Source organism: Parageobacillus caldoxylosilyticus NBRC 107762 (genome assembly GCF_000632715.1).
Taxonomy (GTDB): domain Bacteria; phylum Bacillota; class Bacilli; order Bacillales; family Anoxybacillaceae; genus Saccharococcus; species Saccharococcus caldoxylosilyticus.
The window spans coordinates 1-57,671 of sequence record NZ_BAWO01000013.1 but is presented as its reverse complement, the minus strand read 5'-3'; the positions used below and the strand labels follow the sequence as shown (position 1 = coordinate 57,671).

Annotated in this window: 52 protein-coding genes, 1 tRNA gene and 1 riboswitch (1 of these 54 running past the window's edge); of the genes, 10 read left to right on the top strand and 43 right to left on the bottom strand. The window is 46.5% G+C overall.

What is annotated here, in order from left to right; translation table 11 throughout:
- From cobM to GCA01S_RS05495, 12 genes are all read right to left on the bottom strand, one after another.
- Positions 1-459, bottom strand: the 5' portion of a protein-coding gene (gene cobM / locus GCA01S_RS05550) for a precorrin-4 C(11)-methyltransferase (protein ID WP_042407913.1). The gene continues 312 nt to the left of window position 1, outside the view; the window shows 459 of its 771 coding nt (coding positions 1-459); it begins with the start codon at positions 457-459; its stop codon lies off the left edge, out of view.
- Positions 456-1,157, bottom strand: a complete 702-nt coding sequence (gene cobI, locus GCA01S_RS05545) for a precorrin-2 C(20)-methyltransferase (protein ID WP_042407910.1) — start codon at positions 1,155-1,157, stop codon at positions 456-458. Before cobI ends, cobM begins: the two co-directional genes overlap by 4 nt.
- Positions 1,154-2,359: a bifunctional cobalt-precorrin-7 (C(5))-methyltransferase/cobalt-precorrin-6B (C(15))-methyltransferase gene (locus tag GCA01S_RS05540; protein WP_042407908.1), complete on the bottom strand. Its 1,206-nt coding sequence runs from the start codon at positions 2,357-2,359 to the stop codon at positions 1,154-1,156. The genes cobI and GCA01S_RS05540 overlap by 4 nt, the downstream gene beginning before the upstream one ends.
- Positions 2,346-3,443, bottom strand: coding sequence for a cobalt-precorrin-5B (C(1))-methyltransferase (locus tag GCA01S_RS05535; RefSeq protein ID WP_042407906.1), 1,098 nt, complete (start codon positions 3,441-3,443; stop codon positions 2,346-2,348). Before GCA01S_RS05535 ends, GCA01S_RS05540 begins: the two co-directional genes overlap by 14 nt.
- 5 nt (positions 3,444-3,448) lie before the next feature.
- The gene (locus GCA01S_RS05530; RefSeq protein WP_042407904.1) at positions 3,449-4,096 is read right to left on the bottom strand and encodes a precorrin-8X methylmutase; all 648 of its coding nucleotides are present in this window, start codon (positions 4,094-4,096) and stop codon (positions 3,449-3,451) included.
- A gap of 18 nt (positions 4,097-4,114) precedes the next feature.
- On the bottom strand, positions 4,115-4,894 hold the full coding sequence (gene cobK / locus GCA01S_RS05525; RefSeq protein ID WP_042407901.1) for a precorrin-6A reductase: 780 nt from the start codon (positions 4,892-4,894) through the stop codon (positions 4,115-4,117).
- Positions 4,895-4,906: 12 nt separating this feature from the next.
- On the bottom strand, positions 4,907-5,734 hold the full coding sequence (locus tag GCA01S_RS05520; protein ID WP_042407897.1) for a sirohydrochlorin chelatase: 828 nt from the start codon (positions 5,732-5,734) through the stop codon (positions 4,907-4,909).
- 15 nt (positions 5,735-5,749) lie between these two features.
- Positions 5,750-7,312: a precorrin-3B C(17)-methyltransferase gene (gene cobJ, locus GCA01S_RS05515; protein ID WP_042407894.1), complete on the bottom strand. Its 1,563-nt coding sequence runs from the start codon at positions 7,310-7,312 to the stop codon at positions 5,750-5,752.
- A 2-nt stretch (positions 7,313-7,314) separates the two neighbouring features.
- On the bottom strand, positions 7,315-8,031 hold the full coding sequence (locus tag GCA01S_RS05510; RefSeq protein ID WP_255212260.1) for a HoxN/HupN/NixA family nickel/cobalt transporter: 717 nt from the start codon (positions 8,029-8,031) through the stop codon (positions 7,315-7,317).
- A 2-nt stretch (positions 8,032-8,033) separates the two neighbouring features.
- Positions 8,034-8,420: a (2Fe-2S) ferredoxin domain-containing protein gene (locus GCA01S_RS05505; RefSeq protein ID WP_042407891.1), complete on the bottom strand. Its 387-nt coding sequence runs from the start codon at positions 8,418-8,420 to the stop codon at positions 8,034-8,036.
- 126 nt (positions 8,421-8,546) lie between these two features.
- Positions 8,547-8,738: riboswitch (cobalamin riboswitch) on the bottom strand.
- Between the two features lie 59 nt (positions 8,739-8,797).
- Entirely contained in the window at positions 8,798-9,283 is a 486-nt protein-coding gene (gene rraA / locus GCA01S_RS05500; protein ID WP_042408043.1) for a ribonuclease E activity regulator RraA, read from the bottom strand.
- Positions 9,284-9,384: 101 nt separating this feature from the next.
- Positions 9,385-9,456, bottom strand: a tRNA-Gln gene (locus GCA01S_RS05495).
- 424 nt (positions 9,457-9,880) lie between these two features.
- On the opposite strand from GCA01S_RS05495, the gene GCA01S_RS05490 reads away from it, so the two are divergent.
- A complete protein-coding gene (locus tag GCA01S_RS05490; RefSeq protein WP_375781799.1) occupies positions 9,881-10,399 on the top strand; it encodes a glycerophosphodiester phosphodiesterase family protein in 519 nt (172 codons plus the stop codon).
- Here the strand turns inward: GCA01S_RS05490 and GCA01S_RS05485 are convergent.
- Positions 10,358-10,819: a helix-turn-helix transcriptional regulator gene (locus GCA01S_RS05485; RefSeq protein WP_042407888.1), complete on the bottom strand. Its 462-nt coding sequence runs from the start codon at positions 10,817-10,819 to the stop codon at positions 10,358-10,360. The two genes, GCA01S_RS05490 and GCA01S_RS05485, sit on opposite strands and share 42 nt — an antisense overlap.
- Before the next feature lie 157 nt (positions 10,820-10,976).
- Between GCA01S_RS05485 and GCA01S_RS05480 the strand changes: the two genes are divergently transcribed.
- The gene (locus tag GCA01S_RS05480) at positions 10,977-11,414 is read left to right on the top strand and encodes a GNAT family N-acetyltransferase (RefSeq protein ID WP_042407887.1); all 438 of its coding nucleotides are present in this window, start codon (positions 10,977-10,979) and stop codon (positions 11,412-11,414) included.
- Positions 11,415-11,620: 206 nt separating this feature from the next.
- Here GCA01S_RS05480 and GCA01S_RS05475 read toward each other — a convergent pair whose 3' ends face one another.
- Both GCA01S_RS05475 and GCA01S_RS05470 read right to left on the bottom strand, forming a co-directional pair.
- The gene (locus tag GCA01S_RS05475; protein ID WP_042407884.1) at positions 11,621-13,777 is read right to left on the bottom strand and encodes a DNA topoisomerase III; all 2,157 of its coding nucleotides are present in this window, start codon (positions 13,775-13,777) and stop codon (positions 11,621-11,623) included.
- Positions 13,778-13,807: 30 nt separating this feature from the next.
- On the bottom strand, positions 13,808-14,698 hold the full coding sequence (locus GCA01S_RS05470; RefSeq protein ID WP_042407883.1) for an aldo/keto reductase: 891 nt from the start codon (positions 14,696-14,698) through the stop codon (positions 13,808-13,810).
- A 134-nt stretch (positions 14,699-14,832) separates the two neighbouring features.
- On the opposite strand from GCA01S_RS05470, the gene pepF reads away from it, so the two are divergent.
- A complete protein-coding gene (gene pepF, locus GCA01S_RS05465) occupies positions 14,833-16,689 on the top strand; it encodes an oligoendopeptidase F (protein WP_042408038.1) in 1,857 nt (618 codons plus the stop codon).
- Between the two features lie 87 nt (positions 16,690-16,776).
- Here the strand turns inward: pepF and GCA01S_RS05460 are convergent, their stop codons facing one another.
- From GCA01S_RS05460 to GCA01S_RS05430, 7 genes are all read right to left on the bottom strand, one after another.
- Positions 16,777-17,223 carry a hypothetical protein gene (locus GCA01S_RS05460; protein WP_155835551.1) on the bottom strand — a complete coding sequence of 149 codons (447 nt, stop codon included), beginning with the start codon at positions 17,221-17,223 and terminating at the stop codon, positions 16,777-16,779.
- 227 nt (positions 17,224-17,450) lie between these two features.
- Complete coding sequence (locus tag GCA01S_RS05455) at positions 17,451-18,920, bottom strand: nicotinate phosphoribosyltransferase (protein WP_042407877.1); 1,470 nt, start codon at positions 18,918-18,920, stop codon at positions 17,451-17,453.
- Positions 18,921-19,229: 309 nt separating this feature from the next.
- Complete coding sequence (gene yidC / locus GCA01S_RS05450; protein WP_042407874.1) at positions 19,230-19,985, bottom strand: membrane protein insertase YidC; 756 nt, start codon at positions 19,983-19,985, stop codon at positions 19,230-19,232.
- Between the two features lie 29 nt (positions 19,986-20,014).
- A complete protein-coding gene (locus tag GCA01S_RS05445) occupies positions 20,015-20,290 on the bottom strand; it encodes a hypothetical protein (RefSeq protein WP_042407871.1) in 276 nt (91 codons plus the stop codon).
- A 97-nt stretch (positions 20,291-20,387) separates the two neighbouring features.
- Entirely contained in the window at positions 20,388-24,581 is a 4,194-nt protein-coding gene (locus GCA01S_RS05440; RefSeq protein ID WP_042407869.1) for a bacteriocin-processing peptidase family protein, read from the bottom strand.
- A 215-nt stretch (positions 24,582-24,796) separates the two neighbouring features.
- On the bottom strand, positions 24,797-25,552 hold the full coding sequence (locus tag GCA01S_RS05435; RefSeq protein ID WP_042407865.1) for an alpha/beta hydrolase: 756 nt from the start codon (positions 25,550-25,552) through the stop codon (positions 24,797-24,799).
- A 78-nt stretch (positions 25,553-25,630) separates the two neighbouring features.
- Complete coding sequence (locus GCA01S_RS05430) at positions 25,631-26,137, bottom strand: metal-dependent hydrolase (RefSeq protein ID WP_017434198.1); 507 nt, start codon at positions 26,135-26,137, stop codon at positions 25,631-25,633.
- A 182-nt stretch (positions 26,138-26,319) separates the two neighbouring features.
- Here GCA01S_RS05430 and GCA01S_RS05425 point away from each other — a divergent pair, with 182 nt between their 5' ends.
- From GCA01S_RS05425 to narI, 4 genes are read left to right on the top strand one after another with little or no spacing between them, the layout of a single operon-like run.
- Entirely contained in the window at positions 26,320-30,003 is a 3,684-nt protein-coding gene (locus GCA01S_RS05425; protein ID WP_042407861.1) for a nitrate reductase subunit alpha, read from the top strand.
- Entirely contained in the window at positions 29,993-31,465 is a 1,473-nt protein-coding gene (gene narH / locus GCA01S_RS05420) for a nitrate reductase subunit beta (RefSeq protein WP_042407858.1), read from the top strand. The genes GCA01S_RS05425 and narH overlap by 11 nt, the downstream gene beginning before the upstream one ends.
- 15 nt (positions 31,466-31,480) lie before the next feature.
- Positions 31,481-32,029, top strand: coding sequence for a nitrate reductase molybdenum cofactor assembly chaperone (gene narJ / locus GCA01S_RS05415; RefSeq protein ID WP_042407856.1), 549 nt, complete (start codon positions 31,481-31,483; stop codon positions 32,027-32,029).
- A 2-nt stretch (positions 32,030-32,031) separates the two neighbouring features.
- Complete coding sequence (gene narI, locus GCA01S_RS05410; RefSeq protein ID WP_042407854.1) at positions 32,032-32,736, top strand: respiratory nitrate reductase subunit gamma; 705 nt, start codon at positions 32,032-32,034, stop codon at positions 32,734-32,736.
- Positions 32,737-32,868: 132 nt separating this feature from the next.
- On the opposite strand, the gene GCA01S_RS05405 is transcribed toward narI, so the two are convergent.
- The 6 genes from GCA01S_RS05405 to GCA01S_RS05380 form a co-directional block, all read right to left on the bottom strand.
- On the bottom strand, positions 32,869-33,402 hold the full coding sequence (locus GCA01S_RS05405; protein ID WP_042407851.1) for a hemerythrin domain-containing protein: 534 nt from the start codon (positions 33,400-33,402) through the stop codon (positions 32,869-32,871).
- A 131-nt stretch (positions 33,403-33,533) separates the two neighbouring features.
- Positions 33,534-35,828 carry a thiamine pyrophosphate-dependent enzyme gene (locus tag GCA01S_RS05400; protein WP_042407847.1) on the bottom strand — a complete coding sequence of 765 codons (2,295 nt, stop codon included), beginning with the start codon at positions 35,826-35,828 and terminating at the stop codon, positions 33,534-33,536.
- Positions 35,816-36,841, bottom strand: a complete 1,026-nt coding sequence (locus GCA01S_RS05395) for a 2-oxoacid:acceptor oxidoreductase family protein (protein WP_017434205.1) — start codon at positions 36,839-36,841, stop codon at positions 35,816-35,818. Before GCA01S_RS05395 ends, GCA01S_RS05400 begins: the two co-directional genes overlap by 13 nt.
- Positions 36,842-37,136: 295 nt before the next feature.
- Positions 37,137-37,943, bottom strand: coding sequence for a uroporphyrinogen-III synthase (locus GCA01S_RS05390; RefSeq protein ID WP_017434206.1), 807 nt, complete (start codon positions 37,941-37,943; stop codon positions 37,137-37,139).
- A 112-nt stretch (positions 37,944-38,055) separates the two neighbouring features.
- Positions 38,056-38,301 (bottom strand): hypothetical protein, encoded by a 246-nt coding sequence (locus GCA01S_RS05385; protein WP_017434207.1) that lies wholly within the window; start codon positions 38,299-38,301, stop codon positions 38,056-38,058.
- A gap of 159 nt (positions 38,302-38,460) precedes the next feature.
- Positions 38,461-40,833 carry an immune inhibitor A domain-containing protein gene (locus GCA01S_RS05380; RefSeq protein ID WP_042408034.1) on the bottom strand — a complete coding sequence of 791 codons (2,373 nt, stop codon included), beginning with the start codon at positions 40,831-40,833 and terminating at the stop codon, positions 38,461-38,463.
- A 270-nt stretch (positions 40,834-41,103) separates the two neighbouring features.
- Here GCA01S_RS05380 and GCA01S_RS05375 point away from each other — a divergent pair, with 270 nt between their 5' ends.
- Positions 41,104-42,405, top strand: coding sequence for an ATP-binding protein (locus GCA01S_RS05375; protein WP_042407845.1), 1,302 nt, complete (start codon positions 41,104-41,106; stop codon positions 42,403-42,405).
- 82 nt (positions 42,406-42,487) lie between these two features.
- Here the strand turns inward: GCA01S_RS05375 and GCA01S_RS20830 are convergent, their stop codons facing one another.
- Together GCA01S_RS20830 and GCA01S_RS05370 are read right to left on the bottom strand one after the other, a co-directional pair.
- On the bottom strand, positions 42,488-42,622 hold the full coding sequence (locus GCA01S_RS20830) for a hypothetical protein (protein ID WP_255212259.1): 135 nt from the start codon (positions 42,620-42,622) through the stop codon (positions 42,488-42,490).
- Positions 42,623-42,745: 123 nt separating this feature from the next.
- Entirely contained in the window at positions 42,746-42,928 is a 183-nt protein-coding gene (locus GCA01S_RS05370; RefSeq protein WP_042407843.1) for a hypothetical protein, read from the bottom strand.
- Between the two features lie 75 nt (positions 42,929-43,003).
- Here GCA01S_RS05370 and map point away from each other — a divergent pair, with 75 nt between their 5' ends.
- Positions 43,004-43,753 carry a type I methionyl aminopeptidase gene (map, locus tag GCA01S_RS05365; protein ID WP_017434211.1) on the top strand — a complete coding sequence of 250 codons (750 nt, stop codon included), beginning with the start codon at positions 43,004-43,006 and terminating at the stop codon, positions 43,751-43,753.
- 164 nt (positions 43,754-43,917) lie between these two features.
- On the opposite strand, the gene GCA01S_RS05360 is transcribed toward map, so the two are convergent.
- Positions 43,918-44,319, bottom strand: coding sequence for a secondary thiamine-phosphate synthase enzyme YjbQ (locus GCA01S_RS05360; protein WP_017434212.1), 402 nt, complete (start codon positions 44,317-44,319; stop codon positions 43,918-43,920).
- A 96-nt stretch (positions 44,320-44,415) separates the two neighbouring features.
- On the opposite strand from GCA01S_RS05360, the gene GCA01S_RS05355 reads away from it, so the two are divergent.
- Entirely contained in the window at positions 44,416-45,336 is a 921-nt protein-coding gene (locus GCA01S_RS05355) for an MBL fold metallo-hydrolase (protein WP_042407840.1), read from the top strand.
- A gap of 82 nt (positions 45,337-45,418) precedes the next feature.
- Here GCA01S_RS05355 and GCA01S_RS05350 read toward each other — a convergent pair whose 3' ends face one another.
- From GCA01S_RS05350 to GCA01S_RS05295, 12 genes are all read right to left on the bottom strand, one after another.
- Complete coding sequence (locus GCA01S_RS05350; protein WP_042407837.1) at positions 45,419-46,267, bottom strand: TIGR03943 family putative permease subunit; 849 nt, start codon at positions 46,265-46,267, stop codon at positions 45,419-45,421.
- Between the two features lie 14 nt (positions 46,268-46,281).
- Positions 46,282-47,145 (bottom strand): permease, encoded by an 864-nt coding sequence (locus tag GCA01S_RS05345; RefSeq protein ID WP_042407835.1) that lies wholly within the window; start codon positions 47,143-47,145, stop codon positions 46,282-46,284.
- A 139-nt stretch (positions 47,146-47,284) separates the two neighbouring features.
- The gene (locus tag GCA01S_RS05340) at positions 47,285-49,156 is read right to left on the bottom strand and encodes a PTS fructose transporter subunit IIABC (protein ID WP_042407832.1); all 1,872 of its coding nucleotides are present in this window, start codon (positions 49,154-49,156) and stop codon (positions 47,285-47,287) included.
- A 29-nt stretch (positions 49,157-49,185) separates the two neighbouring features.
- A complete protein-coding gene (gene pfkB / locus GCA01S_RS05335; RefSeq protein WP_042407830.1) occupies positions 49,186-50,097 on the bottom strand; it encodes a 1-phosphofructokinase in 912 nt (303 codons plus the stop codon).
- Complete coding sequence (locus tag GCA01S_RS05330; RefSeq protein ID WP_042407828.1) at positions 50,094-50,846, bottom strand: DeoR/GlpR family DNA-binding transcription regulator; 753 nt, start codon at positions 50,844-50,846, stop codon at positions 50,094-50,096. The genes pfkB and GCA01S_RS05330 overlap by 4 nt, the downstream gene beginning before the upstream one ends.
- A 183-nt stretch (positions 50,847-51,029) precedes the next feature.
- The gene (locus GCA01S_RS05325; RefSeq protein WP_042407824.1) at positions 51,030-51,941 is read right to left on the bottom strand and encodes a FixH family protein; all 912 of its coding nucleotides are present in this window, start codon (positions 51,939-51,941) and stop codon (positions 51,030-51,032) included.
- A gap of 1 nt (position 51,942) precedes the next feature.
- The gene (locus GCA01S_RS05320; RefSeq protein ID WP_017434220.1) at positions 51,943-52,614 is read right to left on the bottom strand and encodes an ABC transporter ATP-binding protein; all 672 of its coding nucleotides are present in this window, start codon (positions 52,612-52,614) and stop codon (positions 51,943-51,945) included.
- Positions 52,611-53,408 carry an ABC transporter permease subunit gene (locus GCA01S_RS05315; protein WP_042408031.1) on the bottom strand — a complete coding sequence of 266 codons (798 nt, stop codon included), beginning with the start codon at positions 53,406-53,408 and terminating at the stop codon, positions 52,611-52,613. Before GCA01S_RS05315 ends, GCA01S_RS05320 begins: the two co-directional genes overlap by 4 nt.
- 5 nt (positions 53,409-53,413) lie before the next feature.
- Complete coding sequence (nosD, locus tag GCA01S_RS05310) at positions 53,414-54,748, bottom strand: nitrous oxide reductase family maturation protein NosD (protein ID WP_143420841.1); 1,335 nt, start codon at positions 54,746-54,748, stop codon at positions 53,414-53,416.
- Entirely contained in the window at positions 54,709-55,275 is a 567-nt protein-coding gene (locus GCA01S_RS05305; RefSeq protein WP_017434223.1) for a hypothetical protein, read from the bottom strand. The genes nosD and GCA01S_RS05305 overlap by 40 nt, the downstream gene beginning before the upstream one ends.
- Positions 55,276-55,333: 58 nt before the next feature.
- Positions 55,334-57,202, bottom strand: a complete 1,869-nt coding sequence (gene nosZ / locus GCA01S_RS05300) for a Sec-dependent nitrous-oxide reductase (RefSeq protein ID WP_042407817.1) — start codon at positions 57,200-57,202, stop codon at positions 55,334-55,336.
- Positions 57,203-57,227: 25 nt separating this feature from the next.
- Complete coding sequence (locus GCA01S_RS05295; protein ID WP_042408026.1) at positions 57,228-57,653, bottom strand: cytochrome c; 426 nt, start codon at positions 57,651-57,653, stop codon at positions 57,228-57,230.
- Positions 57,654-57,671: the final 18 nt, after the last annotated feature.

The following is a 57,671-nucleotide window of genomic DNA, read 5'->3' as shown; positions in this document are numbered from 1 at the left end:
ATCTTCCAGTTTTTCCTGATTTGGAACCGGTGTCCGTCCTTCTGCTCGCGTTAAAATGACCGTCTGCGTTAAATCCGGAACGGTCAGCTCCGCTTGAACAGCCGCTGCCGCCGCAAATACCGAGCTGACGCCAGGGACAATTTCGATTTCGACTCCCTGTTTTTTTAAGAGCGCTATTTGTTCGAGTGTCGCTCCGTAAATCGATGGGTCACCCGTATGGATGCGCACGACTTTTTTACCTTGCTTCAGTTTTTCCAACATCGCCTCGACCATTTGTTCTAAATGCATCCCCGCCGTATGAAACACTTCGGCTTCCGGCTTTCGATAGCGCTCGATCAGTTCGTCATTGACGAGCGAATCAGTGTAAAAAATTGCGTCCGCTTCTTTGAGCAGCTGTGCGCCTTTGACAGTAATCAAATCCGGAGCCCCCGGGCCCGCGCCAATAATATGCAGTTTCACTTTCTCACCACCAATAACGTTAAATATTCCAACTCTACTCCTTCAAGCTGTTCGATATTCCAAATGATTTCTTCCTTTGATGTCACTTTTGTCACCACGGCGGCTTTTTGCAATAAATTTTGTTCGCGAAGAAGACGGATCATCATTTCCATCACTTTCGCCACTTTCAAAAAGACGACGCAATCATGGTCTCTAAGCGCCCTTTTCATCGCCTCATAGTCGTCGCGCGCTGGAATAATCGCCACCTGTTCATCCCCGTCGGCAAGCGGGATCTGCAGTCTCGCCGCCGCCGCGTTGACGGAGGAAACTCCCGGAACAATTTCAATCGCAACATTTGGATACCGCTCTTTCATGATGTTCATCAGATGGATGAACGTGCTATATAAAAGCGGATCTCCTTCCGTCACAAACGCGACATCTTTCCCCGCGCTGAGCTGTTCCCATATCGCTTCCGCCGTTTCGTTCCATTTTTCTGTCAACACATCCATATTTTTCGTCATTGGAAAGACGAGACCAAGCATTTCTTTTTCCGCCGAAGAAAAATATGCTTCAACAATTTGCTGAGCATAGCTTTTGCTGCCGCGCTGTTTTTTTGGATAGGCAATGACATGCGCTTCTTTCAGACGGCGAAACGCCTTCACCGTCAATAGCTCGGGGTCGCCCGGACCAACGCCGATGCCATACAATGTTCCGCTCATTCGTCTCCCTCCCTCTTTGCCGTAATGATATAAATCGGATTAAGCGCATCAAACCGCGTCAGCTCTAAAATCGGCTTGCTTCTTGAGATTTGCGCGAGCGTAACGTCTACTTGAAAGCCGCGCTGCTTTAATCCTTCCACCGCCTGCGCCAGCGTTTCAATCGTTACCGCATTTATCACGATGCGGCCGTTTCGTTTTAAGCGTTGACAACAAACATCAAGCAACGGTCCCATTTCTCCCGACGTTCCCCCGATAAAAATCGCATCCGGATCAGCAAATTCGTCTAAATGCTCAGGAGCTTTGCCGTGTACAAGCGTAATGTCAACGCGGAATTTTTTTAAGTTTTCCTTGCAAATTTCGATATCATGGGCATTTTTTTCAATCGCAAACACGGCGCCTTCGCGGGCGATTTTCGCCGCTTCAATCGCGACGGAACCGGTGCATGTGCCAATGTCCCAAACGACGCTTTTAGCATGAAGGCGGAGCGCGCTAATGCTTAACACGCGAATTTCTTTTTTCGTAATTAGTCCTTTCTCTGGTTTACGCTGCAAAAATTCGTCATCGTCAATTCCTAATGACCACGTCGGTCCCGCTTTTGTTTTTTGTAAAATAACCACATTTAATGGGGAAAACTCGGCATCTGCCATCTCTTCTAATTCGAAAAAGCGGCACCGTTCATCTTGTCCGCCAAGATTTTCTCCGACAAATGCGCGGTATTCGGTCATTCCGTACGAAAGCAGATATTTCGCAATAGTATTAGGAGAATTCGTTTCGTCCGTTAATATCGCTACTTTTTCACATCCGTCGATGCGCTGGGCAAGCCCTTTCATGCTGCGGCCGTGGACGCTGATAAATTCGGCGTCCTGCCACTTTTCTCCCATTTTCGCAAATGCCCACTGAATCGAACTGACCGCGGGATACACTTCGATCGGCAGTTTGCTAGATAAATAGCTGCCAATTCCATAAAACATCGGATCACCAGACGCGACAATGACGGTGCGTTTCGTTTCATGGCGAAGCCGCTCAACAAGCTGTGATAGACTTCCTCGAATCGTGAGCGTTTTGCCTTGATAATCAGGGAAAAAGGCTAAATGACGCTCTCCTCCTACCAATAACTCACTTTCATAAATCCAACGTTCATAAAGGTGCGGGAGGCTCGCTTTCCCATCGGCGCCAATGCCAATTAGTTTAATCGCCTGCATCGTTTCGTACCGCCTTTCCTAATAATTGACCACCCATTGTGTACAGCGATGTTTCGACTGTAATCCCTCCTCCAACTTCCTGTAACGCTGCTAAGCAACAGTGATCGCATAATATTTCAAAAAAACCCCTATTTTCTGCTTTCTGCATCATCTCGCCAACTTGTGATGCCGTATTGGCTTCGCGAACAGCGGCAACGAGTTCCGGCGAAGCACCTGCTTGCTCGGCAATCGCCGCTAAAAATGCGAAATCGACAGGCGCCCCTTTCGAATGGACCATCATGACGCCTTGCGCCACTTTCGAAAATTTCCCCATCATCCCAACCATCGAAACGGTTTTGATTCCTAGTCTTTTGCACTGTTTCAACGTAAAGCCGACAAAATCCCCCATTTCAATAAACGCTTCCTCAGGAAGATGAGGATATTGCCGCATCGCAAATTTTTCGCTCCGTCCCCCCGTCGTAATCACAACATGGTCGCATCCGTTTGCTTTCGCCACTTGAATCGCCTGAATGATGCTTGCGCGGTACGCAGACGTCGAAAAAGGAACGACAATGCCGCGCGTCCCTAAAATCGAAATGCCGCCGATAATGCCGAGGCGCGCGTTTAATGTTTTTTTGGCGATTTCTTCTCCGTTAGGAACGGAAATAATGACGTTCACTCCGCGGGAAATGCCGTATTGTTCCAATACTTCGCGCGCGGTTTCGTGAATCATTTTCCGCGGGACAGGATTAATTGCCGCTTCGCCAACCGGCACCGGTAAGCCCGGTTTTGTGACGCGCCCTACCCCTTTTCCGCCATCTAAATGAATGCCGGGCTGCTCCGCCCATGAAACGGTTGATACAATCGCCGCTCCATGCGTCGCATCAGGGTCATCCCCGCCGTCTTTGATCACCGTTGCTTTCGCCGACTCACCGTGAATCTCGCACGCTTCAATCGCAAACGTCACCTTGCGTCCGACTGGCAAATAAATGATTGCTTCCGTTTGCCGAATGCCGGTAATAAGGGCCGTTAATGCTGCTTTCGTTGCTGCTGTGGCACACGCCCCTGTCGTATATCCTTCTCGTAGCGTTTTTTTCGCTTCCATTTTGTTTACCCTCTCTCTGCCAACAGTGACAGCGCGTTTAGCGCCGCTACTGTAACGGTGCTTCCTCCTTTTCGGCCGATATTCGTAATAAATGGAATATCTAATTTCGCCAACTCCGCTTTCGATTCTGCCGCCGACACAAATCCGACCGGCAGGCCGATCACTAATCCTGGACGCGCTTCTCCTTCTTTAATCAAACGAATCAACTCCAGCAGCGCCGTTGGTGCGTTGCCGATCGCAAAAATCCCGCCTTCCGCCTCCTTCGCCGCTTTTCGCATCGCGATGATCGCTCTTGTCGTGTTGAGCCTTTTCGCCTCCGCAATGACATCTTCGTCGGAAATATACACTTTCACTTTTCCGCCAAACTTTTCAATACGCGTTTTATTCACACCGACTTGTACCATTTGCACATCAGCGACGACCGTTTTGCCGCTGCGTATTGCTTCGATTCCCGCGCGGACGGCATCAGGGTGAAATAACAAGCTTTTTCCAAGCTCAAAATCGGCAGAAGCATGAATGATGCGCTGTACAATCGGATATTGTTCCTCCGTAAAATGGTGTTTACCAATTTCTTCATCAATGATTTGAAAACTTCTTTCTTCAATTTGTTGCGGTTGGACTGTAATCGGACGAAATTCCGTGCGAAAATCCATTGTAAAAACCCCTTTCTTTCATGAATGAATAGATAACGGTACCATTTGTTGTAACGCCTTAACGACATCGGAAAACTGTGAATACACCGTACCATACTGAATCGATGGACGGCGAATGACAATCGTCTCAATCCCTAACTCTTGTGCGGCAGCGATTTTTTCATCGACAAACCCAACTTTTCCGCTTTCTTTCGTAATGAGTAACGTAACACCAAAATGTTGGAAAAGCGCCTTATCGAGCTCTTTCGTAAACGGTCCTTGCATCGCAACAATATTTTCTTGTGGAAACTTTAGTTGTTCGCATTTCTCCATATTGTCTTTGCGCGGCAGCATGCGCGCAATCACGCGCGTATTCGGAAGTCCCATCAGCTTTTTGGCGAAAATGGATAACGTTTTGCTTCCGGTCGTTAGCATAATGACGCCTTGTTTTTTCGCAGCGAGCTCGGCTGCTTCTTCATAATTGTCAACAAACGTGACGCGCTCATAAGCAACAGGAGCCGCTTGCCGCTCGTAACGGATATATGGAACCCCCGCGTCTGCGGCAGCTTGCATCGCGTTTTTCGACGCTTCTTCGGCAAACGGATGGCTCGCGTCCACCATCGCTTTCGCTTTCTTTGCGCGGATCAACTCCGCCAATTGTTCCGCCGTCAGCCGTCCGAGGTGCACCGCTAAGCCGGAAGCACGCAACTGGTCCGCCGCATGTTCTGTAACAACAGTCGCTAATACATCATAGCCCGCTTGTTGGATGCAAAGCGCGAGCTTTCTGGCATCGCTCGTTCCCGCTAATACGATAATCATGCCAGTTCCTCCTTAATGATGATGGTGGTGGTGATGATGCTCTGCAGCATGAAGCCGATATTGGCACATATCGCAGTTCATCATAACTGCCTTGCCAAGCGCTTCTTCTAATCTGTCAAGTACAATCGTTTTTAGCTCCGGATGAAATCCAAAGTAGCCTGCTAGTACAAAATCGACTTGCGGATACTGAAAACGAAATTGTTTTACTTTTTCTTCAAGACGCTTGATAAGTACACCGGTAAACAAAAAGTACGGCAAAACCACCACTTTTCGCGCCCCTAGCTTCACGCAACGTTCCACGCCATCTTCTAACGATGGTGTCGTTACTCCCATAAATGCTGGTTCTACGAGGAAATAGTTCGTTTGTTCCCAAAATAAGCGGGAAATTTTATATAAATCGCTGTTCGCATCCGGATCGCTTCCCCCGCGACCAAGCAGCACTACCGCTGTTTCCGGGTCAGGGTTTTCTATATTTTCACCGATTTCTTGTAATCTCGTTTTTAAGATCGAAAACGTTTGCTCGTGAATGCCAATTGGTCGGCCATAGATGAACGTCACGTGCGGATAACGCTTCTTCGCTTCATCGATCTCCGCTGGAATATGCAGCTTTGAATGGCCTGCTGACAGCAAAATCATCGGAATAACGATAATTTCGCGAGCTCCGGCATCGACACAATGGTCAATCCCTTCGCGAATCGTTGGCAGTCCAAATTCTAAAAAACTCGTTTCGACATGTAAGGATGCTTCAATGTGCGGTTTTAGCTGCTCGACAAACTGCCGGATTTGGTCGTTTCCTTCCGGGTCACGGCTGCCGTGCCCGACAAATAATACTGCTTTCATTCATTTTCTTCCCCCTTATTCACCACAGGCAGGCACTTCGATTTTTGCCGCCTGCTTCGCTTCTTGATACACAAATCCGCCGACTTGTTTCACTCGTTGGAAAAACTTATGAAACCGTTCGTTCGGGTGCGCGCGTTCCTTATATTCTTGAATAACGCGGGTGACAACGGACACAATTTCACTAGGCGGAATTCCTTCAGCGACAAGTTGTCCAGGATGTGCGTTTCTTCCGACCGTTTTTCCTCCTAAAAATAAGTCGAATGCTCCTTTCCGATAGACGATTCCGATATCTTCCCGCACCGCTCCGTAACATGCCATACCGCAGCCGTTTACACCGAGCTTCAATTCTTTCGGAAGCGCCATTCCGCCAAGCTGATCATATAACTCTTCCGCGTATGGAATCGCGTCTTTTTTCTCACCATCGCAAAAATCGCACGCCTTCACCGTAAGCACGTCACCGACAGGAGCGACGGCAAGCCCCGCTTCTTTCAGTCTCGCGACGATGCCGTCCGGGTCAGAAGTAGGCACTTCTATCTTCAAATAATGATCCGGCGTATACATCATCGTTCCGCCTTCGCCAATGATTTCGGCAAGCAACATCATCTGTTTTGGCGTAAAGTTTTTGTTCGCTATCCCTGGGCTAACCGCGATTTCGAAAATCGCTGGCGCAAACGTCGCGCTGTCATCGTGGCGAATCGCCAATTTTTGCAATGCTTCTTCCGCTATTTCTCTTACCGGTTCTGGTTTCGTTTGATCAAGCGCCCACGGTTCCGCTTCTCTGCGAAGCCGTTCGTATGGTTTCAGCGGCTGTTCGGCTGCGCTTAACGTATATTTTCGTTGGTATCCGCGCGGTGTGATCATCAGCCCATCGTATACAAACGTTGAAGAATTGCCGATAATGACGGTCGTAAGCATGCCGATATCGTAATCGAGCATATGCGCTAAATCCGTCAATACGATATGTTGCCGCGCACGATAAGCGCTTTTCACTAATCCGACCGGAGTATTTGGCGAGCGATAACGCAAAAGGATACGCTGCGCTTCGACAATTTGCCGCGTGCGTCGTCCGCTTTTCGGATTATATAGAGCGATGACAAAATCGGCAGCGGCTGCCGCTTCGATGCGCTTTTCTATAAGCGACCACGGCGTTAGGTGATCGCTTAAACTAATGGTGCACGCATCATGCATAATCGGCGCACCTAATAAAGACGCACAAGAGTTGATCGCGGAAATTCCCGGAATCACTTCCACTTCAATGCTGCTTTCTTTCGTCCAGCCTTTCTCGATTAATACTTCATACACGAGTCCGGCCATTCCGTACACACCAGCGTCTCCACTGGAAATGACCGCTACCCTTTTGCCTCGCTCCGCCCATCTCACTGCTTCCTGAGCACGGCTCACTTCCTCAGTCATTCCGGTGCTAATAATTTCTTGGTTTGTCAACAATCCGCGAACTAAGTCTACATAAGTTTTGTACCCGATGACGATATCGCTTTCTTTGATCGCTTCTTTCGCACGCATCGTCATATGTTCAAAGCTTCCCGGACCAAACCCAATGACGAGCAATTTTCCATTCATTCTTATGCTCCCCCTTTCCACGTTTCCATGATAATGGATAACCCTAACCATAAACTGTAAAGACCAGTTACAGCCCCAAAAATGAAAAATAATTTTTCTTTCATTCTCGCTTTCATAAATCCCCATGAAAGGCAAAAGGTCATGCTGATTGTCGCCACGAGTAAACCGATGACGAACAAACTAAGCTGTAGCGCCGCGATGCACATATCCACTTTCCCTGTCGCATGGGTAAGAATCGCTAGTTGCGTCGGGCTTTCAACCCCAATACCATGAATAATTCCAATTATAAAGGCACTGAGCCAGCCGAATCGAAGCCATGAAGTCGTTTCTCGTTGATCTTTTCTGTTCATGCGACGAGCGAGCGTCGTCAGCCATTCATAGACGATTTTTATACGGCTTTTCAGCTCATATTGCTGCTCCTTTTGTTGAAAAAGTGACACGAACATCCATCCACCAAGGATAACTAACGTGCATCCAACAAAAATTTCGATCATTCTGATAATAGAAGAAGGAAGATGGAAACCGGCGAAAATGACAATCATCCCCATCAAAAACACAATGAATCCATGTCCGAATGCATACATCACTCCTAAAGACACTTGCTTCTGCCGCTGTGGTTCACTCCCGACCATATCGGCAATGGCTGCGACGTGATCACTATCCATTCCATGACGCATGCCAAGAAAAATCGCTAACATGGCATATGTAATCCACTCCACTGTTACCTACCCCTTTTTTCTGATTTTGAAATTCCAATAAGAGAATTAGATGTCGCGGAACGAATCAATCCTTTCCCTTCTCTGTAGTAATACGTCATCGCTTCTTCTAACAGCTGACTATCTCGCAAATGTTTTTGCACAAGTTCCCGTCCCTTTTCTGCGTTCATGGCTTTGTACCATATTCCTTCAGGGTAGACGATGACAACACACGCATCTTCGCACCGACCGTTGCAGCGCGTCCGCGTCGTATGTACGATATCGTCCAACTCCAGTCTCGCAATTTCTTCGCGGATGGCAAGCGTTACTTCCTCTCCCCCTTTACGCATGCAACTGCCTCCGTTGCAAATGAGCACATGATGTTTCATCCCGATTAAATTCCATGTCGCCACTTTATTCCTCTCCTTTTTCTCCCAAATAAAAAAGCACCTCTATACGTAGAGGTGCAGAAAAATGCATACAAATATAGCAAAAAAGTATACCATTCTCCCGCACGTCTACCTATAATCCCGTAGGTATCCGTCCGAACAAATAAGGCAGGTCTCCTGACTTAGGATCATCGCTTTGCTGCGCCTTCCCGAAGTTTCCTTCAGTGACATCATGCAACAAAGCTCCCCATCACAGTGGCGGGTACCGTGACGGATTTTCACCGTACTTCCCTTTTAAGCCTGTTCTCTGATGAGAAAGGCACCTTATTTGCTTGGCATATGATATCGATTTTTCATAGAACATTTCTGTTATTCATAGTAGTACAAATTTTCAAACGGCGTCAATCACTTTTTTTCAGCAAGTCCGTTTTTGCCAATACAATCCCGTCGCGATCCGCATATACATAGGCGCCTGGCTCCCAAAGAACACCGCCAAATTCAAGCGCGACATCCCGCTTTCCTTTTCCCTCTTTTTTGCTTTTCACCGGGCATGTACCGATCGCCATCACCCCAAGCGGCATATTAGCGATCTCTGCAGAATCGCGAATGCAGCCATGGATAATCACGCCCGCAAGTCCACGATCGCAGGCGATTTGCGCCAAACGATCTCCAAGCAGCGCGCAATTGCGTGAACCTTTTCCGTCAACAACTAACACTGTTCCCGCAGGAACGGTTTCTAACGCCTCGCGGACGAGCACATTATCCTCCAATACATCGACGGTCGCGATCGGTCCGGAAAATTCCATTTTGCCGCCATATGACTGCATTGGCAGCTGGCAAACTTGCAGTTCACTTAAAAATTCATCGCATAAATCTGCTGTCTTCACCATCATTCCCTCCTCGCTATGTCTTATATTTGACATATTTGTCGAAACTCCTTCTTTTTCCATAAAAAAACAGACAAGCGACGTTGCTTGTCTGTTAGAGACTGGGCTAGCTGGATTCGAACCAGCGCATCACGGAGTCAAAGTCCGTTGCCTTACCACTTGGCTATAGCCCAACGATCACTGTTTAACGTTTTCTTCACAAGAGATTTTCCATTCCTATTATTTCCCGCATTTCTTTCTCTTTATACATGCCGGACAGCGATATGCAAAATATACCACACATCACAAACGTAGTTCATGCAATAAAATCTGCTGCTTGTTGTCCCTTTTCTTGAGATAAAGCCGTTTTGCACTTTGCTTATCATCGATGTATGTCCCTCGATGTTTTGCAAACAATAATGTCACTATTTCAAGAACCGCTGCCCGCCTGGTTGATTCGCCGCAACCACCATACATGCTTCCCGGCATGGTATCATTCGCGAAAATTCGCGCAGAAAGACCACGACTTTTGTACTACGAAGAATGGCAATATTTTTATTCATCATCGCACTATCTTTTTGACTCATGCAATACCATGTAAAAAGGAGGGAAGTAACCGTGAACAAAGCGACAATCGTGGCGATACCGCTTTTACTCGCGCTTCTTGCATCGTACGCTTCTAACCTTTGGGCAACGGATGATGTCAAGCATCCCCCCTCTACTCGCCATCCGGCCAGCCGGCATATTACTGTCATCGCCCATCGCGGCGCATCAGGATACGCCCCAGAGCATACACTAGCCGCATACAAAAAAGCGCTGGAAATGAAAGCAGACTACATTGAACTAGACTTGCATATGACAAAAGACGGAGAGCTAGTCGCCATTCACGATGCCACGCTGGCCAGAACGACCAATGTAGAACAAGTTTATCTGAATCGTGCTCCTTGGAGAGTAAGGGATTTTACATTAGCGGAAATAAAACGGCTTGACGCTGGCTCATGGTTTAATAAAACGTTCCCGCAATATGCTAGCAAGCAGTATGGCAAGGAAAAAATTCCTACTCTCCAAGAAGTAATCGATTTTACGCAAATAGAGCTACATTTTTGCCGCCTGCGCCAACTCCTCAAGCCGCCTTAGCGCCTCCTCTTTGTCAAAAGAACTGTACCAGCGGTCGTTATGTACATCTAAAATGCGGTAATGCTTGCTGATGAGATTTTGCTGAAGGCGAAACGGCCCTATGCGTTTAATTTCTTTCCACCATACTTTTCCGCCGAGCGTTTTTCCTTTCGGCACATCGATTTCGTCATGGGCGATCGTTTCAACCACTTCAAGCGGGCTATCGCCAAGCACCGATTCGATAATTTCGCTATCACGGAATAGCGCGCATAGCGCGACGACCTGCGTCCAGTTCGCCTGTATCCGCCCTTTTTCAATTTGCACGAGCGTTTTTTTCGAAATCCCTAGCACTTCCGCCATCTTATCTTGCGTATATCCTTTTTCGACGCGAATTAACTTCATTTTGCTGGAGAGAAGATCGATTACTTCTTGTTTATCCATTGTTCTCCCTTCTTTTGTTTACATAATATAATTACTGTTACATTAATATCCCCTTACAAAGGTAATCGTACAATTTTTGGCTTTATTCGTAAATATCCTAATTGCCATTTTCTAGTTTTATCGATTATAATGGCAAAAAACGAAGGGGGAAACGAACTTGCTTAAAATCGTACAATACAAAAACGGACCGTTCTTGCTTTCCACCGATCCAGCACTTGTGCAAATCGACCGCGTCTGTGAATTTCTCGCCCGCTCCTATTGGGCAAATACGAGAGACCGCGCGACGATTATAAAGTCGCTCGAACATTCCTTATGCTTTTCCTTGTTTCACGAACAGATGCAAATCGGATTAGCGCGGGTCATTACCGACGGAGCGACCTTTGCCTATTTGTGCGATGTCTTTATTGATGAGGAATTTCGAGGGCAAGGGCTTGGGAAATGGCTCGTGGAATGTGTGTTGCAGCACCCTGATATCACTTCGGTAAGACGCATTTTATTAGCGACGAAAGATGCGCATGGCTTGTATCGGCAGTTTGGATTTCAGCCGCCAATGCAGCCCGAGCGGATAATGGAAAAAATAAACCCGGAGGCATGAAGCGATCGTATAAATTCTACGGCATGAGCGTCATATTCCTGGCTCATGCCGTAATCTTTTCATTTTTGGTAGTGCGGTTATTTATTGAAAGAAAATGCTAAGCATTTGAAAGCGGACCACGTTTCCAATATAAGCAAACGAGAAGCTGGTCATATGATCGCACCTCCTTTCTTTATAAAGAAGGAGGTGCATGATAAGAGGAAAGGTTATTTTTTTACAAACGAAAACGAAATCTTTTTCTCCTTATCGTCCCACACCAAAACGGCGTCGAACGTTTTCTCTCCTTTTTTAAATCCTTTAATGACGTTCGTTTTCCCATGCTGCAAAAGCTTTTTCACATTCGCTTGCGAAATCGTTTTGCCGAGAATTTTTTTCGAAATCGTAAACGAGCACTTCGTCTTGGCATAATTGGCGCAGCCGTAAAATGTCCCTTTGTCGATGACCGTGCCGCCGCATAGCTTGCAGGTGCCAACAGGCTTTCCAAGCGTCGCCTTCGATTTTGTCCGTTGAATGGATTCGGTATCCAGCCCAGCAAAGTTCCATGTTTCCGACATTTCAACGGCGTCTTGAATAATTTTTGCAGACAGCCTTTTTACTTGCTCCATAAAATGCGCCGCTGACGCCTTTCCTTCGCCAATCTCGCTTAAGCGCTGCTCCCATTTCGCCGTCATTTCCGGAGAAGCCAAAATTTTATCTCCAATGGCTTCGATAAGCACTTTTGCTTTGTCGGTCGCATACACTTGGTTTTTCTTTACTTCAATATAATTTCGCTCTTTCAGCGTCGTAATGATGGCCGCGCGCGTCGCTTCCGTGCCGAGACCTTCCGTTTTGGCCAGCACTTTTTCCAGTTCCTCGTTATCTAAAAATTTCCCCGCTGTTTTCATCAGGGTAATCAGCTGACCTTCCGTATACCGTTTCGGCGGCTGGGTCTTTCCTTCTTTTATACGAACGTTCAGCACTTCACCTTGTTCGCCTTCACGGAGCGAAGGAAGAATCGTCACATCATCCTCCTCGCGCTGGCTAATGACTTTCCGCCATCCTTCCTGGATTTGCTGCTTGCCTTTTGAAATAAAGCGGGCGCGTCCATCGACAAGCGTCGTGACGGTCGTATAGTCAAACACAGCCGCTTCATAATGCGCGGCAATGAGACGGCGCACGACCAAGTCGTAAATTTTCCGCTCATCCGCCGATAACTTCGCCGGATCGACCACTTGCTCCGTCGGGATGATTGCATAGTGGTCAGTTACCTTTTTTTCATTGACATAACGTTTATTATGTAAAATTGACGCGTTTGGCAGCGGAAAAAACGGCTGATACTCCGGAAACGCCCGTAACTTTTGCAAAATGTCCGGGAACGTTTCCGCCTCTCCCCTGGTCACATAGTTCGAATCGGAACGCGGATACGACACGATACCTTTTTGATACAAATTTTGCAAAATATCGAGCGTCTTTTTCGGGGAAAATTGGTACACCTTGTTCGCCGTTGCCTGCAAGGAGGACAAATTGAATAATAGCGGCGGAAGAAACGTTTTTCGCTCCGTTTTTACTTCATTCACTTCTGCCGGCTTGTTTCGGCAAAACTGGGCGATTTTTTGCGCCAGCTGCTCCTCCTTGATCCGCGTTTCTCCTTCTTCGTTTGTCCATTTCCCTTCGTACTGCCTGCCATCAACGGAAAACGTCGCCACCACTTCCCAAAACGGCTCAGGACGAAACTGTTCAATTTCTTTTTCCCGTTTCACGATGAATGCGAGTGTTGGCGTTTGGACTCTTCCAACCGAAAAAACATCATTCATCCCTTTTTGCTTTAGCAAAATGCTGTAAACGCGCGAGGCGTTCATCCCGACAAGCCAATCGGCACACGCGCGAGCGTACGCTTCTTCATATAAATTTCTTGTTTCTGCTTCATCTAACAGCTGGCGGAATCCTTCATAAATCGCTTTTGGCGTCAATGACGAAAGCCAAAGCCGCTTCATCGGCTTTTTCACGCCGCTCATATGAATAATGTTGCGGACAATCAGCTCCCCTTCTCTACCGGCGTCACCAGCATGGATAATTTCCGTCACTTCCGGTTTGCGAAGCAGTTCTTTTACAATCGCAAACTGTTTTGCTTTCGCTTTTTCTACCTCATATTGAAAACGCTCCGGAATGATCGGCAGCGTCTCGAGCTTCCATTGTTTCCATTCCGGACGATACCGTTCAGGCGGCACGAGCTGGAAAAGATGCCCGACCGCCCACGTCATATACGCTCCTTTTGGAAACAATTCATTCGGATAAATTTCGATATAGCCTTGTTGTTTTTTGTTTTTAAAAATGGACGCGAGCGTCGCGCCTTGGTCTGGTTTTTCGGCAATAATCACTTTCATTGTAGACTTCTCCTTGTTGTTCGTTGCGGATTATGGCACTTCATGACCGACCGAGCTTTGCAAAATTTCAAACCATTGCTCGCGGCGAAGCGGCAGCGCAAGCGCACGCACCGCACGAATAATGCGCTCTTTTTTGCCGGAACCGACAATCGGCATCATTCGCGCCGGATGCACAAGCAGCCATGCGTATAGTACTTCGTCGATCGTTTCGGCGCCAAGTTCATCTCTAATTTGTTCGAGCGTCGCGCGCAGGCGTACCGCTTTGTCGTCCGTTGCGGTAAATATTTTTCCGCCCGCAAGCGGAGACCACACCATCGGCGGGATCCGCTTTTCCAAACATAAATCGACCGTACCGTCTTCGATATTTTCTAAGCGATAGGCGGACACTTCAATCTGGTTGGTTACAAGCGGAAAATCTAAATACGACTGCAGCATGTTAAACTGTGAACGTTTAAAGTTGGACACGCCAAAATGGCACACTTTTCCTTCTTTTTTCAGCTGGGTGAACGCCTCCGCCACTTCTTCCGGATTCATAAATGGATCCGGACGGTGAATAAGCAGCACATCGATGTAATCGGTGCGGAAATTTTTTAACGATTGGTGGACGGACGCGATAATATGCTCCTTACTCGTATCATAATGCTTCAAACCGTATTTCGATGCGAGCTTAATCCCACATTTTGTAACAATCTCGATTTGACCGCGCAAGCTTGGCTTTAACGCCAGCGCTTCGCCAAACAACGCTTCACACGTATAATTCCCGTAAATATCCGCATGATCAAACGTCGTAATCCCTTGTTCGAGACAAAATTCAATGAAACTTAATATCTCCTCTCTCGAATAGTTCCAATCCGCTAATCTCCATAATCCGTGAATGATGCGGGAAAATGTTAAATCTTCTGCTAAACGAATTCGTTCCACTACTCGTCCTCCTCTTCTTTTTCGCACTCCTATACATTCCACATCGATTTCCCTATTCCTTTTCATTCGAGTAATCTGTTTCTTTTTGCGCATACTACGTAACAGCGGAAAAACAGGAAAGGAATGGGAAGATGATGAAAAAACAGCTATATGTATGGCTAATGATCGTACTGCTGCTTGTGCCATGGCGCGCCTACGCCGCACAAACAAAATATCAATGGAATCTTGCCGACATTTACACGTCGGAAGCTGATTTCGAACGCGACTATCAAGCAGTCGTCGATGCGCTGCCGAAACTGTCCGCCTATGAAGGAAAGCTTCAGAGCGCGACCAATGTCGCCAAACTATTTGCCCTTAATGAAAGGATAGCACGAAAACTGGAAAAATTGTCGCTTTACGCTCATTTAAAACAAGATTTAAATATTGAAGACGAGACCGCGGCACGGCTAAAAGCAAAAGTGGAGACACTTACTTCCGACTATGCGGCTAAAACGGCGTTTATCGAGCCGGAACTGCTGTCGCTTTCCGAGCAGACGCTTGCCAAGCTGCAAAAAAGCAAGCCGCTTAAGCCATACCGCTATTATTTTGAAGAATTGCGCGAACGGAAAAAGCATACTCTTTCCAAACGAGAAGAACAGCTGCTCGCCAAGCTCTCTCCAATCATGAGCGATCCGGAAAACATTTATAACAATGCCGCGCGCGGCGATTATGAACCGCCTTCCGTCCGCACGCCGGACGGCAAAACGGTTTCGCTGACGGATGAAAACTATACAAAAGCGCTTGAACACCCGGATCGCGACTACCGCAAGCGGGCGTTTCAAACCCGTTTTCAAAGCTACGAATCGATCGAAAACACATCCGCCGCCACCTTATACGCTTCTGTGAAAGCGGACGAACTGTCCGCGAAAGCGCGAAAATATAAATCCGGCCTCGATGCAGCACTGTCGGCCGATGATGTGCCAAAACAAGTGTTTACGAATCTCATTTCTACGGTCAATAATCATTTGCCGTTACTCCACCGCTATGTCGAACTGCGCAAAAAAGCGCTCGGCGTCGACCGCGTCCACAGTTACGATATGTATGTGCCGCTCGTCGATGAAACCGTCGCGAAAAACATGAAGTTCCCGATCGAAACGGCGCAGACGCTCCTCCTTGAAGGTCTGAAACCGCTTGGGGACGACTACATCAAAAAGGTGCGGCAAGCTTTCGAACAACGCTGGCTTGACGCATATCCGCGCCCGAAAAAATATACGGGCGGCTATAATACGGGCGCGTATGACACTCATCCGTTTATTTTGCTCAACTACGACGAGTCGCTGGATGGCGTGCTGACGATCGCCCACGAAATCGGTCATGCGATGAATTCCGTCTATACAAACAAAACGCAGCCTTACCATTATTCCGGGCAATCGATTTTTACCGCCGAAGTCGCCTCAACCGCCAACGAATGGCTGATGATGGATTATTTCCTAAAGCAAGCAAAAACGGATGAAGAGAAGCTGTATTTACTCAACCAGCAAATCGAGCAAATTCGCGGCACCTTATACACGCAAGTGATGTACTCTGAATTCGAACAAGCGATTCACGACAAAGTACGGCAAGGCGGGAGCTTAACCGCAGCCGAGCTGAACGAGCTTTGGCTTCGTTTATTAAAAAAATATTACGGCCCTGCTTACGCCGCCGATCCGGAAGCCGCGCGGGGCTGGCTGCGCATCCCCCATTTTTATGACGCATTTTACGTCTATAAATACGCCACTTCCCTCGCCGCCTCCTTTGAGCTTGTCAAGCAAATGAAAGCGGATAAAACCGGAGAGGCGACGAAACGCTATTTGCAGTTTTTAAGCGCCGGCACATCCGACGACCCGATCCGCCTGTTGCAAAAAGCAGGAGTGGATATGACATCGCCGAAGCCGCTTGAGAACCTGCTTTCTTATTTCGATTCGCTCGTTCGCGAAATGGAACAGCTGTTAAAAAAGCAAGGAAGACTGTAACTAGAAATGGCGCTGGCTCCAAAAGGTAGCTTTGCGAGCCAGCGCTTTTTGATTCATGATGTTTAAACGACAATCGACAAACAATATTTATTTTACTTTAATATGGAAAACATAGTTCCCGTCTCCTTGCTTCCAATTCACCATAAGATGATAAACATATACCCCACTTTCACTTGGCGCGGTAATTTTTTTGTTCTTTACCTTTATATTTTTTGCCTTTCCTTCATTAATCCACTGTTCTACAGCTAGAGAAACTGGTTCTTTTTCAAAATCTATTTCTATTTCTGAATGAGGCTCGACCTCAACCGGTTCGTGTACGTCTCCTATTTTCCATGGCGGCGCATAAGCCCAATCGACACATTTTGCCGAGAAAAATGTTTTCCAGCAGTAAGAACCTCGGGTAACCGGAATTTTTTGGCCTGCCGCCGATATGTCTAATGCAGGAGGCTTGGAGCTGGCAGTCACAAAAAAGTATGCCCCTAAACTGCATAAACCGGCGATCATCCATATGGCAAAAAATTTTTTCATGGCCACCGTTCCCTCTTTATTCCTTTTATTTATTAGACGACATACAAAAATAAATGTTACTATGGTAAATCCATCCCTTCCGACTAATCTTTATCTGATCCATCGCCGCCTCCCTTCATCACACTATTTTGGTCTACCTGTAACAAATACTTTGGAAATATCCGGAAAAACAAAAAAAGATCACCGCATGTGGATCTGCGATGACCTTTTTTAGCGCTAAAACCGACAATCTCTCAATATTCTCCCAGCTTTTCAATCTTCTCTTTCACTTTCCGAATGTTTTCCATTTTGTTATCCCAACAGGCCTGGCTTAAATCGACGGGATATTGCTCGGGATTCATCGTCCGTTTATACTCATCCCAAAACAACCGCAAATTTTCTTTCACGAAATCTTGAATCTCCTTTAATGGCGGAGACGTGTACACGAGCTTGCCATTGTCAAAAATCGTTTCATGTAAATCCCTTGCCTCAAAATTGGTGACAAATTTGCTGATAAACGTATAAACAGGATGAAACATTTTGAGCCGCTCTTCTTGTTGCGGATTTTCACTTTCTAGCGCAATATAGTCGCCTTCCGCTTTTTTATTGATTTTATTCACAATGCGGTAGACCCGTTTCAGTCCAGGAGTAGTGACTTTTTCCGGGTTGCCGCTGATTTTGATCGTATCGACCATATTTCCGTGTTCATCTTCAATGGCGACTAATTTATAAACAGCGCCCAACGCCGGCTGGTCGTACGCGGTAATTAATTTCGTGCCGATTCCCCAGACGTCAATTTTTGCGCCTTGTGATTTTAAATTGAGGATCGTTTCTTCATCTAAGTCGTTGGAAGCGAAAATTTTCGCATTCGTAAATCCAGCTTCATCGAGCATTTTTCTCGCTTCTTTTGACAAATAGGCGAGATCGCCGCTGTCGATCCGTATGCCAATAAAGTTGATTTGATCGCCCAGCTCTTTGGCGACGCGAATCGCATTTGGCACCCCTGACTTCAATGTATCGTACGTGTCAACAAGAAAGACACAATCTTTATGGCGGCGCGCATATTTATGGAACGCGGTATATTCATCCTGATAAGCCTGTACCATTGCGTGCGCGTGCGTGCCGACAACCGGGATGCCGAAAAGTTTTCCTGCCCGTACGTTCGATGTCGCTTCAAACCCCCCAATGTAAGCGGCGCGCGCCCCCCACAACGCGGCATCCATCTCGTGCGCCCGGCGGCTGCCGAACTCCATCGCCGGCTCATCGCCGAGAATGTGTTTAATACGGGACGCTTTTGTCGCGATTAACGTTTGAAAGTTAATAATGTTTAAAATCGCCGTTTCCACGAGCTGCGCTTCGGCAAGCGGCGCTTCAATGCGCAAAATCGGCTCATTGCCGAAAACGATTTCCCCTTCCCTCATCGAGCGCAGTGTGCCGGTAAAACGAACCGTTTGCAAATAATCTAAAAAATCATCCCGATATCCCAGTTCCGACCGCAAATAGTCAATATCGCTTTCGGAAAACCGGAATTGCTGCAGAAATTGAATGACCCGTTCCAAGCCGGCAAATACCGCGTATCCGTTTCCAAACGGCAGCTTGCGGAAAAACACTTCAAACACTGCCTTGCGGTTATGAATGCCGTCTTCCCAATACGTTTCCACCATATTGATTTGATATAAGTCCGTATGAAGGGTAAAACTGTCATCTGCATATTTTTCGTTCATTGTGCTACCTCCAAAATACGAATCGGTTTGACACAAAAAAGAACGTCCATCGTCTATTCTATCATTTTTATTCTATTATTCCACCACTTCCGCACCTAATGTATGTTTAAAATGGCCAAGCGCTCATTCATGCCCGGCCCGAATAATCAATGATTAGCGCTTTTTTCATCGGTCACTCCCCCAATATTCGAATTTAACATTGATTATATATTATTGTAAATTACAAAAAAAATAAAAAATTAATAACGAGCCTCGCGGTGTCTTATCAAAAAATAACCCCGCTTTCCGTTGCTGGAAAGCGGGGAATTGTCATGCCTGTCCGTTTTCTGCGGCTTTGACCGCTTTGAGTTGCGTGCGCAAAATCAATGATTGAATGATCGAGAAGCAGCCGCCGACAACCCAGTAAAGCGACAGGGCGGACGGAACAGAGCTTGCCCCGATAAAAATCATGACCGGCATGATATATGACATCATCGCCAGTTGCGGCATTTGTTCTTCCGTCATCGACGGTGACAGACGGAGCGAGATGAACGTCGTCAGCGCCGACAAGACAGGCAAAATAAAGTACGGATCGCGATGGCCAAGCTGCACCCATAAAAACGAATGGAGCTTAATTTCTTGGGTGCGCGAAATCGCGTAATAAAGCGACATAAAAATCGGCATTTGAATCAGCACCGGCAGGCAGCCGCTCGCAGGATGGACGCCGTGCTTTTGATACAATTGCATCATTTCCTGCTGGAGCTTGCGCTGTGTTTCGATGTCGGTACCTTTATATTTCTCTTGGAGCTTTTTCAGTTCCGGGCGAAGCTTTTGCATGGCAATCGTCGTTTTAAACTGCTTTAAGATGAGCGGCAGCAGGCAAAAACGAACGATTAACGTCAGTACAATGATGGCGATCCCATAGTTATTTCCAAACAGCTGCCCAATCGTCAAAAGCAATTTCGACATTGGATAGACAAAATAATGATCCCAAATTCCTTGGCTATGTTCATTAATCGGCGCGTTGCGGTTGCAGCCGCTTAATAAAACAACCGTTCCGAATAATGCAAAAATCCACTTTCTCATAAGAGACCTCCTTGTTGTTCTATAGTCAATCAGGCCAGAAATAAGCGAGGTCTCCTTCCTTCTTCATCGGTTTGATGTGAACGTTCGCGCACAGGAACTTTCCGTCTTTTCCTTATAAAAACGCGGCAGAGCGGGACAATAGCGCCAGCAACGCATCTTTCATCTTTTCTTTCCGCTACATGTGCAAGCGTAACGTCATATAAAAAAGCTTTCGTTTTGCGGTATTCGCCGATATAGCATTTCATGACAACAAGCAGTGCGCCAACAAGCGACACATATGCCAGCAAATCAAAGGGGGCTTCCATTCTCCCACCTCTTTTCTATTCAAGAAAAACATTTCCTTACATAACATAGCAAACTTAGCGAAAAAAGAAAAGAAAAAGATTCACGAAACCAGCGCCGTTATTTCTCCGCCAACAGCCGAAACAGCGGCGCCAACGCTGGTTCTTCGTTAGCCAGTTCGGCAAAGTCTCCTGTTTCATCTTCATCAAGAACATGCGCCAGTTCGCACTTGGCTTCCTCGATTCGCCCGAGCTTGGCTAAATAGCACGCCCGTTGATAACGAGCGGATAAGTCCTCTTTGGCAAATTGAATCCATTCATCGACAACGGAAAGCGCCTTTTCCGTCTGCCCCGCTTCGTCATACGCACGCGCCAATTCTAGGCTCACCTCTGCATCATGCGGATGATGGGAAAGCCCGTTTGCAAGTACGGCAATTGCTTCATCATAGCGCTGTTTTGCCATATACATCGTTCCTAACGTCAAAATACTGCGAAGTAAGAGTGGCTCTATTTCGATTAAAAAACGAAGCAGATTTTCTGCTTCCTCTTCCCGTCCATTGTCAAGGAGCAGGAACGCCTTTAACTCCAGCATAGTCAGGTCATTTGGCTGTTCGGCGAGGAGACGATCGATCCACTCGCCTGCTTCTTTTTGCAGTTTACTACTCTCCGAGTGGGCCAACAACATGGCAAGCTCACGGGCGACACTGGCATTCCACTCATATGTTAGCGCCTTGCGCAGCGTTTTGATCGCATCATCCATCAATTCCGCCGCTTTGTAAAACTCAGCAAGTCGCTCATACGCTTCTATATTGCTGCGGTCCAAACGAATCGCCGTTTCGTATAAATCTAAAACAGCGGAAACAACAGCCATTTCTTTCGTCCATGCTTTCGCTTTTGTCCATAGCCGTTTGGCAAAGGAGTCATCTGTCCCAGCCCACGTTATGTCCATCATATATGGGGAAAGAGCGGAAGCGGCGTGCATGTATACGATGCTTTTCTTTTGATGGTCAAGCTTCCATTTGCCGAGCCGCTCGCGCAGTTTTCCTATTCCTCTTATTGTATACGAAAATATTTGAATATAAGTTTCATACAAGGCTTCGTTACGGACATCCTGCTCAATCAGCCGCTCAAGGATGGCGATCGCTTCGCGTAACTTACCTTCCTTGACAAGCACTTTCGCATAATGGTGGAGTACTTCCGGATGATCAGGATGGAGGTGAAGCGCGTGTTCGACTACCTCTTTTTCTTTGGCACCGTCCCCCATTGCTCCATATACGTAGCCGAGACTGTTATAATACCAAATATCGCCTGCTTGCTTCCGAACCGCTTCGATCGTGTCTACTAATGTGGCGGGATCGTCAAACAGCCACACTACATTTTCGACATGAACTTGAAGCGGATCGCACTCGAACGCTTTTTGCAGATGGAAACGCTGCTTATCAATGTTTTCTTCTATTTCATAAAGAACCGCTAAGCGAAGGTGAGCCACCGCAAACGTATCATCGACCTCGAGACACGCTTCATAGTACCATTTCGCCTCGTCGAATCTTTCAAGCGCCCGATACGTTTCGGCCAAACGATAGAGCGGAAACGTGCTTTTTTGCACCTTGATCGCCCGTTCGTATAAATTGATCGCTTTCGAAAACATGCCGCTTTGCTCATAAAGCACGCCGAGATAACAAAGCGCGATTATATCGTTCGGACGTTCGTTGATAAGTTGCTCGAGAAAAGCCATTCCGCGACCGACAAGAGAATGGTCGGTCAGTTGTTCGATATAAAACTCGTACGCTTCCGCCACATCAAATTGCGCAAGGCGCAATCCTTCTTCAAGAAAGGCAAGCGCGGTCCCTTTTTCTTCCGTTTCTATGGCTAGCTCATTGGCCAGGAGCATTTTTCCAGCATTTAATAGATATTCGCTGTTTTGGGCAAATAATAGCTTCTTGTCCAACAGATACTGTTTTGCTTCATCGCGATGCCCCCGTTGCATCATCACGTATGCAAGACCGAGATGAGCAAAGACTTCTTTTTCCTCTTGTTGCAGTGCTTTTTGGTAATGCACTTCCGCCTTTTCTGCTTCGTCTCGTTCCATATACCAGTCGCCAAGGCGAACGTGCAACGCAGGGGCGCTTCCGGCCTTTGCCGCTCCTTCCAACAAAATAGCTTTGGCTTTTTGCCAATCCCCTAACTCGTTTTCATATAAATCCGCTAACGCCAAATATGGATACGGCTCTGCTTCATCGAGCACTTTAGCAACAAGAAAGCCGCGTTCCGCTTTGCGTATCTTTCCCAGCCTTTCATCACAGCGCGCCCGTTCATACCACAAATGGGCATCGCGTTTATGGCGGCGCAGCAATTGGTCAAAAAAGGCGCGGGCCTCCTGAATTTGTTTGGCCTGGAATAACATGATGCCATGATTCGTGCCAATAAACGGATCGTCAGGGTGTAACGTTAAAGCGATTTGTGACAGTTCCAAGCCTTTCTTTTCTTTTCCTCCGTATGCAGTACTAAGGGCCATATAGCTCCAGACGTCGGGCTGGTCGGGATCGAGCTGGAGCGAAGCACGAAAATGACGGCTTGCATCTTCGTACCGGCTTTCGTAAAACGCGATCCGTCCCCGCAAATAGTGATAAAGCGGACTATGGGCTTTTCCTTTCACCCGCGCCAGCACCGCTTCGGCCCGTTCGATTTCTTTTCCGTACACGTACGCTTTCGCCGCCGCAAGCAGCAAATCATTAATATCGCCGTATTTAGCAAGCACCCGCTCTGTATAGTCGAGAAGCAGCTCTTTCGCTTCTTCTGTGCCAAAATGCTTCACAACATACAGCCATGTGTACGGGATGTGTTCATGCTTGCGCAAAAACGCGAGAAACGGCGCCATATACGCTTGATCATCTTCATCCATTTTTTCGGCGAAGGCATGAAGCTGACGGAAATATTGATCTTCCGATTCCGGCAGCAACACGGCAATCGCTTCTTTTTCCCGGGGAATCGCAGCAATCGACAAATAATGTGTCCCTGCATACCATTTTTCGACTTCGTCATAAGCAACCACAAACGGCTCGAGCATGTTTGGGTCTTGTACGTAAAACGCCCTGAGGCACTCATCGTAACCGAACAATACTTGCACATGCGAAGATTGTTCGTAATCGACGCTTAAGAGCACGGGAATTCCGGCATCGATCAACCGTTTCCACCGCTCCACGGAACCGATGAAAAAGCGGCATAAAAAGCCGAGCGTTTCCAAATAATGTACAGTCGTCGACAATTTTGAACCGCGAACATCGAAAATATGCTCGGCCACTTCATCTTGTGTACGCTCCTTGCCTAACAGCCGCAGCATCATTTCCAAACTCGCAGGCACACAATAATTATGTTTTTGCACGACAGGCACAAGCGGCAAGATCACTTGCGGCAGGGAAGCGCGTTCGCTTGCGCGCGCGTATGGCGTAGATGCCAATGATTTCTCTGTTTGAACAAGCGCCGCTAGTTCATCGAACTTGCCAAGCTTGTAATAGATTTGCGCACGCATATGGGCAAAATAGCGGCGGTGGGTATGAAACGGAGTGAGGCGGTCGACCTCCTCCATCGCTTCGAGCGCCGCTTCGTACTCATGCAAGTCGCGCAACCGGCGCGCTTTTTCCACATATAACGCCGGCACTTGCGAAAACCGTTTGATGCCGCATTCAATGATTTCCAGTGCTTTCCGCTGGCAGCCATTTAGCGCGTATAAGTCGGCCAAAAGCAAATGGCACATATCGCCGCGCTCCGGCTCATCCAATCCTTTCCGCAATATTTCTTCGGCTTTGTCGCGGTCGCCCGCTTCCATATAAAAGTATCCCCATTTATCGTACATCGGAATAGTTTCATATCGTTCCACTATGCCCATCCACTGCTGTGCTTCTTCGATCCGGCGCATTTCCAAAAGAGTGCGCACGAGTGTGAATGCGGCGCGCGCGATATGTTCCGGCTTTTCCTTTCCGTTCGCGATCGCTTCTTCCAAGCGCGGCCGCAGCGCTTCCTCGACATCCAGCGGCCGTCGTTCTTCGAGCCACTCATCACATACCCACGTCAGCGTCTGCAGCGTCGAAAAACGACGGTGGGCGTAGCGCGCCAACAGCGCGCTATGGCGGTACATTAACGCATAATCAAACAAGCGGATCAGATGATGAAACGAGTCCGCTGTTTGCCAAGCCCGCAACGGCACTCTCCAGCAAAACGGACGCCCGTTTGCTTGCTGAAGCATCGGCTTTATTTCCTCTAATGCTTCGATAATGCGTTTTTCTTTTATATAGGTCGCGATTCGCTCTATATTCATGTACGAAGCTCCTTTTCTTTCTCCCATTTCCTATACTATAACTGTACAAGCCGCCCCAACAGATGATGCCAACTTTTTATTCCTAGTGTAAAATGAATCGCAAAGAAGTGCTATAAGTTTTTAGAAAAAACGGATGGGAAATAAATCCTATCTTTTCTTTCTAACAAAAAAGATTTGCCCGCCATCATCTGCGGCAAATCTTTTTTGCGAAAAAACTATTTGTTCGCATGCGCGGCAAAAAAGCGCAGCGATAAATCGATAATCGTTGGCTGGTCATAGTCCAGCGTCGCGACATGGTAGCTGTTTTTCAAGGATACAAGCTCTTTTTCCGCCGAACTGATTTTCTCCAAAATAAGCCGTGAGTTATCGGGCGGAACAACATGGTCTTCTTCGGAAACGAGAATTAATGCAGGACAAGTAATTTTATGAAGGTCGGCTCTTACCTTTTCCATCAACTTAACAATTTGTAGAAGCGAAGCGACCGGTGTTTTTTCATACGCCAGTTCTTTCACTTCCGGGTTTTTGATATCCGAGCCGATCGCATCCAAGTAGCGCGGCAGCTCAGCACGACGAGCGGCGCCGTCGGCCATAACCGGTATGTCGATGGCGGCATTAATCGGAACGATGCCTTGAATGTCAGGATAGGTCTCGGCCATATACAAGGTGAGCGTCCCACCCATCGATAATCCCGTCACAAAAATAATGTCACACCGCTCTTTCAGCCATTGGTACCCCTCTTCAACGGAATCAATCCAATCTTCGTATGTCGTCTGTTCCATATCTTCATAATGCGTTCCATGTCCTTTCAGGCGCGGGCCACAGACGGTATAGCCCGCCTTGGCGTACGCTTCGCCTAGCGGACGCATGCTTTGCGTCGTGCCAGTGAAGCCGTGAGAAACCAAAATGCCCGCTCGGCTTCCTTCAAAATAAAACGGCTCCGCCTCTGGCAGTACAGGATACTTCTCTTTCATCGCCTCTCCCCCGCTTTAGAAAATGCACTTCCTTTTATCATTTATAATTCGCTGCAGGGCAGACTTTTTCCTTTTTTCTCATCGAAATAAAGCAAGCGAACGCCACCATTCAAAAAACAGCTGTTCTTTTGCGCCGATATAGACAAGCAAGGCAAACGCCGCGTAAAAAAGCGATTTTTCGACGAGATTGCCTGTGCGATAGATGGGGATTTTAAACCGCTTTGCGGTGAACGGCCAAAAGAGAGGCACGCCTTGAACAGAGAAAAAGTCTTCGAGAATATGAAACAAATAGCCGAGCACAAAGCCAGACGCAAATAACGAAGACGACTCCCAAGAAATAACGAGGGCAATAATCCCCCATACAACAAGCGAATGGGTCATGCCGCGATGGCCAAACGCTTCTTTTACTTTATTGGACATCCCCATTGAGCGGCGCCCGACGTATGACTTCGGTTCATCAATGTCGGGAAGCAAGCTGCCGATGACGACTCCCGCCGTATAGCTTGCTGTAAACGAAAGCGATGTGTGCGCGGCGGCCGCCGCCCCCAGGCATAATGACGTAACAATATGGCTATGGTATCGCATGTAACCTCCTCATTATGTAAAACTTTTTTCTCTATATTATAACACAAGAAAGGAATGTTTGTTCGTTTTTCGCCACCGTTTGACAAATTTGTGACAATCGCGTCAACTGTGACGAAGTTAACATCCCTTTATTTCCATTATGACTATAGTAAAATTACACACATTGATAAGGAGTGAAAAAAATGAAACAAAAACGATCACCGTTATGGAACCGTTTCAAATATATGAAACCGATCGAGCGATATGCAAATGAGCATAGTGAAGCAACCTACGGCGACCGCGCTTGGGAAAACGCGTACCGCCGTCGCTGGCAGCACGATAAAGTCGTTCGTTCGACCCACGGTGTCAACTGCACAGGTTCATGCAGCTGGAACATCTACGTCAAAGACGGCATCGTTACCTGGGAAGGACAACAGCTCGATTATCCATCGACCGGGCCGGATATGCCGGATTTTGAACCGCGCGGCTGTCCCCGCGGCGCGAGCTTCTCTTGGTACATTTACAGCCCGCTGCGTGTTAAATACCCATATGTGCGCGGCGTGTTAATCGATATGTGGAGAGAAGCGCTGCAAACGCACAAAAATCCGCTCGATGCTTGGAAAAGCATCGTGGAAAATCCTGAAAAGGCAAAGCGCTACAAACAGGCGCGCGGAAAAGGCGGATTTGTCCGCGTCAGCTGGGATGAAGCATTAACGCTTGTCGCTGCTTCCTTATTATATACCGTCATCAAATACGGTCCGGACCGCAATGTCGGCTTTTCGCCGATTCCGGCGATGTCGATGATCAGCTATGCCTCTGGGGCTCGCTTTATGCAGCTGATGGGCGGGCCGATGCTTAGCTTTTACGACTGGTATGCTGATTTGCCGCCGGCCTCGCCGCAAATTTGGGGCGACCAGACCGACGTTCCCGAATCGAGCGATTGGTATAACTCCGGCTACATCATTACATGGGGTTCGAACGTGCCGCTGACCCGAACGCCGGACGCTCACTTTTTAGCGGAAGTCCGCTATCGCGGCACAAAAGTCGTTTCCGTCAGCCCGGATTACGCCGAATCAACGAAATTTGCCGACGACTGGCTCAGCGTGAAACAAGGAACGGACGGCGCACTCGCGATGGCAATGGGACATGTCATTTTAAAAGAATATTACGTCGATCAGCAAGTTCCTTACTTCCAGCAATATGCGAAAATGTACACCGATTTTCCGTTCGTCGTCACTTTGAAAAAAGATGGCGACAAATGGGTGGCCGGCCGCTTCTTGCAGGCAAAAGATCTCGGCCGCAACGTCATCAACGCCGAATGGAAGCCGGTCGTTTACGATGAAAACAAAAAAACATTTGCGATTCCGCATGGAACGATCGGATCGCGCTGGGATGATCAAGGAAAATGGAATTTGCATATGGTCGATGAGGAAACAGAACAGCCGATTGAACCGCGTCTATCTTTTTTAGGCATTGAAGACGAGCTTGTCACGGTTCATATTCCTTACTTCTCTGATGAAGGGGGCAAAACGATCGAACGCGTTGTCCCAGCGAAAAAAGCGCAAACCGAAGATGGCGAAACATATGTCACAACCGTCTATGACCTTGTTCTTGCCAATTACGGTGTTGACCGTGGCATTGGCGGAAACGTTGCCCGGACATATGACGACCTCGTTCCATTCACGCCGGCATGGCAAGAAGCGATTACGGGTGTGAAACGGGAGCTTGTCATTAAAATCGCGCGCGAGTTTGCGCAAAACGCGATCGACACAAACGGACGCTCGATGATTATTGTCGGCGCTGGCATTAATCATTGGTTTAACTCTGATACGATTTACCGCGCCGTATTAAACCTCGTCTTATTTGTCGGCGCGCAAGGCGTCAACGGTGGCGGCTGGGCGCACTACGTCGGACAAGAAAAACTGCGGCCGGTGGAAGGGTGGCAAACGATCGCGATGGCACGCGATTGGACGATGCCGCCGAAATTGCAAAACGGCACATCGTTCTTCTACTTTGCGACCGATCAATGGCGATATGAAGAAATGCCAGTCGATGAACTTGTTTCTCCGCTCGTGAAAAAAGCGCGCTATTCCCATTACGCGGATTATAACGTTCTCGCCGCCCGGCTTGGCTGGCTTCCGTCTTACCCGACGTTTAACAAGAACGGCATTGACCTTTACAAAGAAGCTATCGCCAATGGAAAAACGACTCCGGAACAAATTGGACATTACGTGGCCGAACAGCTCAAAACGAAGCAATTGCAATTTGCGATCGAAGACCCGGACAATGAAGTAAACTTTCCACGAAACTTAATCGTCTGGCGCGCGAACTTAATTTCAAGCTCCGGTAAAGGCCATGAATATTTCTTAAAACACTTGCTCGGTACGACGCACGGTTTGTTAAACGATGATGAGGACAGCCTGCGGCCGCAAGAAATTACTTGGCGCGACGAGGCGCCGGAAGGCAAACTCGACTTGTTAGTGAACCTTGATTTCCGCATGGCGGGAACGGCGCTTTACTCCGATGTTGTTCTTCCGGCGGCGACATGGTACGAAAAACACGATTTAAGCAGTACGGATATGCATCCGTTCGTGCATCCGTTCAATCCGGCGATTTCTGCGCCATGGGAAGCGCGCTCGGATTGGGATATTTTCAAATCGTTAGCGAAAGCCGTCTCCGATGTCGCCAAACAAATCGGCATGAAGCCGATCAAAGAAGTCGTCGCCACCCCGCTCTTGCACGATACAGCACAAGAACTGACGCAGCCGTTTGGCAAAGTGAAAGACTGGAGCAAAGGCGAGTGCGAACCGATTCCAGGAAAAACGATGCCGAACATTCATGTCGTCGAGCGCGATTATACGCTCATTTATGACAAAATGATTTCCCTTGGACCGAACGTGGCCAAGCAGCCAATGGGCACAAAAGGCATCGCCTGGTCAGCCAAAGACGAATACGAAAAATTGAAAAAGACGCTAGGAACGATCAAACATGCGTCGATCGCCGCCGGCTGCCCGGATATCAGCAGTGCGAAAAACGCGGCCGAAGCCATTCTCACGTTATCATCGACAACGAACGGAAAAGTGGCGGTGAAAGCATGGGAAGCGCTCGAGAAAAAGACGAATTTGCGGCTCGCCGATTTAGCGAAAGAACGCGAGGAAGAATGTTTTACGTTTGAACAAATTACGGCGCAGCCGAAAACAGTGATTACCTCTCCGGCATTCAGCGGCTCGGAAAAAGGCGGCCGTCGCTATTCGCCGTTTACAACCAACGTCGAGCGGCTCATTCCTTGGCGCACTTTGACAGGTCGGCAGTCGTTCTATCTCGACCATGAGCTTATGCACGAATTTGGCGAAACGATGGCTACCTTTAAGCCGATGTTGCAGCACCGCCCGTTCTCGAAAAAGCGTCCGGAAGCAAAAGGAAAAGAAATCATTTTGAATTATTTAACGCCGCATAACAAATGGTCGATTCACAGCATGTATTTCGATTCGTTGCCAATGCTCACCCTTTTCCGCGGCGGCCCGACCGTCTGGATCAACAAAGATGATGCCCAAGAAGCCGGCATTCGCGATAACGATTGGATTGAATGCTTCAACCGCAACGGCGTCGTCGTTGCCCGCGCCGTTGTTTCCTACCGTCTGCCGCGCGGAATGGCGTTTATGCATCACGCGCAAGACCGCCACATTAACGTGCCAGGCACGAAGCTGACGAACAACCGCGGCGGCACACACAACAGCCCGACGCGCATTCATGTGAAACCGACGCATATGATCGGCGGGTATGCGCAGTTAAGCTACGGCTTTAACTATTACGGCCCAACGGGAAATCAACGCGACTTGTACGTCATTATCCGCAAATTAGAGGAGGTCGATTGGCTTGAAGATTAAAGCGCAAGTCGGCATGGTGATGAACTTGGATAAATGCATCGGCTGCCATACGTGCAGCGTCACTTGTAAAAACACATGGACAAACCGTCCCGGAGCGGAATACATGTACTTCAATAACGTCGAGACAAAACCGGGAATCGGTTATCCGAAACAATGGGAAGACCAAGACAAATATAAAGGCGGCTGGGAGCTCAAAAACGGCGAGCTCCAGCTCAAATCCGGCTCGAAAGCAACCCGTCTGCTTAACTTGTTTTACAACCCGTACCAGCCAACGATTGATGATTATTACGAACCGTGGAATTACGATTACGAAACATTGACCACTAGCCCCGAAAAACGCCATCAGCCGGTCGCCCGCCCGAAATCGGCCATTACCGGCGAATTCATGGAACTGTCATGGGGGCCAAACTGGGAGGACGACCTTGCCGGCGCCCATATTACCGGGTTGAGAGATCCAAACGTTGTCAAAATGGAGCAGTCGATTCAAGCGGAGTTCGAAAACGTCTTTATGATGTACTTGCCGCGCATTTGCGAGCATTGCATCAATCCATCGTGCGTCTCGAGCTGCCCTTCGGGAGCGATGTATAAACGCGACGAGGACGGCATCGTCCTCGTCGACCAAAACGCCTGCCGCGCCTGGCGTTATTGCGTAACAAGCTGTCCATATAAAAAAGTATATTTCAACTGGCAAACAAATAAAGCGGAAAAATGCACGCTCTGCTTCCCGCGCATTGAAGCAGGCATGCCGACGATCTGTGCGGAAACGTGTGTCGGCCGCATTCGTTACATCGGCGTCATGCTTTACGATGCCGACAAAGTGAAGGAAGCGGCGAGCGTAGAAGACGAAAAAGAGCTGTACCATGCCCAGCTTGGCATTTTCCTCGACCCGCACCATCCGGAAGTAATCGCAAAAGCCAGAGAAGAAGGCATTCCGGATGAATGGATCGAAGCGGCGCAGCGTTCGCCGATTTATAAAATGATTGTCGACTGGAAAATCGCGCTTCCGCTTCATCCGGAATACCGGACATTGCCAATGGTATGGTACATTCCGCCATTAAGCCCGATTATGAACATGTTTGAAGGAAAAGGAAGCAAAGCGAATGCAGAAGACATTTTCCCGGCGATTGACGAAATGCGCATCCCGATCGAATATTTGGCGAACTTACTGACAGCCGGCGACGAAACACACATCCGTATTACGTTGAAAAAAATGGCGGCAATGCGCTCCTATATGCGCGCAAAACAAACGAACAAACAGCCGGATGTCCGCATCATTGAAGAACTTGGGCTAAGCGAGCAAGATATCGAAGACATGTATCGTTTGCTCGCCATCGCAAAATACAATGACCGCTTTGTCATTCCTGCCTCCCACCGCGAAGAAGTCGCGGAACTATACGCCGAACAAGGAAGCTGCGGATTGGCGTTTGCCGGCGGTCCTGGCGCCTGCGGCACGCTTTCTTAATGGAGGTAAGGAAACATGAATAAAGAACAAATGCAAACGGTGTTTTTATGCGCGTCCCATTTATTGTCCTATCCTGATGAAGAATGGGCGGACTCTCTCGCTGATTGCCTCGAGGCAATCAGCGCCGTCCCAAACGACGCCATCGTCGAAAAAATGAGCGCTTTTATTCATGACATCCAATCCATACCTGCCCGCAAACGGATGGAGCAATATGTCGAAACATTCGATTTCGGCAAAAAAACAAATTTATATGTGACCTACATGAATACAGGCGAACAGCGCGAACGCGGACTCGAGCTATTGCAGTTGAAACAGCGCTATAAAGCGGCTGGATTTGATACGGCCGAGCAGGAACTCCCGGATTATTTGCCGCTCATGCTTGAGTTCGCCGCTTACGCCGAACAGGAGCACATCGTGCCGCTCTTTGCCGCATACGCCGATAATATCGATGAAATACGGAAACAGCTTGCTGCGGGCGGCAGCCCTTATGCCGCTGTGTTTGACGCAATTTTTCTCGCATTTGCAGAACTCGGCGTGACGCCGACTCCGAAAGGAAGTGTGTAACCGTGTTGGAGCAATTTCTTTGGGTGATTTTCCCTTATATTGTGTTAACGATTTTTATTGGCGGCCATATTTGGCGTTATCAATACGACCAATTCGGCTGGACATCGAAATCGAGCGAAGTATTGGAAAAGAAGCAATTGCGGCTTGGCAGCCTGATGTTCCATTGGGGAATTTTGTTTGTATTCGTCGGCCACGTCATGGGCATTTTGATTCCGGAATCGGTGTACGCAACGCTCGGCATAACAGAAGAAACATACCATCTCATCGCCCTTGCCGGCGGTATTCCGGCAGGATTGGCCGCTCTTATTGGGCTTCTCATTCTGATCCGCCGGCGCGCGACCGTCAAACGGGTGCGGGTTACAAGCAGCCGCGGTGACTGGATCGCCCTCTTGTTCCTGGCGATAGTCATCGCATCGGGGCTGTCGTCGACGCTGCTGAACGTCGACTCGCGTGGTTTCGATTATCGAACAACGATCGGCCCTTGGTTCCGGAGCGTCCTTCTATTCCATCCCGATCCATCTTACATGGAAACCGTGCCAGTTTGGTTTAAAATTCATATTTTGGCTGCTCTCAGCATTTTCGCTGTCTGGCCATTTACGCGGCTCGTGCATGTGTTTAGCCTTCCGCTCCGCTACTTACGCCGAAGCTATGTCGTTTACCGCAAACGCATGCCAAAACAGGCAGAACAGCCATATAATATTCATTGATCGAAACGTATCCGAATCCCCCTTTCACATATAATAATCTCTCCCACCTCTTTCTTTCAGGGGTGGGAGATTTCTTTGTGCGTATGTAAAAAATGGGATGCACCTGTTGAGAAGGAGACATCCCGTTTTTTCTTATATTTGGCTTATTTTTTCCGACAATTCTTCTTTTTCTTCGTCGGACAGCAGGCGTTCGGCCATCGGAAACAGCACGTTTTCTTCTTTCATAAAGTGTTCCGCTAAAATATGATAAGCGTCGATCACCTCATTGGCGAGCGCCACCGCACTTTCGCAATCGACCGTTTCCGGAAGCTCCGCGGTTTTTGTTAAAAAGGAAGCGAGCCGCTGATTCGCCTGATCATGTTCATACTCCATGACGGCAATCGGGCCGGATGTTCTTCCAATATACTGCGCCAGCATCGGAAACAGCACGCCTTCTTCCCGCTGGGAGTGCGGATCGAGTTCATTCACAAATGCCTGTACATTTTCCCGCAACGCAAGCAACCGTTCCTTCCAGTTTTGCCCTTCTTTGTCACCGACGATTGCTTGTGCCTGTTCAAACAGGCGCTGCTTTTGTTCACGCAACGGCCCATGTTCCTTTTTTAAACGCTCTAGACCTGCGCATAGCTTCACTTCTCCTTGTCCGTTCATATGGCAAAATGAATGCATCATCCATCCCTCCTATTGTTTCTTTGTCCTGATTGTACCTTGTTTTTCGACAATACGTTGTGAGCGATATCACACCCAAAGATAAAGAACAATCACGCAAGAAAAACCTCCTGCGTGATTGTTCCGCATTTTTATAAATAAGGATGTTCATGCTTTGCTTTCAGCATGCGCCATCTGCGCTCTACCTCTTGCTCTAATTCTAGTAAAAGATCGCGGTTTTCTTCTTTTAGTAAATGCTTCGTTTTTCCCATGTATTTCAACCATTCGCTTAACGGAATGCGGCGATTTTTCTCTTCCGGATCGTACGTAATGGTCGTTTTTCCGCGTTCTACTTCATATAGCGGGAAGAAACAAGACTCTACCGCTGCTTTCAAAATTTGTTCGCCGTATCGTTCTTCTGATTTCCAGTTCAGCGGACATGTAATCAGCAGCTTGCCGTATACCGTTCCTTCATGCCGGGCATACCATTGCGCTTTCGCCGCTTTTTTCACTAAATCTTGCGGAAACGCTTCTGTTCCCGTAAATACGTAAGGGATGTTCGTTGCCGCCATAATTTGCGGCGTATCTTTATGATGGAACGCCTTTCCGCGCTGCGTTTTTCCGACTCCCGTCGTGCTTGTCATATGCCCCATCGGAGTGGAATAGGACATTTGCGAGCCGGTGTTCATATATCCTTCATTGTCATACTCGATAATAATTAATTTATGGTTGCGCAGGGCGGTTCCGATGGCGGAACCCATTCCGATGTCCATGCCGCCGTCGCCTGTAACCATCACAAATGTCACATCGTCAGAAACATGAAGTTCCCCGCGGCGTTTCATTTCGAAAAATGCTTCTACCATTCCAGACAACGTCGCTGCTCCATTTTGGAATAAATTATGGACCATCGTCTGTTTATGCGAGCTATACGGGTAAGCAGCCGATACAACATAAGCGCATCCTGTTTGGAACAAGACGGCAATATCGCCTTCAATTCCTTTAAAAAACAGCTCTAACCCCGGGAAAATTCCGCACCCTGGGCAGGCTCCATGACCTGGAGCAAGCCGCTTCGGCTTCGCAGTGAGCGCTCTTAGCGGCGGAATTTTCACTTTTAGCCGCTTCGTCTTTCCATCTGGAGTGACTTGAATTAATCCCGTTTTAAACGCATCGCCATGCATTGGCTCCATTACCGGAGTCTGCCGCTTTTCCGGGCGTCCCGGCACATGTCCAAAATAATCAAACGGTTTTTTTGCACATCCTTTTTCCATTGCCTCTATGGCCATTTGGAAAAACGCTTCTGCGTCCTCTGCATAAAAGTCCTTGCCGCCGACGCCAAACACGCGGCTTAATACAATGGTTTTATTCTCTTTATCCTCTTGTAACGCTGATTTCACTTCATGTGTCATATTCGGCCCATGCGCTCCGTATGAATCCGCCCGTTCCCCAATCAGCAATGCTTTTACTTGTTTTAATGCGCTGCGGATTTCCTCCGCCGGGAATGGACGAATCATATTTGGACTGATCACTCCGGCTTTAATTCCTTTTGCCCGCAGTTTGTCGACCACATCTTTTGCTGTTTCCGCCGCTGAGTTCAGTAAAAATAATGCTACTTCCGCATCTTCCATTCTATATAAATCGAGCACCGGATATTCGCGGCCGGATAGCGCCGCATATTCACGAGCTACTTGCTTAAACACCTCTTGGGCGCGGTATAATGCTTCGGATTGCTGATAATTATTATTGATTAAATCGTCTCCGTTCATATGGGCGCCGATCGTAATCGGCTTTTTCGGATCAGCGGCGTTCGGAAAATTGGTCGGTCGCTCGCCAATAAAGGATTGTACAACGCTTCGATCTTTAAAATGGCGCACTTTGCGTTTTTGATGCGATGTGAAGAAGCCATCATATGCAACAATGACAGGCAAACGCACATCCGCATGTTCGGCGATTTTCAGCGCCATAATATTCATATCGTACACCGCTTGCGGAGTACGGGCGAGCAAAATCACCCATCCGGTATTTAAAGCAAAATAAAGATCGGAATGATCACCATGAATGTCCAGTGGGCCGCTGATCGAGCGGGTAACTAAATTGAGCACCATCGGAAAACGCGTTCCGGACTGTACCGGCAGCTGTTCGAGCATATACATCAATCCATTTGCACTTGTGGCATTTAGCACGCGTGCCCCCATAATGGACGCGCCGTAGCAAATACCGGCGGAACCGTGCTCTCCATCGGCTGGAATGAGTTGAATGCTATGTTCCCCCCGCAATTTCATTTGATCTAACAACTGGGCAATTTCCGTCGACGGAGTAATGGGAAAATAGCCCATAATATGATAGTTAATTTGCGCAGCTGCCAGCGCCGCCATTTCGTTTCCCGAGGCAAATGCCGTCTCTTGTTCTGCCTTTGATGCCATTCCCGTTTTTTCTTCTAACATCGCCATTCGTTCATCCCCCCTGCCGCGAACGGGAATTTATGTTTTACCGAGTTTTGCTCGGCAAAGCCGAGCACTTCCCGCTCCGCAATGAGCGCATCCGTCGGACATGCTTCCACACATTTTAAACAGCCTTTGCAATATTGATAGTCGATCCCTGTTAAAAACATCTGTTTTCTTCCTTTTTTATCTACACCTTCCTCCCAGACAAAGCAAAAATCTGGGCAAACATTATCACAGGCAACGCAATGAATGCATTTTTCTGCTTCCCATCTCGGCAAAAATCCTTGGCGTGATCCGCTTAAATTTTTGAAAACACTATTCCCATTGGCAACAATAACCCCGCCTATTTCTTGCGTTTCATATCCTAAAAGCGGTTCAGGGCGGGTGAACGTTTTTCCGCGGGCATCTTCCGGCGCCACATAGGTTTGAAAACGGACTTCACGGTATCCGCGTTCAAACGTACGAATATTCGATTCTACTAAATGCGGATATTTCTTGGAAAACGTTTTTCGGATAACCTCTTTCATCGCCTCCGGATCAAGAAAATCGCAAACGCGGAATAACGCTCCGAGCATTGCAGTATTTACCTTTGTTTTTTCTTCCACAGCAATCCCAAGAGCATCTACAACAGCAAGCGTTCCGTATTTCAAACGCAAATCACGGCGAATATCGGCAAAATCCCTTGTGGAGTTCACCACAACGATTCCATCAGGAACTAAACCGCTTACAACATCCACCGTCTTATAAAGCGCTTCATGAAATACCCCGATAACATGCGGTTGTTCAATCGGACTATGCGCCCGAATTTCTACATCCGGCTCACAGAAGCGAATAAAGCTTTTTACCGGAGTTCCTTTTTTTTCGGAACCATATGTGGAAAAGTTGGAGCCATTTAAACCAAGCCCTAGCACTCCCGCCTCGGCAAGCATTTTCCCTGCCAGATTAGCGCCGAGTCCCCCAATCGACTCGAGGCGTATTTCAAAAAAACCTAAGTCATTTGTTTTTGGCAAAATAGGCATACAATCCCTCCCAATATGAATAAAAAGCAACTTACATCCCCAATTTCATTTTACTTAAAAAATCATAAAAAAAGTGTGACAAAAATCAAATATTTCAGTTTTTATTAATGATACACATATAAAATATCTGTTAAAAACCTTTTATTTATCATGGTTTAAGCAAACATACCAATTATATAACAGATATTTATTTGCAATATAACAGAATAAACAGAAAAACGCTTAAGGAACCGTGTCCTTAAGCGTTGTTTATATAAAAGCAGTTATCTTATACATAGACCGGAAGTAAAATGTTTTATCTCTGCAGCTGTCGTTCAAAATATTGCGATAACGTGACAATCATTGCCCCCATCCGCTCTAGTTCAGGAGCGATCACTCTAGTAATTCCTTCTTCTTGAAGCGCTTCTTGCGTGACTTTTCCGACTGCACAGGCAACGACATGCTCATTCAGCGTTCGGCGGAACAGCTCGATATCTTTTTGCTCCTTTACAAAAGAAAATAAAAAGCGGACTTGCATCGCCGCTGTAAAACAAACGGCATCGACTTCGCGGCGCACGATTTCCTCATACAGCGTTTCCAATGTTTTCGAATCTGGCGCCACATGGCGGTATGGAAGCAATTCGCTGTAGGATGCGCCGTTTTCGGTTAGATATTGCTTAAGCGTCGGAGCGGTATCACCATGCAGTTGCACTACGACCTGTTTCCCCGCCAATGTATATTCTGCCAATGAGCGGATCAGCCCTTTCGTCGTACCATCATCGCTGACAGCAATAGGAGAAATGCCGATTTTTTTCAGCGCCGCGACCGTTTTATAGCCGCGCGCCGCTACGTGCGCCTTTTGTATGGTGGTCATCCATTCTTCTTCTATGTTTCCTCTCTCTGCCGTCTCCAGCAACTTTTCTACTCCGATACCAGTTGTAAAAATAAACCAGTCTGGACACACGGCCATTACCGCGCGCATTTCCTCTTCTAGCTCTTTCTCTTTCAAAAATACCGTTCCTTGCGCCGGCCGCACAACCGCAATTCCGCCTTGTTTTTCAATCAGCGTCGACATCTCTTCCAGCTTTCGCGACGCACATAACGCAATGCGTTTTCCACGCATCTTTCCCCTCTCCTTCCCTAGATACGAATACTTCTATTGTAAAATACTGCTTTTCTGCCACGCAATACAAAAAAAAGCGGTCCTTTAGGAGCACGCTCTTTTCCCTTCTTGTCTAGCGGGTATGTACCATATATTTTTCTCTTCGATCAAACGACCCGTAAATGCGCGTCGGCTCAATGGAAACCACATGATCTAACGAGATGTTGATCAAGTTCATGTTGCGGTTATAGGCAAATAATTTCCGAGCATCTTTGTAAAGTTTGACAGGTAAAAACGTTGCCTCTCCTTGCCTTGTTTTAATTTTGACCGGCTGCTTTTCTTCAATCCACACTATTAATTGCTTATACAACTCCCGCATGATCAAAAAATCCCCCTTGATATATCATTTGCTTACAATTATAAAAACAAATGGCGGAAGAAGGAATGAAGAAAAATCAACAAATTATTATTCTCGTTTTCGAAAATATTGTCGATAAAAAGAGACGCAGGAGACTGCCTGCGTCCATATTTTTCTAACTTAACGATACAACAAGATACGCGCTGCCGAACGATCGTCGCTTTCGCCAATGACACGGATTTTCAGCCCATAATTTGGAACGTTCCGCCCTGCATCAACAGCCCCTTTATTTTCGTAGGAGTTGCTGTCATCGAATAGCGGCAATGGCGATGTATGATTATCGAGTAATTTCGAATCGCTAAGCTCGAGGCGGAATTTCTCCCCTTTTTGCAGACTGAACGCGGCATCATGGACTTGGTATCGTGTCGAAGCCGGCATGTTGCCTGACCATTTCAACGTTTTTTGATCCGCATCGACAACGCCGAGGAATCCGTCGCCTGGATGAATGCCCGTCCAGTTGTTGTCGTACAACTCGTCGACATACCACACAACAAGCCCTGGATCGTACGACAACAATTGATCACCGCGGAGAATATGGGCCAATCCTTCATCGACCCCTTGATGGTTGCGCCATTCCACCAAATAATAATGTTTCGAATACCATTTTCCATTGCTTTTGGCAAAACCATCTAAAGTAAAGAGCGGCTCTGTCTCGACGTCGTCCTTCAACACTGCCACATCGTCCGCCATCACTTGCACATCGTCGACATACCAGCCTGCTTCGGCAACATAAACATCGGTCACATAGTGGAACCGAAGCTCAATCGTTTTCCCCGCATAAGCAGATAAATCAAACTGCGCATCCACCCAGCCGTTGGAAGAACCGGTAATGCCGTTTCCTGGATTTTGTCCGTTCGGATTGTCCGTAGTTGTAATGGTGCCTGGAATGGTTACCCATTGGTTAGAACCGTTTTCTTTCACTTCGACAGACGCATAATCCCAATCTTTTTCAATTTGATACCATGTTTTAAACGTTAATTTGGCTTGTTTTGCTTTCGTTAAATCTAACGTTGCCGACATCGATTGGTCCAAATTATTTCCTCTCCCCGAGAAGTAAGCGTACGTTCCGCTCGCCGGAGTCGTGACGACTGTTTCTTTATCCGGCAGGTTGATGCGAACAGCATCGTTGTTCGTTCCTTTCGTGCTCGCCTGGTCCAACAAGACTTCGACGCCGTCTTTCGTAATTTCGTTGAAATCAACCATCGTTCCTGTCAGCCAGTTGCTTCCCGGCATCGTGGCTTGCAAAAATTCCTTCGCCCATGCGCTGAAGCCGGTCGGTTCTGTACCAGGAATTTTTCCTGCCCAGCTGCCGCTTGACATAATCGACCAGTAAGCAATCGGCTCTCCTAATCCTGAATATTGTGTGTCGTACTCGTCCGGCAAGCCTAGATCATGACCGTATTCATGGGCAAACACCCCTGCTGCGCCGTCGGCCGGTTCAATCGTATAGTCGTACGCAGCAAGCTGTCCGCTCCAATACGGGACATCGGCCGATGTATCCGGAATGCGGAACACTCCTCCTAAATTCCAGCGGTGCGACCAAATCGCATCGCCGCCAAGTTGACCGCCGCCCGCTTCTTCTCCGACGCTGGAATGGACGATCATTAAATGATCAATTAGCCCGTCCGGCTCGCGGTAATTGCCGTCTCCATCTAAATCGTAACGATCTTCTTGGTCAAACTGCCGCAAATCGATGCTCGGATCTTTGGCAGCGGCTGCAAGCGCCTCTTTTACGAGCGCGCGGGCATTGGCATCGCTTCCGTTCGGATCTGGCACGTTGCCCCCGTAATATTTGGCCGGGTATTTTGCCTTATACCAGCCAGCCACTGCGCCTTCAATCGCATAGCTTCCTCCAGACTGCTGTTCGTAATATTTTTTCACTGAAATGAATTTTTCGCCGTTCGGTCCTTCATAATAGCCGTCTTTATCGCCAAAAATCATATCGTAATAATGTTCTTTCGAATAATCTTTGTAATACATGTCCGTTTCGCCCGGCTGAATCGAATTATGTGGAAAATCTGGGTATTCGATTAACAGCACCAGTACCCGGTCGACCCGTTTTCCTCCGTTCCACGCTTCCTCTTGCACAGAAGGAACGGTCGTATTTTTTGATTGTCCCAGTTTTTTTCCTTTTCCATTTAAAACTCTATTTTTCTGATAGTTTTCTTGCAGCATTTTTTCACGTTTTGCTTCTTGTTTATACAATTCTCCCTTTTCTTTTACAGTGTCTGACGCTTTTTCTTTCAAATAAGTTCGAACCGCTTCTTCCGCTTCAGCCGGTGTCGCATTGGCGGAAATTTTTCCGTCTTTTTTAAGCATTTCTATTAACTTTTCTTCATTGGCAATCGCTAAATCGACAGGTCCACCTTGCTTTAATGTATGTGCAGCTGGCTCTTTTGCCTGCACGTTCGGCGCCGTCACATTCGGCACATTCCATAACCCTATCCCCAGCGACAACGCCAGTGCAGCTGAAAAAATAGACTTCTTTTTCAGAATGATCCCTCCTAAAGTCATATTTTAAGATAATTTATATTATTAAAATAATATATAATAGTCTAAAAAATAAACAGAGTCTTTCATACTATGAAAATCAGTATGGAAGGCCTATCCATTTTTTGTTGAAAAACGAAGATTTATGTCAAAAAAACACTATGAATTCGCCCTTAACATCCGACACTTTTTCTGTTTACAATGTTGTATATTAGCAGTAATTGTTGAATTTGCCCTGAAAGTACCGTATTTACGCGAAAGAAGGTGCAAGTAATGCTTAATATTGTAAAAGATTTTTTGTTAAATTTGTTTTTTATCCTTCTTCCTATTTTTACTATTCCAATTTGGATCGAACAACGAAAAGTGCCAAAACATATTAAACAACATTTGCTTACCATCTTTTATTCCTTTGTCATTATCCTATGTATTACTATTCCTGTCGGCGCTGATAAAGTGTCTATCTTCGACTTGCGCCAAATCCCGCTTTGGCTAGGAAGTTTATATAGAGGAATAGCAACAAGCGCCTTTCTCTGTCTAGTAACGATTGGTTATCGTTCTTTATTTGAGGGGGTGGGATTTTTTGTCACCGCTGTTACTTCCGTCCTCGTTATGGGAACCAGTATCGTATTGTCAAAAAAGTTTTTGCAGCTTCCGTCCAAACACCGTATATCGCTGGCAACTGCGCTATCTGCATTTTCCGGGATTATAACGATCGGACTGGCCGAATTATTTCATGGCATTCCGTCACCGTCTGTTCTCCTTTCCTTGACCTATTTGCTCGTTCAGCCAATATGTATGTTCATCGCCTGTTCTTTAAAAGAGATGGTTTACCACAATATCGCCTTGCGAAAACGGATGATCCGCGCGGAAAAAATGGAAGCGGTAAGCCATCTGGCCGCCTCCATTTCCCACGAAATCCGGAATCCGCTCACAGCCGCGCGCGGGTTTATGCAATTGCTGGAGCAACACCATCTTTCGCCGGAAAAACGGAGGCAATATGCGCGAATCGCGATCGAAGAGTTAGATCGCGCCGAAGCGATTATTACCGATTACTTGACATTCGCCAAACCGGCTCCTGAAACAGTGGAAAAGTTGAATGTCAAAACGGAAATCGAACGCGTGATTGATTTTATACGCCCGCTCGCCAATATGAACAGCGTGGAAGTGCGAGCGACATTAGCGCCGTTTTCGATCATAGGAGAGCGCGAGAAATTCCGTCAATGTTTGCTCAACATTATGAAAAACGCAATTGAGGCGATGCCGAACGGCGGTGTGCTGCAAATTTACGTTTCGATTGAAAAGCGGCGCGTGCTAATCCGCATTTCCGATACCGGCGTCGGCATGACAAAAGAACAAATGGAGCGGCTCGGGGAACCGTATTTTACGACGAAAGAGATTAAAGGCACCGGGTTAGGAATGATGGTCGTATACCGCATTATTGAATCAATGAATGGAACAATTCATATTCAAAGTGAGGTACATAAAGGAACCGAAGTATCCATCTATCTTCCGCTTTCTTCCTCTCACTTGCCACAAGAGGTTCGGAAAGCAAAAAAGATTTTTGCTGTTTTATAAACTTGGAAGTCGCACATATGTCTACCAGAAAAGAAGTGTGCGAATGGAACAGCGGCTGAAATGCATAGCAACAAAAATACGGCTATCCATCGCAAAATGGATAGCCGTTTTCATGACCATTGAAACTGTTCAGCCGGTCGAATGATCGTCCGAAACGAATGAATGAGCAAATGGCGATGCCGGCAAACTCATCTTTCGTATGAATGTGTAACTGCACCGTTAAGTCGCTTTTTGCTGCTTATAACGTTCTTTCTTCAATCAGCGTAATATGTTAACGATAAAACGCCGCAAACAAATATAGCACCGCCAGCGATGCCATAATCATCACAACGATCGTTCCCTATTTTACAGCATTCAATTGTTCATCCTTCTCGGCAATTAGCGTTTTCAGCAGTTGAACCATTTGCAGAGCTGCGGCAAACATTTTTTCCTGCGCTGGGCTTGCCGCTTCATATAACGATTTGGTGTCGATCTCTATGCCGTCAATAATTGCGTGTTGACAATTCCTTTTATTTATTTCCATGTCGTTTTTCTGCTACAATACACAATAGACTTGCGACATCACAGTCAGCAAATATGAATGAAAAGGGGATTTGGCATGATTCATGTGAAAACGGAAAGAGAAATAAAACTAATGCACGAAGCAGGAAAATTATTAGCGGCTTGTCATCAAGAAATCGCCAAGCTCATTGAGCCTGGGATCACCACCATGGAAATCGACCATTTTGTGGAAACATTTTTGGCAAAGCACGGTGCAACGCCGGAACAAAAAGGATATCGCGGATATCCTTATGCGACATGCGCCTCGATTAACGACGAAATTTGCCACGGCTTTCCGCGCAACGAGCCGTTAAAAGAAGGCGACATTGTCACGATCGATTTTGTCGTCAACCTGCATGGCGCCCTTGCCGATTCGGCATGGACCTATGCCGTCGGCAAAGTGAGCGAAGAGGTGCAAAAATTGCTTCATGTGACAGAGCAATCGCTCTACAAAGGGATTGAGCAGGCGGTCATCGGCAACCGGATCGGTGACATCGGCCATGCCATTCAAACCTATGTGGAAGCAAACGGTTTCTCCGTCGTCCGCGATTTCACCGGACATGGAATCGGGCCGACGATTCACGAAGAACCATATATTCCGCACTTTGGGGAAAAGGGAAAGGGCATGCGCTTAAAAGAAGGAATGGTGATCACCATTGAGCCGATGGTCAACATCGGCGCGTGGCAAAGCAAAATGGACCAAAACGGCTGGACCGCGCGGACAATCGATGGCTCCTATTCCGCACAATATGAACATACGATCGCGATCACCAAAAACGGTCCGCTCATTTTAACGACTCTTTCTTAACTAAACAGCCCCTTGCACTCTGCCATTTTAGGAAAGAAACGTTGGAAGGTAAAGCAAAAAACTAGCCGCTTTTGGCTAGTTCTTTGCTCTTTTAAAGTTTACATAATAATATTACGGTTATATAAATAACTTATGTGCCCGTTTGCACCATTGGCTGGTCTTTTTTACCCTTGCACAACTTTCACATAAAATGTGCGTTGGCGCGGACCGTCGTACTCGCAAAAATAAACTCCCTGCCACGTTCCTAAAAGAAGCCGGCCATCCGTAATAATGACATGCTGCGACGCACCGACTGTACTCGCTTTCATATGCGCAGCCGTATTTCCTTCCAGATGGCGGTCAAGCGGGTGCTCCCATGGATACGTTTCGTCAAAGCGGCGCATCATATCCCGCTTCACGTCAGGATCGGCGTTTTCGTTAATCGTGATTCCCGCTGTCGTATGCGGGCAATACACGATGGCCACCCCTTCCGTTACGCCTGACTCACGAACTGTTTCCGCGACAAACGAAGTAATTTCGATCATCTCATCCCGTTTCGTCGTGCGAATGGTAAAAGAGCGAAGCATAATACTCACCACCAAACAACATATTTTGTTTCGAAAAAAGATTTTTGCTACTTTTATATTATAGCGTTATAGCGCACAAAAAAGGTGAGGAATAAAATGAAAAGATACGAGAATCTAGATGGGGTTTCGATGAAAAAATCATTTGCCGATTTTCGCCGCTGGCAAAAGGAACGAAAAAGCAAAAAGAAAGATTTATCTTACCAAGTTCCACGTGTCGCTGTGCCGCAGTACGAACAGCTTCATACGAACCGCAGCCGCACGCTGCTATCTTGGGTCGGCCATTCGACCTTTGTCATTCAGATGAACGGTATCACGATTGTCACCGACCCGGTATGGGCCAAACGGATGGGAACGGCAAAGCGGCTTTCCGAACCAGGCATTCCGTTAAGTGAAATGCCGCCAGTCGATGTTGTCCTCATCTCCCACGGCCATTATGATCATTTGCATTTTCCAAGCATTCGCAAGCTAAAAGGAAATGCTCATCTATTCGTGCCGGTCGGACTCGGCCGCCTGTTCCGCAGAAGAGGATACAAACAGGTAACGGAATTGGCGTGGTGGGAAACTCAACAACTTCATGGCGTTACGTTTACGTTTGTTCCGGCGCAGCACTGGACGAGGCGGACGCTATGGGATATGAATACATCGCACTGGGGCGGATGGGTGATCGAGGCAAATGGGAAGCCGACCATCTATTTTGCCGGCGATAGTGGCTACTTTCGCGGATTCCGTGAGATTGGCGAGCGCTTTTCGATTGATTATGCGCTTCTGCCAATCGGCGCGTATGAACCAGAATGGTTTATGGGGCCGCAGCACGTTACTCCCGAAGAAGCCGTGCAAGCTTTCCTTGATTGTCAAGCCGGGTTCTTTATTCCCATGCATTACGGCGCTTTTCGCTTGGCGGACGATACGCCGAAAGAAGCGCTCGACCGCTTATTCGCCGAATGGAAGCGGCGCGGATTGGATGATCGGCGCTTAAAATTTCTGAAGCTTGGGGAAGTGCTCAACTGTGATACATAAAAAACGCTTCCTGTTAAAGCCAATTTCAAGTTGGCAACCTTTCCGGGCAATGTAAAAAAGGAGCCTAGCCATCGGCTCCCTTTCACTGATTATATTGGCGAAATACGTACGGCTCCTTCGGCTCGCTGATCCGTTGCCATGATGTCACTTTCACATAAGGGATGTTCGTATGAAACGGCTGATAATAAACGGTGGAAAGCGTTCCTTTGACATGAATCCATTCATCATTTTTCAGCCGCGGCTGCTCTGAAAACTCGGTCAACAGCCCATATACCCCCGAATCGGCCACACAGTGAATAATGCCAAAGCGAAGCACAAAAACTTGATTGTCTTTCGTCGTTTCATCATGGTATACAAATCCATCGAACTCGATGTCCCGATCGTCAAACTGGCCCGGAAATTGATAAATCGTCTCCATCACATTTAAATAATTTTGGTCGTCTAGTGTTAAATGCGATGCTTTCCCGTATTTTTTCAATTCCTTTTGCATTAAATCATCATAATCATCTTTTCCGTAATAAATGCTGGTGTCAGGGCGCAAAAATTGCCGCTGGACAAACGGGTCACCGCTGTCGGCCGCCAATTTGGGAATATGAAATCCTTTCGCTTTCACCATCTCTGAATCAAGCGTGGCAACAGGAAACAGCAGTGCCGATACAATTGGAAATATAAATACCATATAGTTAAGCACCCGTTTCCAACGCGCTTGTTCTTCATGGTGATGGTGACAGCACTCGTCATCATCGCAGTGAACGTGTTCTTCTTTCCGGCTTGCGAAAATAAACTGAACGATCGTCAACAAGGCAAAAACAAAGATGGCGCTGAATGATAGATACGAATAGCGCATATTAATATATTTGCTTATTTCCCCTGTAATATATAAATGAAAGAATAAAAACGTAAATCCGAGCAAAATATACATGCGCAACATGCCATTTCACCCCCTTATATCAATAACGAACCGATAAATACGAATATCGTAATATACAAAATGAGCATCAATACAAAACGCGTTTTAAACGACTGCAACAACATCAGCGTGTTTTTTATATCCAACATTGGTCCGTATACGAGAAATGCGGCAAGCGCGCTAAACGGAAACGTATTTTGAAACGAGGAAGCGATAAACGCATCCGCTTCCGAGCACAATGACAAGACAAAGGCCAGCGCCATCATCACCAGCACGGAAGACGCTTTGCCATGACCAATCGCCAGCAGCGCCGACGTTTTTACATACGTTTGCATCGCTGAAGCGAAAAATGCGCCAATGATTAAATATTTTCCGGTCGTGAAAAACTCTTCGATCGTATGCTCTAGCGTCCCGATAATCTTTTCTTTCCATGATTTTGCCGCGATGCTCGGAGCCGGCGTCAAATGGCGCAATTGAGTCTCTTTATATTGGACAGCGATAACGAAACCAACGACAATGGCCACGATACAGGCAAAAATAGAGCGATATAATACCATCGTCCAGTTGCTTCCAAACGCAATATAGGTCGAAAACAAAACAACCGGATTAATGACCGGACCAGTTAACATGAACGGAATCGCGGCATACAGTGGCACGCCTTTGGCGACAAGCCGGCGCGTAATCGGCACAATCCCGCATTCGCAGGCAGGAAACAACGCACCGATCAGCGTTGAATAGATGATAGCCAGCACCTTATTTTTCGGCACCCATTTCTCTATCATTTCTTCCGTCACAAACATTTGAATGATGCCGGAAATGAACACGCCAAGCACGACAAATGGCAAAGATTCTATTAATATACTAATAAATATCGTATTCAGCTGGAGAAATGTCTTCATAGTTTTGTAAGCTCTCCTTTTTCATATTACAATCGTTTATTGTACCATGAAACATTCCTTCTTTCATGAAAGTTTGATAAAAATATTGTTTTTGTATAAAAAAATGGAGCGGCAACTAACCGCTCCGACTTCCCTTTCGTTATTCTTCCACTTCTTTCTTCCACAATCCAACCATCAGCGCTGTGACAAACGAGCCGATCAAAATCGCCAATACATATAGCCAAGCGCTGCCTTTTACGATCGGAATGACGAAAATTCCGCCATGCGGCGCCGGAAGACCAATATGAAACAACATCGTCAACGCTCCGGCTACCGCGGAACCGACAATAATAGACGGAATCACCCGCACCGGGTCAGCGGCCGCAAATGGAATCGCGCCTTCGGTAATAAAGGTCGCTCCCATGATGTAGCACGTTTTTCCCGCTTCCCGCTCCGCTTTTGTAAATTTCTTTTTAAAGAATGTCGTCGCCAGCGCGAGCCCTAGCGGCGGCACCATTCCGCCCGCCATAATCGCCGCATGCGGCGCATAGTTGCCGGCATCGATCATCGCGATGCCAAACGTAAACGCTGCCTTATTAATCGGACCGCCCATATCGACCGCCATCATGCCGCCAAGAATCGCACCGAGCAATACTAAATTCGCCGTTCCCATATGTTCGAGCCAATGTTTTAATCCTTCATTAATCGCCTTAACCGGATCAATAACGACATACATCATAATCATTCCCGTAATAAAAATGCCAAACAGCGGATAAAGCAAGACTGGTTTGATTCCTTCAAGCGGCTGCGGCAGACGGCTGAACAGCTTTTTCAAGCCAACGACTAAATAGCCCGCAAGAAATCCGGCAATTAATCCGCCTAAAAATCCTGCTCCGCCGTTAGCCGCCATAAAGCCGCCGACCATTCCCGGCGCGAACCCCGGACGATCGGCAATGCTCATCGCAATAAATCCCGCAAGCACCGGAATCATTAAGGCGAAAGCATTGCCGCCGCCGATATCCATCAGCGCCTTGGCGATTGGGTGGTACGACGGATCTTTCGGATCGAACGCCTTAATGCCAAAAATAAACGAAATTGCAATTAAAATCCCGCCGCCGACGACAAACGGAAGCATATTGGAAACACCATTCATTAAATGTTTATAAAACCCGGTGCGCGGCTTTCCTTGCCCCGCCGTTTCTTTGGCGCTGCTTCCTTGGTAAATCGGCGCATCCTGGCGGAGAGCTTGTTCAATTAGTTCTTTCGGCTTGCGAATCGCCCGTGCCACAGGCACTTGGATAACATGTTTTCCGTTAAACCGCTCCATTTCGACCTGCTTGTCCGCCGCCACGATGACCGCCACCGCTTCTTCAATATCCCGTTTGGTCAATTCGTTTTTCACTCCGCTAGAGCCGTTCGTTTCCACTTTGATGTCTACGTTCATTTCGGCCGCTTGCGCTTTTAACGCATCGGCTGCCATATACGTGTGGGCAATACCCGTTGGACACGCAGTAACCGCAACGACTTTCGGGCGCTTTGCTGCCGAAGCAGCGGTCTTTTCCGCTTTCGTCTCTCCTTCTCCTTCTTTTTCGGCAATCAAGCGAAGCACTTCTTCTTCGTCTGAAGCGCTTTCAAGCTGTGCACGGAACGACGCATCCATCAGCATCGACGATAAGCGGGCAAGCGCCTCTAAATGGGTATTGTTCGCTCCTTCCGGCGCCGCGATCATAAAAAACAAGCAGCTCGGTTTTCCGTCTAATGCATCATAATCAATGCCGGCTTTCGAGCGGCCGAACGCTACAGCCGGGCGTTTTACTGCCGCCGTCTTGGCGTGCGGAATGGCAATGCCATCGCCGACGCCTGTCGTGCTTTGCGCTTCGCGCGCCCAAATCGCCTCTTTGAATGCTTGGGCATCCGCTAATACTTCTGCATCCTTTAATTTTGCGACAAGTTCGTCAATCACTTCTTCTTTTGTTTTCGCTTTAAGATGGAGAATAATCGTTTCCTTTGTGAGTAAATCGGTAATTTTCATCAAAATGATCCCCCTTTTTTCACATACCATTAGAAACGCATAACATTAACTTCATGTACCAGCTGTTCGACACGGTCTTTCGTGCATAAATCTTCGGAAAATGCCGTTGCACTTCCAGATGCGACGCTATAAGCAAACGCTTCTTCCAAACTTTTTCCGCTTGTATACGCGGCAAGAAATCCTGCTACCATCGAATCGCCCGCGCCCACGGAATTTTTCACTGTTCCTTGCGGCGCTTTAGCAAACAGCGTCACCGCGCGGTTAAAGTAGAATGCGCCATCGCCGGCCATTGATACGATCACGTTTTCTACGCCCATTTCGACAAGCCGGCGGCCGTAAGCGATGATTTCTTCTTTAGCCTGAAAGCTTGTCCCAAATAGCTCGGCTAATTCTTTATGATTTGGCTTGGCGAAAAACGGCTTGTGGGCAAGCAGCGCTTTTAATGCCGGCCCGCTTGTATCCACAACTACTTTTGCATTTCTTTTTTTTGCCTCATCGCAAATTTTCTCATAAACATCTGAAGACATAGAAGAGGGCACGCTTCCTGCCAAAACGATGATATCGTTTTCCGTCAGCGAGCGAATTTTTTCAAGAAGCTGCACCTCGTGTTCCGCCTCTACCGTCGGCCCTTGGCCGTTAATTTCCGTTTCTAGCCCCGCTTTTAATTTCACATTAATGCGCGTATTTCCCGGAATTTTCACGAAATCGCACACAATGTTTTCTTTGCCAAGCTCTTTTTCGATAAACTCGCCGGTAAAACCGCCGATAAACCCGAGTGCGGTGCTGTCGACACCGAGCCGTTTCAATACCCGCGACACGTTAATCCCTTTTCCGCCAGGGAATGTCAACGTTTTCACTGCGCGGTTTAATTCGCCCACGCGAAGTTCATCGACGTGTACCACATAATCGACAGATGGATTTAATGTACATGTGTAAATCATTTTGCCACAACCTCTACTGCTGTTTTTGCTTTATATAGTTCTTGCCACTCTTCATCCAACTGATCGGTGATCAATATTGCTTCATGCAAATCGGCAATTTTCGCAAACGCGCTTTCGTTCAGCTTCGAATGATCGGCAAGCACATACGCTTTTTGCGCCAGGCGCATCGCTGTATGCTTTACCATCGCCTCTTCCGGATCCGGCGTCGTATATCCGTATTCATAGTGAACCCCGTTGGCGCCGATAAAACATTTATCAAAGCTGTAGCTTTGCAATGACTGCAATGCGCCGCGGCCAATGAGCGCTTTCGTCTTCTTTTTCAACAAACCGCCAAGCAAATACGTCGCAATGTCATTTTCTAAAAGCAGCTCTAGATGCATCATCCCGTTTGTGACGACCACGATATCTTTGCCGCGCAAGTGCGGGATCATCTCGAGCGTCGTCGTGCCCGCATCTAAATAAATGCAATCCCCGTGCTCAACAAGGCTTGCCGCGTATTCGGCAATTCGTTTCTTTTCTTCGATATGTTTCGCCGATTTTTCCAACACGCTTAACTCTTCCCGTTTTTGGTGAGGCAACGTAGCACCGCCATGAATCCGCCGCAGCTTTTTCTCTTTTTCCAGCTGCGTTAAATCGCGGCGAATGGTGGACTCGGAAGAATGGGTCGCCTCAACCAGCTCTTGCAGCTTGACTACTTCTTTTCGCGCTAACAGATCCAATATAATGCGATGGCGTTCCTCTGTAAGCAATCACCTTACCTCCCATAAATGAATCAAATGGATTGTACTACTATCATAAGCGAAATTTGTCGAAAGATCAATCAAAATCAATCAAAAATAATCATTTTAAATCAAGAAATGTTATAAAACATTCAAAAACAGTCAAACCCGATAAAAAATAAAAGCTGCCTGCTTATCATTAGACAGCTTCCACTACGACTCGCTTGGAAGATACAATTTAATTTGCAACGAATTTACTTGAGAAATGAGTAGCTCGTCATACTTTTTCTGAGCCAAAAAGTAAATTTCTGTTTTTGCAACATTTGGGTTTTCTTTTTCCGTCTGTTTCACCATGTCGTTCCATACTTTTTTGGCCAGCAAGGCTAGTTCGGCATATTGTTGCTGTTGTTTCCAAAACTTTTTCTCCCCGTATTGACGAATGATTTCTTTTGCCGTTTTATATCGATCATATTGCCGCTTTCGTTCTGTTAATTCTTTGGCCACTTCACTTTTTGTCACTGAATATCCTTTTTCTTTCGCAAGAAGCGCCATCGAATGCAATTCAATCAAATGTGTCACAGACGGATGTATTTGCTGTAAATGTTGATTTTGCCTCTCCCAATAGTTTAGCCTCTCTTTTAATTCTTCTCCCTTGTATTTCGCCTGATCCGTTTCCTTGCCGATGGCAATCCCGATTTGTGAAAGCGTTTGGTAAAAATGGACATCTTTCATCGTTATCGCTAAACCATTGATCATCGCAACTGCATCTTCTTTTTTCACTTTCATTTTCACTAGCTTTTCCATCGCTTGTTTTCCATTTTTGATCTGTAAAAGTGCTTCCCAATCTCCCTCCATTGGCAGCTGCACTTTCCCTTCATAGACCCCCTCGCTTTTCTCCTTCAATGTCGTTGTTATCGTGCCGTGATCCATATTTACCATCTCAAACGTGGCGTGAACTGTCAATCCGCTAACAGGTTTCCCATTTGCTTTAACTTCTACCGCAAACGGAGCCGGTACTCCTTCTTTATAAAAAGGCTTCGTTTTTATGGAAACTTCCCAGTCTTGCTTGTGACAACCGACAAGAAACAACGCGATAATAAGAACGGCGACAGCCATTTTTTTCATCTTATTCCTTCCCCTCTCCCGTCCACATGATTGATTCAAATTCCGCAATTGAATATTTCGTAATTTTTCCGTTTTCTAAATAGGCGATATGCGTACAAAGCTGCTTTACTTCATCTAAATGATGGGACGATAATAAAATGGTTTTATCAGGCAATGAACGTAAAATGGAAAGGATGTCGGCCCGTCCCAGTGGATCAAGCCCGCTTGTCGGTTCGTCCAATATTAAAATGTCCGCATCGTAATAAAGCATGATCCCTAGCCCAAGCCGCTGAAGCATTCCTTTTGAGTATTGCTTGCTTTTTACATTTCGCGCTTCCCATAAATGAACTAACCGTAATATTTCTTCCATTCTTTTCTCGTCTATCTTTGAAGCATTTAAAGATGCGAAAAAACGTAAATTTTCTTCCCCAGTTAAGTGAGGATATAGTTGAAATTTTTCCGGAAGATAGGCAATATGTTTTTTCCATTCGTGCCGCTTATGGTTCACTCCGTTGATGAGAACTTCCCCGCTCAGAATGGGAATCAAATTCAACAAACTATGGATAAAAGTTGATTTCCCCGCTCCGTTTCTTCCAATCAGCGCACATTTCTCCCCTTTTTCAATCACCATATTCACATCGTCGAGCACTTTGTTCTTTTTATATGCCACTGTTAAATGAGCGACTCGAATCATCCTTGTTCCCCTTTCCGATAACATAAAACGGATGCGAAAAAGATCATCATCCCCCAAACCAGGATATTTATCACTATTAAAATGCTAGGAGAAAATGAGAAAAATTTCGCCATCATTCTAGATAAGTAGTCAAGCGAGAACGTTCCGAGCGATGTTTCTAAATAAAAACGCAGCGTATGAAGTGGATGAAGAAAATAAATGAAAGAAAACAGCTTCACATTTTCATAAGTGACTTTCGGAAGAAAATAAAGCAAAACGAAGTCATATAGATAAATGAAAAAGAATAGCGTAAAAATATTTGCACCGATTAATTGAACTTTCGTGCCGCAAACGCTTCCTAAAAAAATACCGATTTGATTAAAAATAAGGATCATTATGACAATAGCAAGCAAGAAATAGAAAAAATGAGACAGATGGAAGGAAAATAAAAATTTTACCGGTATCATTAAAATGAAATACCAGATTATAAATGCCGCCATCGAAATAAATTGAACAGCTAGACTTTTTTTCCATAAAAATTGTCCGTATGAATCGTTTTTAGCCAGGATCATAATAAGCGTTCGCAACTCTTTTTCCTGTATAATCGAAAAGGAAGCGAAAAATAAACAGAGCAGCGGAATAACGTACGTGTCCATTTCGAATAGCGTCAATAAAAACACCTCAAACCCATGGTCAGGCGGCAATCCTTTCGTATTTAAAAATACAGAAAGGGATGTAGCAATAATAAGAATAAGGAAAAACCAAAACGCTTTTCCCCTTGAAATTTCCAGCCATTCTTTCCAAATGTAATCCATCATTATTAACCCCTTTGGAATTTTGTTACTACTATCATGCCGATCCCGATCAACAGCAGCCATCCGCTAATTTGCAGAAACGGCAGTCCGGCTTGCGTCATGAGCGGATGCCGATCAACAGCCATCACTTCTTCTGCTTGTAAAAGCTCATTGATTTTTTCGTACATCTGGATGCTTGGCGAATTCAAAAACAAATAGGCTAGCTCATTTTGCTCCACAATTTTGTGCAGCGAAGATGTATATTTAAAAGGAGATTCTCCTTTTCCATCCTGATTGAGATCAAAAATTCGTGCTTCGTCTCCCCAATCATTGCCTACTCCGTGAAAACTCCATTGATTGCTGTCTTCACCGCCTAAACGCAATACGGCGGTAGTATTTTTTAGAAATCTATTGTCCGTAAATATTTGTTTCTGTGAACTTGCCCAAAGCTCCACACCAATTTGATTTTGCAAAAATATATTTCCCTTGAGAAAATTACTGTTGGATTGATCCATATACAATCCCCGCTGGTTTTGATAAAACTCATTGTTCATAATTTCGTTATGATTTGCCATCTGCAGCAGCACTCCAAAGGAACGCATCCCTTGATTCAATAAAAACTTATTATTTTTTAAAATAATTCGGTTCGAGTTCATGATCGCCGCCCCGCCGGTATTAAACATAAACTCATTTTCGTAAAACTCATTGTCGTCTGAATACATATAATGAAGACCATACCTTGTATGCGATACGCTATTTTGCTTCACAACGTTTCTGTTGGAATAATCGAAAAAGATGCCGTCTCTTGTCCCGTCAATCGTATTGCCAACCAAATAATTAAAGTTCGAATAGTAGATGTGCAAACCGTTGCCTTGACCAGCGATTTCTCCATTTTTTTCTCCAACTACGCGCACATTTTCAATTCGATTATGGTGTGCCTTGCTTAAATAAATGCCATGAAAAGAATTTTTAATGGTGATCGCTTTTAATGTATTATAGTTGGAGTACACTTTCACGCCAGCATATTCTTCTTGTGTATCCCGGCTTTTCCCGCTGTTGGTAATCGTTACATTTTCCAGCACGACATGCGGCGATTGAATCGAAACGACATTTCCACGGCCGCTTCCTTTAATGACCGTATGGGACGCTCCGATAATTTTCAGCGGTTTATGAATGACAATATCACCGACATATGTTTTATCTTCCAAGCGGACCGTGCTGTGAGCAGGAGCTGCATCAATAAGTTGCTGCAACGTTTGTTCCGCTTTTACGTCTTTTCCTAAACAAAAAAGAAGAAGAAAGCATGAAAGCAGCCGCTTTTTCATTTTCTCCGCTCCTTCCATAACGGAAACAACAAACATAAGAAGGCAGCTCCTACGATGTAAGAACCGGTTGTAAAGTAGCTAAAAGTCGTAAAATTGGCAATCCGATTTTCCCCAAAAATAGGCGGAACAAACGGATCTATTCGAATCGGGGCATTGTCGTTTAAATTTGTTCCAAAATCGACAAGCCAGCGGTGTATATCATAAATGCCTAGCGCTCCGCCGATGAGAAAAACGACAATCAATGCATACAGCCAACTTTTTTTTCTTAAAAAAGCAACTACAACCGTAAACAATGCCATGGACACGATAAGATAAGGCAAATACGCTAATTCAGGGAAACTTTCTTCACTAAACGGTTTCATTCCGATATAATGGTTTAACCCATTAATAATCTCAATATCTCCTTTCAGCTTATTGGGATAGACGACAATATCCAACCCTTCCGGATATTGCGGCGCAATAAAATTCATTCCCCACCATGGAAAAAATAAAGAGATGATAAGCAGCACTCCTGCAATACTAATCGAAATGGCAGATGATACAGACATTTTTTTGGCTGGCATTCGTTTTACACCTCTTTTGATAAAAGGGGGAATCTAATAGAAGATCCCCCGCTTTTTCCTATTGTTTTGGTTTGACTAGCAAGTAGCCAGTCATTTCTTGATGCAAAGCAGAACAGAAGTTCGTACAATAAAGCGGATATGTGCCTGGTTTATCAGCGACAAATTCCATCGTATTTGTTTGACCTGGCTGGATTTCCATATTAAGGTTGTATTGGTTAATCGCAAATCCATGGGTAATGTCCTCATCAAAATCAATGTTGGTTATATGAATAACAACTTTATCGCCTTCGTTCACCTCAATGACATCTGGCCGTTTTGCCTTCGCATCAAAAATAAATTTAGAGCGCATCGCAATGCCGTATACATGCACTTCGTTGCCTTTTCGGACAATGCGGGCATCTTTTTGATTGTAGACGGCATCTGGATTTTTTTCGTCTTTCGGATATACTTCAATCGTTTTAATTTTATCCGCTTTAATCATTTGACCGTAGTGCGGTTCCGGGTCGACAGGAACCGATTGAATCACTTTCATTTTCTCGCCGCTAATGTCAATTAACTGCATTGATTCCGGATGCGAAGGGCCGACGGATAAATAGCTGTCTTTCGAGAGTTTATTCAACGACACTAAATATTTGCCGTCTGGAGAAACCGTATCCCCCTCTGCCGCCACCGCATGCCCTGGAGAGTATTGAACAGGAACACGGTCAAGCACTTCACCTGTATTCGGATTCCATTTCACAATTTCCGATGAAATAAACATCGTCGTGTAAGCCATGCCTTTCTCATCAAATTGGGTGTGAAGCGGCCCGAGTGCATTTTCCGGGTTTACTTCCCGTTCCATCACCGATTCATATTTTAAAATCGGAATGCCGTTCCGTTCGCCGGCAAATTCTTTATTTTTAATCGCTTTAAATGCTTTCTCGAATGAAAAAACCGTTAATAGCGGCGCGAGTTTCCCTGACGCGATAAAGTACTTTCCGTCTGGGGTAACGTCGACTCCGTGCGGTGATTTGGCGACAGGCACTAAATAAATGCCGCCTTTATGTTTTTCTGGAAAAATCATTTTTTGGCCGCCGACGTTATCATATTTTCCCTCTTTCACCATTTTCTCTAGTTCTTTCCAATTAAACAGAACAATAAAGTCGCGGTCTTCCTTCGATGCGTTAATTTCTAAGTTTGTCGTCGCTTCTTCGGTATTGTAGGTGGTAAGAACTGCCCAATCTTTGGAAATCTTTTTCCCTGCGTCGGATAAATCATACGACCAAGGCGGCAACGCAACTTGGTAGGCGATGTGTAATTTTTGCGTTTTTTCATCCAACGTCACCGCGCTCATAACGCCGCGATATTCTTTGCTATAGTTGTCAAGTGATGCGTATTTATGGCCGATCGGCACCGAAAAACGTGTCGGCAAAAATAAATATTCCGTATTCTCCGTCACAAACGCGGCACAGTGTGGTCCACTCGTATTTGGAACTTGAATAATGTCTTTTACCGTAAACGTTTTTAAATCCATGACTGCTGCGCGGCTATTGCCCACATCAGTCGCAAACATGTACTTTCCATCATACTCCCCATTCGTTTCCGAAAATGCTGGATGATGCAAATCGCCCCATGTATAACCGCCAAGCATTTCTTTCGAATGTTTATCCCAGCCGTAACCTGTCGCCGAGTCTAATGAAAAAACAGGAACAGTGCGAATGCGGCGCATCGATGGTACACCATAAATAAACATTTGTCCCGAATGTCCGCCAGAAGCAAATAAGTAATATTCATCCTTTTTTCCAAACGGGACATATACTTTTTCCGCGTCCGTTTTTGCTGCTGCCGTTGGGATCGTTTCTTGTGAAGAAAAGTTCCCAAAAAATACAGTGGAAGCTAAAATTCCGACGGCGAGCCCCGAAAGCGCGGAAATAACTTTCTTCTTCATTGCTTTCCCCCCTCTTTCCCATCAATTATTTTTCCGATGCGGTTTTCAATACTTTGATAATGGCTGCGCGCTCTTCATTTGTAAGCGGATGGGATTTAATCACCCCTGACATTACGGCAGAAGTCGGAGCTTTCAAAAACTCCTCAATCGGCTTTCCATGTTTCCCTTCTACTTCTTTATAAGCATTCGATAAATCTGGACCTGTCGTCCCGCCTTGCAAATTTAGTTTCGAGACCGAATGGCAGGATAGACAACCTTTTTGTTGGAGAATATCCCCCTCTTTTGAACTAGCGCTGACTGTTTCTTTCGAATCATTTGTTTCTTTTTGAACGGCAGCTGTTTTTTGCTTCGCGTCAGCTGCTTGACTTTTCCCTGTGAACTGGAAATAGGTGTACCCACCCGCCAAACCGATTAACGCGCTAATGATGAAAATGATCACGGTTTGTTTCATGAACATCCTCCCTCTATA

Excerpts from the sequence above, each read along its gene's own strand:
- cobI (WP_042407910.1), bottom strand. The coding sequence starts at position 1,157 with ATGAGCGGAACATTGTATGGCATCGGCGTTGGTCCGGGCGACCCCGAG.
- GCA01S_RS05540 (WP_042407908.1), bottom strand. The coding sequence starts at position 2,359 with ATGCAGGCGATTAAACTAATTGGCATTGGCGCCGATGGGAAAGCGAGC.
- GCA01S_RS05535 (WP_042407906.1), bottom strand. The coding sequence starts at position 3,443 with ATGGAAGCGAAAAAAACGCTACGAGAAGGATATACGACAGGGGCGTGT.
- GCA01S_RS05530 (WP_042407904.1), bottom strand. The coding sequence starts at position 4,096 with ATGGATTTTCGCACGGAATTTCGTCCGATTACAGTCCAACCGCAACAA.
- cobK (WP_042407901.1), bottom strand. The coding sequence starts at position 4,894 with ATGATTATCGTATTAGCGGGAACGAGCGATGCCAGAAAGCTCGCGCTT.
- GCA01S_RS05520 (WP_042407897.1), bottom strand. The coding sequence starts at position 5,734 with ATGAAAGCAGTATTATTTGTCGGGCACGGCAGCCGTGACCCGGAAGGA.
- cobJ (WP_042407894.1), bottom strand. The coding sequence starts at position 7,312 with ATGAATGGAAAATTGCTCGTCATTGGGTTTGGTCCGGGAAGCTTTGAA.
- GCA01S_RS05485 (WP_042407888.1), bottom strand. The coding sequence starts at position 10,819 with ATGGATAAACAAGAAGTAATCGATCTTCTCTCCAGCAAAATGAAGTTA.
- GCA01S_RS05475 (WP_042407884.1), bottom strand. The coding sequence starts at position 13,777 with ATGAAAGTGATTATTGCCGAAAAACCAGACCAAGGCGCGACGCTCGCG.
- pepF (WP_042408038.1), top strand. The coding sequence starts at position 14,833 with ATGAAAAAACAGCTATATGTATGGCTAATGATCGTACTGCTGCTTGTG.
- GCA01S_RS05455 (WP_042407877.1), bottom strand. The coding sequence starts at position 18,920 with ATGAACGAAAAATATGCAGATGACAGTTTTACCCTTCATACGGACTTA.
- yidC (WP_042407874.1), bottom strand. The coding sequence starts at position 19,985 with ATGAGAAAGTGGATTTTTGCATTATTCGGAACGGTTGTTTTATTAAGC.
- GCA01S_RS05445 (WP_042407871.1), bottom strand. The coding sequence starts at position 20,290 with ATGGAAGCCCCCTTTGATTTGCTGGCATATGTGTCGCTTGTTGGCGCA.
- GCA01S_RS05440 (WP_042407869.1), bottom strand. The coding sequence starts at position 24,581 with ATGAATATAGAGCGAATCGCGACCTATATAAAAGAAAAACGCATTATC.
- GCA01S_RS05435 (WP_042407865.1), bottom strand. The coding sequence starts at position 25,552 with ATGAAAGAGAAGTATCCTGTACTGCCAGAGGCGGAGCCGTTTTATTTT.
- GCA01S_RS05430 (WP_017434198.1), bottom strand. The coding sequence starts at position 26,137 with ATGCGATACCATAGCCATATTGTTACGTCATTATGCCTGGGGGCGGCG.
- GCA01S_RS05425 (WP_042407861.1), top strand. The coding sequence starts at position 26,320 with ATGAAACAAAAACGATCACCGTTATGGAACCGTTTCAAATATATGAAA.
- narJ (WP_042407856.1), top strand. The coding sequence starts at position 31,481 with ATGAATAAAGAACAAATGCAAACGGTGTTTTTATGCGCGTCCCATTTA.
- GCA01S_RS05405 (WP_042407851.1), bottom strand. The coding sequence starts at position 33,402 with ATGCATTCATTTTGCCATATGAACGGACAAGGAGAAGTGAAGCTATGC.
- GCA01S_RS05400 (WP_042407847.1), bottom strand. The coding sequence starts at position 35,828 with ATGGCGATGTTAGAAGAAAAAACGGGAATGGCATCAAAGGCAGAACAA.
- GCA01S_RS05395 (WP_017434205.1), bottom strand. The coding sequence starts at position 36,841 with ATGCCTATTTTGCCAAAAACAAATGACTTAGGTTTTTTTGAAATACGC.
- GCA01S_RS05390 (WP_017434206.1), bottom strand. The coding sequence starts at position 37,943 with ATGCGTGGAAAACGCATTGCGTTATGTGCGTCGCGAAAGCTGGAAGAG.
- GCA01S_RS05385 (WP_017434207.1), bottom strand. The coding sequence starts at position 38,301 with ATGCGGGAGTTGTATAAGCAATTAATAGTGTGGATTGAAGAAAAGCAG.
- GCA01S_RS05375 (WP_042407845.1), top strand. The coding sequence starts at position 41,104 with ATGCTTAATATTGTAAAAGATTTTTTGTTAAATTTGTTTTTTATCCTT.
- GCA01S_RS05370 (WP_042407843.1), bottom strand. The coding sequence starts at position 42,928 with ATGGAAATAAATAAAAGGAATTGTCAACACGCAATTATTGACGGCATA.
- map (WP_017434211.1), top strand. The coding sequence starts at position 43,004 with ATGATTCATGTGAAAACGGAAAGAGAAATAAAACTAATGCACGAAGCA.
- GCA01S_RS05360 (WP_017434212.1), bottom strand. The coding sequence starts at position 44,319 with ATGCTTCGCTCTTTTACCATTCGCACGACGAAACGGGATGAGATGATC.
- GCA01S_RS05355 (WP_042407840.1), top strand. The coding sequence starts at position 44,416 with ATGAAAAGATACGAGAATCTAGATGGGGTTTCGATGAAAAAATCATTT.
- GCA01S_RS05350 (WP_042407837.1), bottom strand. The coding sequence starts at position 46,267 with ATGTTGCGCATGTATATTTTGCTCGGATTTACGTTTTTATTCTTTCAT.
- GCA01S_RS05345 (WP_042407835.1), bottom strand. The coding sequence starts at position 47,145 with ATGAAGACATTTCTCCAGCTGAATACGATATTTATTAGTATATTAATA.
- GCA01S_RS05340 (WP_042407832.1), bottom strand. The coding sequence starts at position 49,156 with ATGAAAATTACCGATTTACTCACAAAGGAAACGATTATTCTCCATCTT.
- pfkB (WP_042407830.1), bottom strand. The coding sequence starts at position 50,097 with ATGATTTACACATGTACATTAAATCCATCTGTCGATTATGTGGTACAC.
- GCA01S_RS05325 (WP_042407824.1), bottom strand. The coding sequence starts at position 51,941 with ATGAAAAAAATGGCTGTCGCCGTTCTTATTATCGCGTTGTTTCTTGTC.
- GCA01S_RS05320 (WP_017434220.1), bottom strand. The coding sequence starts at position 52,614 with ATGATTCGAGTCGCTCATTTAACAGTGGCATATAAAAAGAACAAAGTG.
- GCA01S_RS05315 (WP_042408031.1), bottom strand. The coding sequence starts at position 53,408 with ATGGATTACATTTGGAAAGAATGGCTGGAAATTTCAAGGGGAAAAGCG.
- nosD (WP_143420841.1), bottom strand. The coding sequence starts at position 54,748 with ATGTTTGTTGTTTCCGTTATGGAAGGAGCGGAGAAAATGAAAAAGCGG.
- GCA01S_RS05305 (WP_017434223.1), bottom strand. The coding sequence starts at position 55,275 with ATGCCAGCCAAAAAAATGTCTGTATCATCTGCCATTTCGATTAGTATT.
- nosZ (WP_042407817.1), bottom strand. The coding sequence starts at position 57,202 with ATGAAGAAGAAAGTTATTTCCGCGCTTTCGGGGCTCGCCGTCGGAATT.
- GCA01S_RS05295 (WP_042408026.1), bottom strand. The coding sequence starts at position 57,653 with ATGAAACAAACCGTGATCATTTTCATCATTAGCGCGTTAATCGGTTTG.